Raw genomic sequence first — 57,671 nt, 5'->3', positions numbered from 1 at the left:
ATACCGAGCTTGCCTTCGCATGGGCACTAAGTCAGTCCCCTTCCGAGATTATTGTGTGCGGTGGGCTCGGCACCCGCTGGGACCATTCCTTGGCTAATATTCATTTGCTGCGCCAAGGCTTGCAAGCCGGTGTTCCTTGCCGCATGCTGGACGAGCATAATGAAATTATGCTGATCGACCAAACAAGGCCCCTGCAGCTAACTGCCGGGACCTACCCTTACGTATCACTGCTCCCGTTGACATTGGACGCAGCAGGAATTACTTTGCAAGGTTTCTTGTATCCTCTCACGGATGCCAGGCTGACGATAGGACAGTCTCTCGGCATCAGCAATGTATTGACAGAACCGACCGGAACCATCACAGTGAAGGAGGGACTCCTCCTCGTTATTCAAAGCGGCGATCCCCGACCAATCGGCTAGCTGAGCCTGCGGCCATCCTTCGGAAAAACAAAGCACAGGGTCTCGGCTCATCGCTCGATTTCGCCCCGACCACGCCATACATGCTTAGCTCCGTTATCCGACGGATTGACCCGCCGCAGGCTTTTCGCCGCCCTTTTGCAGCTGGTACATCCGGTAGTAGCGGCCCTGCTGACGCATCAGCTCGTCATGGGTGCCCCGCTCCACGATTTCCCCTCGATTCAGTACAAGAATGAGATCGGCCTCCCTTATGGTAGATAAGCGATGGGCAATCACGAAGGTCGTCCGGCCCTCGCTAACGACCTGAAGCGCCCGCTGGATCAGCCCTTCCGTCTCACTGTCGATACTGGCCGTAGCCTCGTCTAGAATGAGAATCGCGGGATCGAAGGCCAAAGCCCTCGCAAAGGAAATCAGCTGCCGTTGACCCGCAGATAAGGTGCTGCCCCGCTCCACAACCGGCTCATTGTAGCCCCCGGGGAGCTGTTCTATGAAAGGAGCCGCCCCTACATCAGCCAACGCCTGTCTTACCCGGGTCTCATCAATTCCTTCATTATAGAGGCTCACATTGAATTTGATATTTCCGGCGAACAGGAACGGGTCCTGCAGGACGATTCCCATATGCTTGCGCAGTGCCTGCTTGCTCATGCCCGCGATATTCGCTCCGTCGATACGAATGCTGCCCGAGCTCGGCTCATAAAACCCCAACAACAAATTCATAATCGAGCTTTTGCCGGAGCCCGTGTGGCCAACCAAGGCAACCGTTTCCCCCTGCTTCGCCTCGAAGGTAATGCCGCGCAGCACCGGCTCCCCTTCCTTGTAGCCGAAGGTCACGTTGTCAAACACCACATGCCCTTGCGGCCGGGGCAATCCAACCGCTTCCTCCAGCTCCCTTCCCTCCAGATCAAGCAAATAAAACACTTTTTCCGCAGAAACCATGGCCCGCTGGGCATTCATCAGCTGATCGAAAATCCCGATGATCGGCTGAAAGAATCGTCCCAAGTAGTCGATAAAAGCATAAAAGACACCGAACGAGATGGCGGTTTGCAGCGATTGGCCCCCAAAATACCAGATCGTCCCTGCGGTAAACAGCGCTCCTACCAAGCCGGTGAAGTTCCGCGACGATAGCGAGAACACACGGAATTGCTTGACGTTATTGCGGTAGCGGTCCTCATTGAGCACCTCGAATTCATCCAGCCGCGCACGTTCCTGCCGGAACGCCTGCACGATCGGCATAACGGCGATCGACTCGCTGATCATCGCATTCATATCGCTCAGCCGCGCCCGCATGACGGTAATGTACTTGCGCGAAAATTTTAAATGTACATACATCACGACGATAAACACCGGAATGAAAATCAGCGTAACGAGCGCCAGCCGGAAATCGAGTAAAAACAACGCAATATAAATACCGCCAATATTGATCGTACTGACGACGAAGGTCGCCATAAAGCTCATGAACAAATCTTTGATCGCTTCTGTGTCATTAGCAATCCGGGACACAACCTGACCTATCGGCGTATTGTCAAAATATCGGATCGGAATTTGCTGAATGTGCCTCATCAAATCCATCCGCATTCTCTGAATGATGCGCAGAGCCGTCGATTGAAGCGCGTAGGCCTGCACGTAATGAAGTACACCGGCCAGCACCAGCAGCCCGACGAACAGCCACAGCCACCGGAACACCGCACCCGTATCGTACTGATACAGAGAGACGACCTCCGATGCGCTCAGCTTGCGTGCGGGGTAGGCCTGCGGCGCTTCCCCGCTGCGGCTAACCTGTGCAACGGCTTCCCCCTGCCCCGGCCCGGTCTGCAGCGACCAGTTGCCGTCATACCGGTCCGCACCGCCGATCAAGTACATTGCGCCGCCCAGCTGCATGAACCGAACTTCCTTGCCGGCCCTCCTTATGGCATCCGCTCCGAAAAGCTTGGCATCCTGATCGCCCGGCTGCGCCCAATCGTTCCGGACATAAGCCTTGCCGTCCAACTCCACGTAGGGCGTACCCGAACCCGCCGCCTGCTGCAAGGATATCTCATACCAGGGCAGCTGTACGCTGCTGATATGCTTATCAATTATCGTCTTGGCGATATAAGGCCCTGCAAGCTCTGCGCCTACAGCGCAGCAAAGCACGAGCAGCGCTGCGGCGATCCGCAGCTTGTAAAGCAATGCATAACGGGTTAACCGTCTGATGACCGACGATTTCGTTGATTTTTGCTCCGACGCCATACTTCACTTCCTTTCTTCCTCCGTTCGCTTCTTCCGGAACGTGTGCTCAAGCCTGCCGCTTCGCCACCGGACCTCCGGCAGCATCAGCCGAGCAGACTTGCCTCCAGCTGCTGCCGCTCGAACTGCTCCTTGTACCAGCCGCCAAGCAGCATCAACTGCTCATGCGTCCCCTCTTCGATCACTCGCCCTTCATCCAATACCAGAATCCAATCCGCATGCATGACGGCGGACAACCGGTGGGTAGCAATAAAGGTGGTTTTGCCTGCGCGTTCGCTGCGCAAACTTGTTAGAATAGCATGCTCCGTTCTCGCATCAACAGCGGATAAGGAATCATCAAGTATCAAAATATCCGGATTGATCAGCAGCGCACGGGCAATGCTGACCCTCTGCTTCTGCCCTCCTGAAAGCATGACTCCATTCTCGCCGACAATGGTTTCAAGACCATCCTGCAGCTGTTCAATATCGCCAGTGAACGAGGCAAGCTCGATCGCCTTCCAAATCGCATCCTCACTCGCCTCCGGCTTGCCGAGAGCGATATTATCACGGATCGACTTGGACAGCAGCAAATGCTCCTGCGGTACATAGCCGATCCAGCTGCGCAGCAAGGAGAGCCGGATCCGCTCAACCGGGATGCCGGATAGGCGAAGGCTCTGCGGTTGAATGGGATACTGGCGCAGCAGCTGCTTGAGCAGCGTGCTTTTTCCACTTCCGGTACGGCCTACCAGCCCTAGCGTCTGCCCTTGCTCCAGCTGAAACGAGATGTCGATCAAGCTATCCTTGGCGGCACCGGGGTAGCGGAAGCTCAGCTTATTCATCACGATCTGTCCCGGAGTGTCCAGTGTGATCGCCTGTTCGTCGTCCTTCACATCCGCCTGCTGGGCGAAGCTCCCGGACAGCCGGTCTACCGAAGCGGTTCCCCGCTGCAAAATGTTAATAAACTCCCCGAACGCAATCATCGGCCAAATCAGCATGCCTAAATAAATATTGAAGGAAATCAGCTGCCCCAGCGTGATCTGGCTATGAAAGACCATATAGGCGCCGTACCCGATGCCTATCGCGTAGCTGAGCCCAACAATGACCGAAATCACAGGGTGAAACAACGCGTTAACCGCGGCAACCTGTATATTTTTGTGCATCACGTCTTTTGTCACACGGTCGAATGCGGCAATATCATGCTCCTCCTGGACGTAGGATCGAATAACCCGCATACCCGATATCGATTCGAGCGCCTGATCGTTCATTTGGCCAAAAGCCCGCTGCGCCGCCACAAAGCGCTTCCGCATCTGCTTTCCGAGCACGCTGATCGCCACGGCCAGAAATGGCATCGGAATTAATGCGGCAAGCATCAGCTTATAGCTGATCAGGGAAACCATCGTAACCACGACAACACCTGTACCGACCAAGGTATTCACCAGCGTCATAACCCCATAGCCGGCGGTTTGGCTGACAGCCAATACATCATTGGTTGCCAGAGCCATAAGCTCCCCCGTCGTATTCCGCTGAAAAAATGCTGGCGACATCTTCGTCCAATGCTTCAGCAGCCGGCCGCGGAGCAGCTTCTCCAAAAGAATCGAGTTGCCGAACAGGGTCGTCACCCATATGTAGGACATCACATAAATCGAGGCGGCAAGCGCAATTAACAGCAGTACGCTTTGTTGGAGCAAATCCCCGGTAAGCGTCCCCGTCCGAATCTGGTCTATGACATTGCCTATCATTTTAGGCGGAATAATGCTCAGAAGACTTACCGTCATCATGAGCCCGATGGCAAGGACATATTTGCCCCATTGCTGTTGAAAAAACCACGATAATCTCGAAATAAATGACACGTTACACAGCCCTCCTTTACTGAACGAAACCGAGCCTCCATCTAAGATACCATATTTTACCTTGCGCAAGCAGCGGATTTTATCGTTGCAACAAAAAATCCCCCTGTGTACCTACTCGTACAGGAGGATGTCCTATTTCCTATCAGCTTTGGATGAGAACGACAGCCAAAGCAGCCACAAGCAGGGACGGCAGCAGGTTAGCCACATTGATTTTGCGGATTTCCAGCAGATTTATACCGATACCCGTGATCAAGATACCGCCGACAGCGGTAATCTGAACGATAATTTCATTCAGCAGCTCTTGCTGGATGAGGGATGCAATCCCGGAGGCGCCCAAAGCAATCACTCCTTGGTACAGAAGCACCGGTAAGGACGAGAACAACACGCCGACCCCCATCGTCGAAGCAAAAATAATGGCCGTAAAGCCGTCGAGCATAGCCTTCGTGTACAAAATATCGTGCTGGCCCCGCAGCCCGCCATCCAAAGCGCCGAGAATCGCCATCGCGCCGACGCAATAAATCAAGGTCGTATTGACAAAAGCCCGCGCAATGCGGCCTTGCTCCTTTACCGGCTCTGCCCGCTCTGTCTGCTCTGTCTGCTTGGGAGCAGCAGCTGCGCTTCCGGCCGAGAGCACAACGCCTTCCCTCGGCCGCTCCGCCCCGGCTGCTTGCTCCTTCTGCGCCTGCCCCAGGGCCGCCTCCGGCTTCTGCTCCGGCGATTCCTGGCTACAGCGGCGCTTCCTGCTCCTGCCAAGCCGCGAGAAAGCTTCAACGGCTTGCTCCAGCCGGCCGCCAAGGCGCTCGAGCCTTTGTTCTATGCGCAGCAGCTCGCCTGCGATTCCGCCTATAACCAGGCTGGCGACCACCAGCAAAAAGTTAGATGATTTTAGAGCCATCGACAGTCCCAGGACGACAAGCGCCAGTCCGATCCCCTGCATCACCGTATTCCGGATGCCCTGACTCATTTTGTTAAGCATCAAACCTAGCAAGCCACCTGCAATAATGGCAGCCGCATTCACTATCGTTCCCCATAACGCCATATCTCTCAAGCTTCCCCTTCTTGTCCATCTGTCAGCTATCACTTTGTTTTATTCAAAACCATGTCAAGTATACTTCATCACCGGGAGTGATGAACATGTATGATTATTCCAACGCTTAATATCCGCGCAGTCCAAGGAAACGATCCGGCCTGACGGGGGTCAGCCGGGTGCAGGGTGACCTCTCCGGCCGATCGCCAAGGGCGTTACAAGAAACATAATCCATCCCAATCGGGGCATACTAACGATCGAAATCATTTCAAGGAGGTTTTTGGCAGCTATGGCAGAGGATAAAAGCATGCAGTCGGTATCGGGAGAAGAAGTCGAGACGGACGGCATTTATGAGAACGAATGGGGCCGCGAGGAAACATTAAAACGCGGTGACGAGTTCCCTTATGACCCGACGATGGGTCAAACCGAGTGGGAGCTGACGAGCCTGCCGCTCGAGAGCCAGGAGCAGGAAATGTACAAGAATACGAAGGGCAACACCAAGTCCCGCCTTCATATCGATCGCGGCGATAAATAGGCAGGACGCGAGCCTTCCCAAAGCGTGAGCTGCCGTCCGCCCAAGGACCAGCTCTCCTTTGTCAGCAAAAAGCACCTGATCCGGCCCTCCAGCCCTTCAGGTGCTTTATTTTTATCGATGAAGCCCATCCTTTTCCCGTGCTATGCCGTTTCGTTCATCGTTTCCAGCTCATGGGTCCGCTTCCGGTCATACAGACTTTTGCAGCTGCTTGTACATGCGCGCATTTTCGAGAGCAACCCCTGTAGGGAGCGTCATGGCTTCCAGCAGCTTCACATCCTGGTCCGTGAAATGCTTTCCTCCTACCTTGTTCAGCACCTGGATGACGCCCAGAATGCTGCTGCTCGTCTTGATAGGAACGCAGATCAAATTGCGTGTCTCGAAATTCGTCTTGTCCGCGACACGGGACGACCAGCGGAAATCATTTTGCACCTCGTCGACCCTTAAAGAGCGCCCCTGTTGGGCCACCCAACCGGCAATGCCTTCCCCCATACGAAGGCGAATGCCCTTCACGACTTCTCCCTTTTCCCCGTTGGCCGAGCGAAAATACAGCTCATTGGTCGTCTCATCCTTCAAGATGATGGATGCCGCTTCCGCCTCAATAACTTGGGTAGCTGTATGCACCACATTGGTGAGCAGCAGCTCCGGATCGTGCATCATGGAATTCAGCTTGATGCTCGCATCAAGCAGCTTGTTCATATTGCTCAGTTCCATCTGCAGCTTCCTATACTTATGTACCAGTCTCCAGATCGCTGTTGAAATAGTAATAAAAATAATGAGTAAAGCCAGGATCGCAAGCTGGAGTACATCCTCCATCTATGTCACATCTCCTTCTGCTGATGAACAAACGGTTCTATAACAGATTGTAGCACATATTGTCGGAAAGCTGTCCATAGTTCGAAGGATATATTAACCCCGCAGCTGACAAGCCCATTTTATAGATTTCAAGAAACCAACCAAGACAAATGCCCATAGGATACACAGTCAAATCACGATATCCTATGAACATGGAAGACAGCACAAATGAATCGAGCTTTTGGCTTGCCCAGTAATACAACGTTCCGCGGCCGATTCTGGATTCAGGAGCCTCATACCCCGGCACCTTTGCAGGGCAGGAAGCACCGTACCCGTATAGCGGCGTTTCTTCCAGTAGTCTGACGGAAGCGCACAAAGCAAGGAGATTATCCCTCTACCCAGACGATAGTCTCCTTGCTGCTATGTACGGCGGTCTTCCTATTTACGCCGCAGTCTATTATGTAGTGTACCAATACCGGTTACATTACGGGTGACGGTTTGCCTTTTGTTAAAGTGGCCTCAAACATATCAATGATAAAAAGAAATCTTTCGGCTTCACGAAATACATGATCCGCAAGCAGAGGATGAATAATGCTTTTTATTCGGCAGGCTTCAATGAGCTCCTTTGCCGTCTTTTTAAAATCCCGAAGGGAAGCAACAGAAACCCGATTCTGATCCAGGAATTGGTCGAGCAGAGGGACCGTTTGAGATTGAGGCCGCATTCCGCTCAAATCAATTGCTTGGAATAGTAATTGGTCAAAATCGTGACTAAAATTTCGCGTTTGCTCAATCAATTGCCGTTCCGACGGGTCAAGAAGATGTCCAATGAACTTGGCATGATCCGCCATAATTCGTAAAAAGAACACATTTTCGTCTATAATGGCGTCCGGCAGCGGCTCTAGCTTCCCTTCATTAAGTTCACCCAAGCGATTCCTGAAGTAATTGGCTTCTCTGCTTATATGGTCTACTAATAAGGGGAAATTGTTCCCCCCCGGAAGCTTGCATTGGATAATTAGCCCTAGAACTTTTCTTTTAAACGCCCATATGCGGGTTGCTGCAGATTGAACATCCTTGTTGAATTGTTTGATTTGCTCAGGATCGGTTAACTCGGTATACGAATGAGACCTGGCTTCTATTTGTTCAAATAGCGCATAGAATTGGTTCGCCTCTTGTATCAACTGGGCATCATCACATCGAAATCCCAGCTTTAGAAAAAGTGAATGTTCTTTCATAATCCGGGACCAGAATCTGATTTCATCTAATGAACGTCTGACAAACTCATTGGACAATTTCGAACCCCCTCTCAGAAATAAATCATACAATATGTATAATGTCTCTGATGAAGGTATATGCCACTTGGTTTTGCAGGTTCATCCTTGAGAAAAGCGCTCTTTTTAAAGAATGTTATTTACGCCCGTAGTCCGCCTTGATCTCGCCCCACGCCTTCGTATCCCACTTGATGATTTTATTGCTGTACGAATTATTATGAAGCCATGCCAATGCCCGGTCCACCAGCGTCCAAATCTCTTTGGTCGACCCGTCCCGCGGAAGATTGGTCGCAACCGCCTTCTTGCGTACCCAGCTGATCGCCGTTACGGAGTCGCTGTAGATTGTTTTGGAGCTGCCCTGCTGCTTAAGATACGCCAGCCCGTGAACAATCGCCAAAAACTCCCCCAAATTGTTCGTCCCCTTAGCAATCGGCGGGTGCTGGAAAATAACTTGCCCTGTCCGGGTATCGACGCCCTTGTACTCCACAATGCCCGGGTTGCCCCGGCTGCCTACATCGACCGAGATGCTGTCCAGATCGGCTGCCACTTGGGCGCCGCCCTTCGATGCGCCCCGGCTCGTACCGGACGAGCCCGCACTGCCGCTGCGTCCGGCTGCCGATGCACCTGCAGCTCCACCGCTGCCGTTCGCCAGAGCAAACGAAGCTTTCCAGCCCCGCGACATGGCGGCTTTCGCCTCCGCCTCGCTTTCGTAAGCTTTGAACCGCGCCTGCGGGTATCCGTTCGTCTGTGCCTGGCATTCAGCCCATGTCTTATAAATGCCCGGTACCTTGCCCTCCCACACGACATAATACTTTTGCTTCGCCACGAGTCCACACACCTTTAGGTTGAAGAGGATGCGGAAAGCCGAATCGGTTGCCCGATCCGGCCGCCAGCCCAAACCCTCTTACAGATTTTTGAAAAATTCGATGAAATACGCTCCATATTTGAAAAACTTCGCTTCCCCGACCCCTTTGATCTTGAGCATCGCAGCCGGATTCGTCGGCTTGACGCCGCACATGTCCCGCAGGGTGCTGTCCGGAAATACGATGTAAGGCGGAATGCCCTCGCGCTTCGCAATCTCCGTCCGGAGCTTGCGGAGCTCGTCGAACAGCTCCGACTCCACCTCGCGGACGGCCGGAGCCGGCTTGATGCGCATCTTTTGCACGACGCGCTCCTCGCCGGACAGCACCGCCTGGGCCTTGGCCTGCAGCCTCAGCACCGGGTACTTCCCCTCGGTAATGAACAGATAGCCCTCCGCCACCAGCAGCTGAATGAGATCGACGATCTCCTTCTCCGTCCGATCCTTCAGCAGACCATAGGTGCTCAGATCGTGGAAGCCCATCTCGATAATCTTCTTGCTGCGGGAGCCCTTCAGGACGGCAGCGACCGTCGTCGCGCCAAACCGCTCCTTCATCCGGCGGACGCAGGAGAAAATCTTCTGCGCCTCCACCGTAATGTCCGTCAGCTGCCGCTCCGTGCTGCAGCTGCTGCAGCGGCCGCAATCCTCGCAATCGTCGCCGAAGTAGCGGACGATATAGCGCTGCAGACACTGCGACGTATGGCAGTAGTCCGCCATCTGCTGCAGCCTGCGGTACTCTTGTCCCTGCCGCTCGGGGTCTCCGATGGACTGCTCAATCAGAAACTTCTGAATGTGAATGTCCTGCGGACTGAACAGTAGCATGCATTCGCTCGGCTCGCCATCACGCCCTGCGCGTCCGGCTTCCTGGTAGTAGGCTTCCATATTTTTCGGCATATTATAGTGAATGACGTACCGGACGTTCGACTTGTCGATCCCCATCCCGAACGCGTTGCTCGCCACAATGACGCGCACCTCGTCATATAAGAACTGCTCCTGTGCCTCCGCGCGTTCCTTGTCGCTTAGTCCCGCGTGGTATTTGCCCACCGGCACCTTCTGCCTGCGCAGCAGCTCGTACAGGTTGTCCACTTCCTTGCGGGTGGCGGCATACACGATGCCGACCTCATCCTCATGCTCGCGGATGTATTCGAGCATGACGTCCCGCTTGTTCTCGCCTTTGATGACGGAGAAGGCGAGATTCTCCCGCGCGAAGCCGGTCACATGCACCCGCGGCTCACACAGCCGCAAGTGCTTGACAATATCTTCGCGCACCTGGTCCGTCGCCGTCGCCGTAAAGGCGGCGACCATCGGCCTGCGCGGCAGCTGGTTCACCAAGCGGCTGATCGCGAGGTAGCTCGGGCGGAAGTCGTGTCCCCACTGCGATACGCAGTGGGCCTCGTCCACCGCCACCATCGGCACCTCCAGCTCGGTGAGCAGCTCGATGAAACGCTCCGATTCGAGACGTTCTGGAGCTACGTAGAGCAGCTTGTACTCGCCGCGTCTCGCATTGCGGATCCGCAGCTCCACCTGGGCATAGCTTAAGGAGCTGTTAATGTACGTTGCCGGGATGCCGATGCTGTCCAGCCCGTCCACCTGGTCCTTCATCAATGAGATCAACGGTGAAATAACGATGGTCGTCCCTTCCAGCAGCATCGCCGGAACCTGATAACAGATCGATTTCCCGCCGCCCGTCGGCATGATGCCTAAGGTATCGTGCCCGTCCAGCACGCTCTGAATTACTTTCTTCTGTCCGTCCCGAAATGTGCCGTAACCGTAATATGATTTAAGCAGCGCTTCCGCTTGCTGCATCGTTCCTATCAAAACGATCTTCACTCCTTCCCCTTGCCCTAACCTTCAGCCTTACCCTCTTGGTCAGCCAGCGCCCGGGCATAACGCGAGACGAAAGGCTCTCCGTCCCACAGCACCTCTGTCTGCGCCTTGCGTCCCTGCACCTCCGGCTCCTCCAGGAGCACGAAGAAATTTTTGGTCGGCAGCTCGCCAAGCCCGTGCTTGGCAGACAACCTGTCGAGGTAAGGCCGCATGTCCTCGTGGCTTCCCGACATATTGCCGCCCTGCTCGGAAAACGCGTACAGCGCGCTTGCCGAAGGCACCCTTTTGACCCGGAATTGCTCCGCAGCCCGAAGATAGAAATCCCAATCCCAATAATGGTGCATATCGGCATCAAACCGGACCAGCTTGTCCAATAGGGTTCTGCGAAACAAGCAGCCGGATGAAACAAACGTCGAGAACCGGCGCATTGCCGCCAAATCGCTGTCATATGCGAACACAAACCGCTTCGTCGCCCGCCGCGTCGCACCTTCCAGCACATAATCGAAAATTTCCACATCCGAATAGACCAGGTCGGCATTGCCGATTTCGCGCATCATCCGCTCCACATGCGTCGGCAGCAGCAAATCATCATCGTCGCACAGCATGATATACTCATCCTGAACGAGCTCAAGGCCGCGGTTGCGGGCATGGACATGCTTCTGATTCGTTTCCATATCGACAAGCGTTATATCCAGCTCGGGATACAGCTCCCGGATGGCATGCAGCGGCTCCCCCGCATCATTGACGACAATAAGGTGCAGCTTGCGGTACGTCTGCCTGCTTAACGATTCCATCAGCTCGCTCACCATGCCGAGCCGGTTATATGTAGGAATAATGACCGATATCCACGGTTGTTCCATCGTCTGTTTTCCCTCCGCCCATCGCTTTTGGCTTCACAAGCCGCTAATGACAAGATACCAAAAAAACAAGGAAAGGGGAACCGATCTTTTGGTTCAGCCGGCCTTCTTCTATGGAGCCGAAGGCAATCCCATTATTTAACTTGGGGTACGCCCACATAATTCTTTATAATAGAATGATAACCTTTTGGCGTGTCAGGCGTATGAGTATATACAGGCGATATTTCATTACAGCTGCAGCTGCTTCTGCGCCTGACAAAAATAAGCTTCACGCGTTTCAACTCTCATGGATTCGGGTAATAGGTTAAGATGAGAGGTTTGGTTGTTTGGCACGAACAGGACTCATCCAGGAGGAATATTCATCATGAGATGGTTAAAGACAGCACGTTTACCCCTTATGTCATTGCTCACCGGCATCGCGTTGTCTCTCCAGACGCCCGCTATCACCCATGCTCAAGAGCTGCAGGAGACGGAACCCGAGCCGGTTCACATTTATATCGGGCAGGAGCTGACCCGCTGGGAGCTGCCGCCATATGTGGACCAAGGCAATACCATGGTGCCGATGCGGACCTTGTTCGAGAAGCTCGGATTCACCGTAAGCTGGGATCCGGACAACCGGGCTGCATTGGCTCAAAAAGGCGATGTCAGCATTTCCCTCGGTATCGGCAAAAGCACCGCAGCTGTCAACAGCGTTCAATACTACCTGGACGCTGCACCGGTCATTAAGAACGGCAGCACGTTTATGCCGCTGCGCTTTGTTAGCGAAGCTGCCGGAGCTGAGGTGCTCTGGGATCAGACAACCCGCTCCGTTACCCTGCAAATGAACACCGATGCAGACCAAAGCATCCGTCATCTGATCGGTCGCGTAACCTTAAGCAGCAGCTTCCTGCAAGAAGCGATTGCCCTTACCGGCGGCGACGGCATTACCCAGAACGGAACGGACGTGAAGTCCATTGAGCTGAGTGAGCAGGGCGACTCCGCCAAGGTTACCTTTGAAGCCGGATTTACCGTATCCAAGGCGGTAAAATCCGATCATGGCGTCACCATTTCCCCGGCGGAATCGGTCGTCTATGCATTCACCGGCGAGGTGTACAAGGACAGCGAAGGGCAGTGGGTCCTCAAGTCGGGCATTGATTCGCTGAATTCCGAGCTTCTGGACAAGAAGCCTTTTATGGAGTCTGCCTCCTAGAGCGGCTTAGCGGCCGGACGGCGCCCATTTCCCTTTCGCTGCTTCAATCGCCTCCTGAACGGCCGCCTCGCCGTATCGGTCGTATAAATGCAGCCTGCGAAAATAATCCTTGGCATTCGTATGATTCATCTGCTGGAACGCCACATTCAAGCCCCCGTTCAAGACGGCTCCCGCAATCGGAATGAGCAGGCCCAGCTCCTTTTCGGTAATGACGATGCCGAGCCGCTGCGCAACATAGCGCATGAGATGGAGGAGCTGAGGGTAGGCCGCCTCCTTCGTCAAGCCTTTGGCCAGCTCACCTGAATGCTTGGCGGCAAATTTGGCCGTTTCGCGGATCTCTTGGAGCGCAGCCGCCTTCGTCACCATAAACCCCTCATCCGAGGAGGCAGAGGTAGGTGCCATGGCCGCCAAAACATGGGGGATGTTGGCAGGATCGCTCGACGGATAGCCGTAGGCTCCGGCAATTTGGCAAATGTGCCGCGACATCATCGTCATAGAAGCCGCGACATCGGCTATGACCACGGAAGGAATGGCAATCTGCGCGAAAGGAACTGCCTCCAGCAGCGTCGTGGCCGCCCCCATCACGGCCCCCTCCGTCGCAACGATAAAAGCATTGCTAATGTCGAACGCATCGGCTACTTGGTCCTTGTGCTGTAAAGAGAAGCTGCGCACGGCTTCCAGCTCGGCGACGTCCAGCTTAAACTTTTTCTGGTATTCCTTGCGGATGCTGTCCGCATTCGTCAGTCCATTGGCCGCCTGGATCGTTTTCCTTAACGATTTCTCAATCGTATCGTCTATGGAATGCACGGCTTTCCGAATATATTTGTTATCGGAGCGATGGGCGATCTCCAATACTTTGGCGACTGGCTTGCCTGCCAGGTCCAGAGCCGCCTTCACCGGACTCGGCTTCACTTCGTTCCTTGCAATTTGCTCCACCACTGAAGCGTCGTAAGCCTCAAAAGCCTCCAAGCTTGGCATAAGTCACCCTCCCGTCTATGTCAAATCCATACTCCTTATCTCTATATTATACCCGCAAGGAAAGCAAAGCGAAAACGAAGGGAACCGGGAAGTCCCCTATAAGCATAAGGAAGTCAGCCGTTAGGTTGAATCCCGGGATACACGTTCCCGAGCCGCCCAAGATCGGGCCAGCCCGACGAGCTGGGTACGTCAATAAGACCGAAAGGCATTCCCATGCCCATGACAAAACACCCGAACGTTGAGGAGAGCCCCTCTTTCGCGTCCGGGTGTTATTACGGTTATGCTATTCCCAAGTAAACCTACAGCGGCAGCAGCTTCACCTGATCGCGCTGCTTCAACTGTGCAACCATGTCGTACCAAGCCTGAGGCTTATTCGGCAGTACCTCGTAATACGTTTCCAGAAAAGTGGAAATCAGCTGCGCAGGAATGGCGGCCTGCTCATCGGCATCTGCGCCGAACGGCATGAAGCCCAGATCCAGCTCCTGAACCGCGGCCCCATCCTGCTGCCAGGAGGGGTGCACGTAGGCGAGCTCCAGCTTGCGGTAGCCGAGATGCGCCAGCACTTCACGCCGAACGAACGGATCCATCGGCTTCACGCCGCCGAAGCTGTGATCCTGTGCAAGGTAAGGATTGTAAATTTCGGCAAACATCCCGCGCAGCTGCCCACCGTTCCGGCCGACAAGCGCCAGCAAATCCTGCGTGCGCCGCTTGACCAGAAAGGGCCCGATGCCCAAGCCTTCACGGCCAATAATCGTAAAATCCGTCATGGCCACCTGCATATCGTCGTAATACCGGTATTCCGTTGCACCGACGACGGCTCCCTCATGAATCGCTACGAAAACACGGATGCCCGGGTCCTGCAGCGGCTCTGCCCAATCTTCATAGGCGAGCACCTCCTCCGGAGGAAACACGGTCTGCATCAGCTCATGCATTTGTTTGAAATAAGGGTCTGCAATATTCGTAATACGGTGGTACTCCATCGTTACTTCCACTCCCATCGCTTATATACGGCTAGTATACCAAGCACAGGCATTCATTGCCAGATCGTGAAATCATCATAAGTTATGAAATGGCCGGCAGCGTAACTCTTTGTCCATAGTCATTCGCACAACCGAGCATTACAGCATATATTGTAGCCAAGGAGGACGGCTTGAACGTCATAAGAGCGCCAGCTTGACCAGCCGATGCCATCATCATGCACCGCTTCTCTCCCGAAACATGTATCACGATGGCCAAAGGATTCCCGCTCCTCCACTTCATCCCGGGATGTGAATCTGAATGCCCGCCTCTTCCTTCAACACCCGCACGGCTCTTTTCCTTGCGGCGCTGTGTCACCAGACCTATGTACAGTTCGATAGCCCGGAAGGGAGCTTTATCGTCCCGTGCGGTTATCGCCATGTTCTTTCTTTTACAGCGGAGGCCTTTCACAATACGACTGAGACGTTCGGCTTCCTCCTGGAATCGGAGCATCAAATCATCATCGCATTTCGCGGCTCAGCAACCCCGAACGACTGGGTTTCAAACGGCATCGCCCGGCAAATATCCGACGGCGGTAAGGCGGGTGCCGGTTCAGGCAGCGCCTCCCATCAAGGCTTCACCCGGATGTATGCTTCCGCCAGCGAACAGATTCGCACCGCTCTACTGTCCCTTTCGCCGGATAAGGAGCTTATGATCACAGGTCACAGCTTAGGCGGCGCCCTTGCTACCTTATGCGCAACCGACACGGCGCTCCGCCCGCCCCGCCGCAAGCCTGTGGTTTATACCTTCGCCTCTCCGCGGGTAGGGAACCCGGAGTTTGCGCGGCTTTTTAACCGTTCGGCAGCAAGCAGCATAAGAATCGTAAATCCGAACGACGTCGTCCCACATGTTCCGCCGCTCGTGTATCGTTCCCCTGCCACGAAGGAGCTTTATTATTATTTGCATGTGCGAGGACGCAGCAATCTCCCCTTCGAGGGAGGGTCCGTCAGCGCGAACCATGCCCTGACGAACTACTACACTGCGCTTGCCAGCCTCGATCCTGCCTGCGCTTCCGAGCTTCAATCGGCAAATCCCGGACTGTGCCCGGTTGTTACTGAAACAGCAACAGCTTGAGAAGGATAAACGGCTTCGCCGCACTTTAAGCATGGCATTTGCAAAAGGGCCGGGCACCGGGTCCCTATCTATTTCCCCTGATCCGGTGCCTTGCGGAATTCCGAAGGCGTGCATTGATTCCATTTCTTGAACGTGTTGCTGAAATAAGCGACGTCCGAGTATCCGACACGGTCCGCGATTTCGCTGATCCGCAGAGAGGTGCAGCAAAGAAGCCGCTTCGCCTCCTCCATACGGACCTCGACGATGTAATCGACGAAATTACGGTTCAGCTGCTGCTTGAACAATTGGCTCAAATAACTGGGGTTCAAGTGGACTCTTGCAGCCGCCTCGGTTAACGTGATTTCTCCGGCTAGATTGGCCTGCACATACTCCTGCACCTTAGCTATCGTTGATTTCTCCAACGGATCAGATGTCAGCTCAGGCTTGGACGGGGCCCGATCCTGGTGCTGCATCATCCACTGCTGAAGGCAGCGCTTCATATCGACCACCTCAACCGGCTTCAGCAAATAATCGAACACGCCCGAGCGGAGCGCCTGCTGCACATAAGGGAAATCATCATAGCCGCTCACCACGATCATCTGCTGCTCACGGCTCTGCTTCCTCACCTCCTGGACAAACTGGAGGCCTTCCATGACGGGCATTCTCACATCGGTAAGAATTAAATCCGCCTCATGCTCCTTCAGCCAGTCCAACGCCTCCAACCCGTTCGAAGCCTCGTGGATGACGGTAAACGGCAGCTCCGTCTTCTCCATCACTTTCTTCAACGAGGTGCGAACCCAACGTTCATCATCGATCAACAACACCTGATACATCCTCTGGCCTCCCTTATGCAAGCTTATCAAGCACACGCTCAGGACGAGCATGCTTCCGATCGCTTACGCTGCTTCATGACCGATAACTTCCCTATTCACTCGGCTTCGATTCGACCAACGGCAGCCGGATCCGCACGGCAGTCCCTTTGCCCGGAATGCTGTGCAGGGTGACTCCGTAGGAGGGGCCGTATAAGTAAGCAATCCTCCGGTGCACGTTCGCGACGCCGATATGATCGCCCCCCGCCAGCACGTCCTTGGCCTCCAAATCCTGATGAATCTTATGAAGCTGCTGCTCTGACATCCCCACTCCGGTATCGCGGATGGCGACAAAGAACGAATCGTCCGTATCCCTGAGCGCCGTTATCCGGATATGCATCAGACCGACTCCCGGCTCAATACCGTGAATCATGCTGTTCTCGACAATCGGCTGCAGCGAAAACTTGGCGATATGCTGATCCAGCGCCCACTCCGGTACATCGAGCTCATAGTCGAGTTTCTCCTCGAACCGGTACTTCTGAATCCGCAAATATACCTCGCAAATACTGAGCTCCTCGCGCAGCGTCACCGTAGGCGTGCTGCTCTTCAGGTTATACCGCAGCAGCTTCGCAAGCGAGGCTGACATGGCGGCAATATCGTCCATATCCTGCTCCAGCGCCATGCCGCGCAGCGTTTCCAGCGAATTATAGAGGAAATGCGGGTTCATCTGCGACTGCAGCACCTTCAGCTCAGTTTCCTTCTGCCGGAGCGACGCTTCCGTTTCCCTTAATCTTGTAAAATAAATTTCCTCCAGCAGTCCTTCGAGCTTCTCCACCATCTTGTTAAAGCCGTGCGTGAGCAGTCCCAGCTCATCCAAGGACCTGACCTCGAGCTTGCCGGAGAAATCGCCGACCTCGACCTTTTTCATAAAATGATGCAGCCTCCGGATAGGCCGGAGCAAGCTGGCAGCGAAGCCGATCCCGAGCAGGTAGGCAACCGCCAAAGTAACCAATAGCGTCCAAAAAATGGTGCGGCCGATATAGCTCGCCCCGCTCGTCAATTCGGTGTAAGGGATAGAGGTCACAAGCCTCCAGCCCAGGTAAGAGGAGTAGCTGTAGGTCAGAAAATTGCGGGGCTGATCCTCGGTAATCAAGGAGCCGTTATCCCTTGCCCACATTTGCATCTGATTGTTGTAGTTAGCCGGTTGTCCAATCTGGGTCAAGTCCGGATGGTACACATAGTGGTTCTGCGAATCGACAATATACAGGAACCCTGTCCGGCCAATCGTGACCTTCTCGGCAATTTCCTGAATCCGCTTAAAATTCACATCCATAATGACCAGCCCGATCGGCTGCAGCGTCTGCGGACTGATCAGCCTGCGCACGATGGAGATCACCTGCTCCTGATGATCGGGCCACGGAATGACGCGGCTAATCAATTGAGGGGAGCCGTCCATCGGAATGTTCGGATACCAGTACTCCTTCTTCAGCTCCTCCGCCGGATACGGGCTGTCGAAATCGACGGCATCCACCACTTGCACATTATTCAGGATGACCGTAATATTCGAAATATCGGAGCGGGAGTATGCCGCATTCTTGAGCACCTGCTCGATGCTCGCCCGAATGCCGCTCTGCTGCACCTCCTCCAGCGTGGACATGCGCATAAACCGGTTCATATCGGGATGATTAATGATGCGAAGCGTGCTGATTTCAAAATCTTTTACATAGTACTCCATATGCGCCTTGACCTGCTCGATGATTTGCCAGCTGTATTGCCCCGCTTCGCGCTCAAGCTCATCGGCCGACCGCTGGTAGGAAATGAGCCCCACCGACAGCAGCGGCAGCACGACAATCAGAGCGGAGAAGATGAGCATCTTCGCGGTTAGCGGCAGATCGCGCAGCAGGATATAGCGTTGGACGCGGGTTATCACTTTCATGGGAACCTCCGGGAGGCAGACGTTAGATGTAGAAAAAACTAGCCGTACACCTGCAGTTGTATCTAGTTAGTATAACACCATGAAAGCGGTTCATAGAAGGAACAAATAGCGTGCCCCTTGGTCTTCAGGGGCACGCTATTGCATGCAGAGTGACGGGCACCGGCTTATTTTTTGCGGGCGGCGTCGATTTGATCCAGAACCTCTTTATACTCGGAGCGGTATTTATCGATGACCGGCTTCACGGCATCCTGCCAAGGCTTCACGTCTTTGACCTCGGTAATGGTCGAGCCTGCAGCACGGACTTTGGCTTCGGCTTCTTTCTCATACTTATCCCATGATTCCCGTTGGGTTTTGACAGAGTCAAGCGCAGCCTGCTTCACAATTTTGCGGTCTTCCTCGGACAGCTTGTTCCAAGCGGCCTGGCTGATCATCAGCACTTCCGGCACGCGCTGGTGACCGTCAAGGATCATATTTTTGGCGACTTCAAAATGGTTGGAGGACTGGTAGCTCGGGAAGTTGTTCTCCGCCGCATCGATAACGCCGGTCTGCAGCGAGCTGAACACTTCGCCGTACGCCATCGGTGTCGCATTAGCGCCCAGCGCGTTCATCAAGTCGATATTGATTTTGTTTTGGATAACGCGGATTTTTTGTCCCTTCAAATCGGCAAGGCTTGCCACCGGCTTACGGGAATAAAAGTTACGCGCCCCGGAGCTGTAGTAAGCCAGACCTTTCATCTTCGAGCTTTCTAGGCTGTCGAGCAGCTTGGAGCCGTTCTCGCTCTCCAGGAACTTCCACAGATGCTGGTCGTTGTCAAATACGTACGGCAGACTGAATACGCCGAAGTTTTTGTTGAATTCCGCCAGCGGACCGCTGCTGACACGGGTGAACTCGATCGCGCCGAGCTGAACCTGCTCGATGACCGCTTTTTCCTCACCCAGCTGGGAGGAAGGGAACACGTCAATTTTGATTCGGCCGTTGGTGCGTTCGTTCACCAGCTCGGCGAATTTTTTGTCCCCGACGACCGTCGGGTAATCCGGCGGGTGGGTATCCGCCAGTCGGAACGTATACTTCTTGCCTTCCGCTTTCTTCTCACCGCCGGCGGCTGGCGCCTCATTCTTCCCACCGCAGCCTGCAAGCACACCCCCTGCAATAACAAGACAAGAAATCGCGCTGACCGTTTTCGTTAACGTTTTCATTTTGACCTACCCCTTTACCCTATTAATATATGCAGCGCGGGACAAGAGTCCTCCTGACCCAGGCTTTTTTCCCAATGCCAGCTCTATCAATGCTTCATCATATTAGGCAGCCACATGACCAAATCCGGCACATACGTGAGGAGCAGCAGCACGACGCACATGACGTAGAAGAACGGCATCATGGCCTTCGTCCCTTCGCTGATGGAAATGCGGCCTATCGCACAGCCGACGAAGAGTACCGTCCCGACCGGCGGCGTCAGCAGCCCGATGCCCAGATTCAGCATCATGATAATTCCGAAGTGAACCGGATCCATACCCAGATGGGTAACCACAGGGAGCAGAATCGGCGTCATGATCAAAATCAGCGGCGCCATATCCATGGGAGCGCCCAGGACCAGCAGCAAAATGTTAATGATCAGTAAAATAATGACCGGACTGTCCGAGATCGACAGCATCAAATCCGTAACCATAGCAGGTATTTTCAAGTAAGCGAGCAGCCAGCTGAACGCATCGGATGCCGCGATTAAGAATAAGACCATCGCTACCGTGCGGAACGTTTTTTTCAAAATAAGCCACATCCGGCTGACCGGAATGTCACGGTAAATAATAAACGTTAGGATGAATGCATACAAGCAAGCCAGCGCGCCGGACTCCGTAGCCGTAAACCATCCGCTGAAAATGCCTCCGAGAATAATCGCTGCCGTGAGCAGCGACATGACGCCGTCGAGCACGATCTTCGGAATATCCTTGCGCTGTACCGGATCTCCCTTCGCATACCCCCGCTTAATAGCATACACATAACTTGTCGCCATTAGCGATACGCAGAGGATCAGCCCCGGCACGATCCCGGCCAGGAACAGACTGGCAATGGAAACCCCGCCGCCTGCCGCGAGCGAGTACAGCACCAGATTGTGGCTCGGCGGAACGACCACCCCTTGGATGGCCGACGAGACCGTAACGCCGACGGCATAGTCGGTATCGTAGCCTTTTTTCTTCATCATAGGGATCATGACGGAACCGATGGAGGACACATCCGCTACCGCGGAACCGGATATATTGCCGAAAAACATACAGGCTACCGAGTTCACCATCGCCAGCCCGCCCCTCACCCCGCCTACGATCAGCTGGGCGAAGTTCACGATCCTGAGAGCAAGCTTCCCTTCACTCATGATGTGCCCTGCGAGAATAAAAAACGGGATCGTCAACAGGGAGTACGAATTGATCCCTTGAATCATGCGCTGGCCGACAACGGCTAGCGGAATCTCCAAATACATGACTGTGATGAGCGTACACAAGGCCAGCGTTAAGGAGATCGGAAAGCGCAGCATCATCAGGACAACAAAGCTGACGCAAAGCAGCAAAATCGCAATCGTCGTTTCTTCCATTTAATGCTCACCTTCTTCCATGCCATGGTGCCTTCTCGTATCGATGCCGATAAATTGAAGGAAAGAATAGATACAGACCAGTGCGCCGGTAATCGGCATAATCACGTACACAACACTGTTGGGCAGCTTCGTTGCAGCCAAGGTGCTTTCGTTCATCAGCTCCGTAAACTCCGTACCCGAAACGACCAGATATACCCCGAAGGCAAAGGTGCTTGCATAAATAACCCGGTCCAGCAGCCAGTTCACCTTATCCGGCAATTTGCTTGTGAACGAATCAATCGCCAAGTGCAGCTTTTCCCGAAAGCCGATAGCGATGCCGAGAAACGAGAACCACACCAACAGCAGCAGCGTCACTTCCTCCGACCAGAACAGCACGAAATTAAACAGCTTCCGGGTCATGACCTGCAGCGTAACAATCAAGATCATCGCCAGCAGCGCAAGCATCGAAAAGCTTTCAAAAAAACTGTCAATCGCCAGAGCGATTTTTTTGAGTCCCTTCATTATCAATACCCTCCTTGCCCTTCTATCATGTAAGTGCTTTCATTCTTGCTGACAAAACTTATTGTAATGAATTTGGCGAGTCAAAGGTACGCCATTGGTTTTAGGATTTTTTGTAATATTTTTAGGTATTTTTCGGGGACAGCCTGGATTAGTTCTTAAGAGCAATTTGACGCTGCCATGCGGATGGATGGGCAAGCAGCTGCAGCTGCTTCACCCCTCCCGTTAGGGTTTGTTAATAATTACCACGGAAATCCGGACAAATAACATTGACTGCATGGTTTAAATCTTATACAATTACTTGGTTTAATAACCCATGGTTAATTAAAATCGCAGCATTAAATAGATGGAAAGTGCAAAAGCTGGTATACAGGAATCAACGGCCTCGCCGTCTTTCAGGACGGCAGGTCCTTGTCAAAGTATGCTGCCAGGAAAAGCTGCTGCGCTCGGGATGAGGTGAGCCACGAAAATGATACGATTGCAGCACATCAGCAAAATTTATGAAAGCGGCGGGCAGCAGACCGCTGCGCTCCGCGAAATCAATCTGCACATCAAGCCCGGAGACATCTTCGGTATTATCGGACATTCCGGCGCCGGGAAGAGTACCCTGATCCGCCACATCAACCTGCTGGAGAGACCTACGACCGGTCAGGTCGTCGTTGACGGTGTTGACATGACGGCGCTAAGCTACCGCAAGCTGCAGGAGGAGCGGCGCTCCATCGGCATGATCTTTCAGCATTTCAACCTGCTCTCCTCCCTTACGGTGAAGGAGAATATCGCTTTCCCGCTGCGGCTCGCGAAGCTGCCGCAGGACAAGGTGCAGCGCCGCGTGAAGGAGCTGCTCGGGCTGGTCGGGCTGGAGAGCCACGCCGACAGCTACCCGTCCCAGCTGTCCGGCGGGCAGAAGCAGCGCGTAGGCATCGCGCGTGCGCTGGCGACCGAGCCGAAGGTGCTGCTCTGCGACGAAGCGACCTCGGCGCTCGACCCGCAGACGACGCAGTCGATTTTGTCGCTGCTGCTTGCGATCAACCGCAGGCTGAACATCACCATCGTGCTGATTACGCACGAAATGCAGGTGATCCGGTCGATCTGCGACCGGGTTGCCGTGCTGGACGGCGGCGTCATCGTCGAGGAGGGCGCCGTCGCCGACGTCTTCTTGAAGCCGCAGCACCGGACGACACGCGACTTCGTCGCGCAGGTGGCGGACCTCTCGGAGATGGACGTGCCCGGGGACCGCTCGCCGGGCAGCCGGACACGGGTACGGATTACGTTTATCGGCGAGCAGACCTATGAGCCGGTGCTGTATGAGACGATGAGCGAGATGAACGTGCCGTTCGCTATTTTGCAAGGGACGATCTCCCGGCTGAAGGAAATCCCGTACGGCCAGCTCGTCGTCGAGCTGCATGCGTCGGGCAATGAGGCTGCGCAAACGATTGCCGCGCTGCAAAGCCGTGGACTCGATGTGGAGGTGCTCACTTATGAATAAGCTGTCCCTCTGGGAGCTGGATTGGAATGAAATCGGACAGGCCGCGCTCGACACGCTGACCATGCTCGGCACCTCGACACTGTTCACGGTGCTGATCGGCCTTCCGCTTGGGGTACTGCTCTTCTTGACCTCAACCGGCCAGCTGCTGCAGCAAAAGGCCGTGTACGGTACGCTTTCTTTTATCGTCAATGTCCTGCGATCCGTACCGTTCATTATTTTGATGATCATCATCATTCCCTTCACGAAGCTCCTGGTCGGCACCTCGATCGGAGTGCCCGGCTCGATTCCGCCGCTTGTCATCGGAGCCGCACCGTTCTTCGCCCGGCTGGTCGAAACGTCGATGCGCGAGGTTGACCGCGGCGTCATCGAGGCGGCACAGTCCATGGGCGCCACCCACGTGCAAATCATAGGGCGGGTGCTGCTGCGCGAAGCCCGTCCCGGCCTGATTGCCGCCATCACCATCACGGCGGTCACGCTCGTGTCCTACACCGCCATGTCCGGCGTCATCGGAGGCGGCGGCTTGGGGGATTTGGCGATCCGCTACGGCTATCAGCGGTTTCAAACCAATGTCATGATCGTCACCGTGCTGATTCTGCTCGTGCTGGTGCAGCTATTGCAAATGCTCGGCGATCGGCTTGTCCGCCGGTTTCAACGCAAATAATATGTTCTGGAGGTACTATGATGAAAAAACTAACTTTAACGGCTCTATCCGTTGTTCTGGCCTTCTCCTTGGCCGCTTGCGGCAAAAAAGAAGCGGCACCTGCCGCTCCGGCTGATAACGCCGCCGGCGGAACGGCAAAGGAAGTCACCTTGAAGGTGGGTGCGACCGCCGTGCCGCATGCCGAGATTTTGAACTCCGTCAAAGCAAGACTGAAGGAGCAGGGCGTCAATCTCGAAATCAAGGAATTCACCGACTACGTTCAACCGAATGTGCAGGTTTCCGAGAAGCAGCTGGACGCGAACTTTTTCCAGCACACGCCGTATCTGGAGCAGTTCAATAAAGATAAGGGTACGAACCTTGTCAAAGTAGCCGGCGTTCACATCGAGCCGTTCGGCGCTTATTCGCAGAAAATCAAAGCGATCGCCGAGCTGAAGGACGGCGCTACGGTAGCGATACCGAACGACCCGTCTAACGGCGGCCGCGCGTTGGCTTTGATGGAAAAAAACAGCCTCATCAAGCTGAAGGATGGCGTAGGCGTAAACGGCACCGTAAAGGATGTTGTGGAGAATAAGAAAAACTTGAAAATCAAAGAGCTGGAAGCCGCTATGCTGCCGCGCGTGCTCGGCGAAGTCGATCTTGCGCTGATCAATACGAACTATGCGCTGGAAGCCAAGCTATCGCCCGTGAAGGATGCATTGTTCATCGAGGATAAAAATTCGCCTTACGTCAACATTCTCGCTGCCCGTCCGGATAACAAAGATTCCGACGCCATGCAGAAGCTGGTCAAAGCGTTAAATTCCGAAGAAACCCGCAAATTCATTCAGGATAAATATCAGGGCGCAGTCGTTCCTGCGTTCTAATAAAGCAAAAAGGCAGTCATGGAGGGGGAATCCCCTTCAAGGCTGCCTTCTTTTTATTTTCCCAATGGCACAGCTTGTATGCTATATGCTAGCCTTCCGTCCGTCTGAGCGGGACGTACAAGGTGAATTGGCTCCCCTCGCCTTCCTTGCTCTGAAGCTCCAGAAATCCGCCCAGCAGCTGAGCCAGCGCCCGGCTAATCGACAGCCCGAGTCCGGTTCCGCCGAATCTTCGGCTGATGGACCCGTCCGCCTGGCGGAACGCCTCAAAGATCGCGGACTGCATTTCTTCCGGGATGCCGATTCCCGTATCCTTCACCCGAAAGGCAATCCATTCCTCCTGCTTCCCTTCATGCTCCAGCACTACATGCTCCATACGGAGCGTCACCCTGCCGCTAACGGTAAATTTGAGTGCGTTCGATAGCAGGTTTCGAATAATTTGCTGCAGGCGCAGGGCGTCGGAGTATATCACATCCGGGAGCCCTTCCGCTTCCTCCGTCACGAAATCCAGTCCTTTTTGCTCTGCGACATGGCGAAATTGATGCTCCAGCGCATACGCAATTTCACTCAGAATCACCGTTTCGACCGTTATCTCCATTTTGCCGGCCTCGACTTTGGATAAATCAAGCACGTCGTCGATCAACCGGAGCAGCTCTTGACCTGACGTGTGTATAATGCCAGCGTACTCCACCGCTTCCGCCGGAGACGCCTGCTTGTCCCGGTCCCCGATCAAGCCCGATAATGCAATGATGCTGTTCAAAGGAGTTCTCAGCTCGTGAGACATATTGGCCAGAAACTCCGACTTGTACTGCGACGCCAGCAGCAGTTGCTTCGCCTGATCCTCCAGTTCTTTATGCGCTTCCATGAGCCTGTCCGTTTGCCTTTGCAGGGCGGCGTTCGTATTCTGGATTTCGACGACACGGTAACGCTCAATCTGAAAATCACGCAAAATAAAAACAAAAAACGCACTCAATCCCAAGCTAAGCGGAAGTGCTACAGGCACAATGGTCGACATATATACTTGAAACGGAATAACGCCCAGCACGGCGATATCCAGAAAATTCATCACATTCACGATCACGATGACGATGGTTATTTTTCTGACGAAGCTCCACGGCTTGTTTCTAAGCCATATATTCAGCAGCATACAGACCAAGCCGAGCAGTACCATATTCCAAAAGCCTGCCCAAGCCGCCTGCTGGAGACCGAATGTCAGCCTCGCCAGACCGATCCCCAAGCCTATAACAAAAATCGTCACAGGGCTCGAATAAGCCAAGGTACAAATCAGAAGCGGCACAAACCGCAAATCAAAAATAATATTGTCGGTCAGCTGAAGACCGAATACCATGGTTGCCCATCCGGCACCGATAGCGAGCAATACGGAAAACGCATATTTAAACAGGCCCGATGCTTCGTTGAACCAATATTTATGCAGCAGCATGGCCACGTACACCATCGTTGTCAGTACGCAAATGTTCATTAGAAACACTTTGGAAAACTGCATCATTTCCCCCCTTTTCCCATATCTGAACTGCTCTATTATACCATACGGGCAAAAGGAAATGGCTAAGCGCGCCGCTTAGCCTCTTGGTCTCCTGCTTATTTCAACTGATTCGCAACAAACACCAGCTCCTCCTTGGTCACCTCTCGGGAAGGTGAGGATACATGGTAAATACTCGTTTGTCCGGATTCGGCTTCAAGCCATTGAATATCCTTGTATAAGCCCGTCTCGCTCAGAAAGTTGTTCGCATTCACCGAATAATAAGCATCCTTGCCAGCTACCTGCACTTTCTCGGTGCTAGAGCCCTCCCCCATCCCGAGCTTCACATGGATAGACCGTTCCGGCTCCGTAAGCCGGGTAACAGAGATTTCAATTTGCTCCTGGCGGATATTGGTAAAAAGCAGCCGAGGCGACGCAGCACTTTCCGGGGATGAACCCGTTACTTCCTGCCATGCCATAGGCTTGCCTTCCTCAGCGGCTTTTTTCTTCAGAGGCTCGTAATAGCTCTTTACCTCGGTTGCGGAAACCGGCCCTGTCAAGCTTTCCAGCTCACCGCGGTTGAATTGAAAGCCTTCCGGAAGTGCAGCAGGAAGCTTCACTCTCCCCAAGCTTTGTTCCGCAAGCTGTTTCCACTGATCCAGATCTGTATAAGAAATCGGATGATTGACCCGGATCAGGCCCGTTCCCGCCGGAGCATTCGGAAGCTGGATGGAATCCAATGCGGATATGTATACCCATGCCGATTGTCCAGGGGCTAATTGATCCCTTACCTGCTGCATCGAGTGATAGATTTCCTGTAACTGACCCGTAGTGAATCTCAATTCGGCAGCATTACTCACCTCCATGGAGAAACGATCCGAATACAGACTATATAGCACCGTGGAGCCATAGGCGATTCCGGAGAACAAAAGCAAACAAGCGGCCAGTACGACTACGCGGCCATAAGGTGTCCTACTCCGTAACGCTTTAACGCTGGGGACGTCGTGGGTGGATACACTCTCTTGGTAGATTTGCTCAATCCGCTCATCCAGCTGCAGGGGACGAACCATACTGTCGGCTTCTTGACGAAACTGTACCTTCAATTGCTGTTCGATGGACATAAGGATGCTTCCTCCTGTTCTTTTCTGAGAAAATTCGCTTGAACCCGCAGCTTTGCCAGTGCAGTATGATGCCGCGATTTGACGGTCCCTACCGGAATGTCGAGCAGCTGTGCGATCTCCTCCAATGAATGCTCGTGAAAATAACGCAAAACGACGACGACCCGCTGTTTGAACGGAAGCTTCCGGACGAGACCGATTAATTCGTTCCCCCGCTCCTTTGACAAATGAATCTGTTCCGCATCGGGTGCTTGCGCAGTAAAATCCATCAGCTGTTTGCAGCGGTCCAGCAATCGAAATCGCCGCCAAATCCGCCGGTTCCAGTTGTGCGTCTGTCGAATGGCGATCCCGTTCACCCAAGCAAGAAACGGTTTTTGAAAATGGTAGCTGTGCAGTGATTTAAACAGCTCTGCATACACTTCATTCACGACATCGCATGCATCCTGCCCGCCGACAAGAAAATGAACCGTTTGAAACACGTGATCTTTGCTGTAGTTATAGATCGTCCGGAACGCCTCTTGATCCCCCGTATTTACACGTCGAATCCATTCGTGCAGTTCAGCTTCCAGCATCGGCTTTGCCTCCCTTCTTGTAAATTACACTATATATTGGTCTCGGGCTGGAAAAAGGTTCATTTCGCGCCTTACTTGTATTTAAGGGGTTCCTTTGTTATGATCGAAATACGAACATATGTTTCCATTCCTATTACAATGGGTGATACAATGAATCCCTTTTCCAATTCAAGCACAAAACCGATGCAATATGAACCTGTGGCAGCGAAATCGATTCTCAACCCGGTCAAAGCTTCCTCAATGCCCTTCGATTGGTCGATCAATCCATACCGCGGCTGCCAGCATGGCTGCAGCTTCTGCTATGCCCGCTCCACACACTCCTTCCTTGGGCTGGAGGCCGACGATACATTCCAGCGCCACATTCTTCTAAAGGAGGGCGCTCCCGGGGTGTTAAGAGAGCAGCTTCGCAAGCGGCAGCGCAGCCGGAAAGGTCTGGAGGGCCTTGGCCCTGTGGCAATCGGTACGGCAACCGACCCGTACCAGCAGATTGAAGCCAGAGCCAAGCTGACCAGAGGCTGTCTGGAGGTGCTGGTCGAGTATCAGGTGCCTGTAACCATTACGACCCGCTCGCCGTTAATTCTGAGGGACCTGGACCTGCTGAAGCAGCTCCCCGTCTCCTCGGTCAATATCAGCTTGTCTACCCTGAACCGTACCGTGTGGCGGCAGTTTGAGCCGTTCACGCCGGCTCCCGCCCAGCGTTTGAAGATGCTGAAGCAATTAACGGACGAGGGGATTCCCGCAGGCATTTTCACGGCGCCGATTCTCCCTTATCTCACCGATCAAGTGGAGGACTTAACCGAGCTGATCGCCTCCGCCTCCGAGGCCGGCTCCCAGTTCGTCATGCCCTCCTTCCTGCGGTTCAGTACCTCGGAGGTCAAGGTGTGGTTCTTCCAGACGCTTCAGCAGCATTACCCGCACCTTGTTGAAAAATATGCACGGCTGTACGCGTCCTCGCAATCTGTGCCGTACAGCTTTCGCGCCCCTGCGCTGGAGGCTATCGATAGGCTGCTTTGGCGCTATCCGATGCGTTCGAGAAAGCCCGAACGGCAGGAGGCACACCTCGGCACGGGCCCGTTGCGGCCCGATCCGGCAGCGGCGCCCTCGGCAGAAACAGCTGCCGGAGCTGCCGGAGCCGAATGCTGCGAGCCTGTGCAGCTAACGCTGTTCTAGCCTGTCACATACAGCGTAAATGCTGCACCGTCCGTCCTTCAATGAGGAGCTCGCGGCATTCCTTTCTTGGCCGGACATGAGAAAACCTTTATCGAAGCGTCTCGAAGATGAGCGGCCGCGTTCAGCGGTTGGTTTTATCGCCAATAACAATTTTGTTTGCCGCTTCATCGAAAAAAAACGCCATCCCTCCTGACCCCAAGGGCAGAAAGGATGGCGCTGTCTATTTCTAATTTTAAACCGGATTCAGCTCAAGCTGGTCATCCTCTTCTTTATTGAACGCATCCCGGTCGAACTCGCCTTCCGAGTTGGCTACCAGTACGGAGCAGACGGTCGTTCCGGTCGCATTCACCGCTGTCCGGCCCATATCCACCACCGCATCGATGGCCAGCACCAGACCTAAGCCTTCCACAGGCAGCCCGAGCGCAGTCAGCACGACGGTCGTGGAAATTGCCGCAGGACCCGGCACGCCCGCTACACCGATCGAGGAAATCATGCTCACGACAACAATCAGAATATATTCGGAGATACTGAGCGGCACGTTATAGACGCGTGCTACGAAAATCGCTACAACCGCAGGCCATACCCCGCCGCAGCCGTTCATATTCATCGTCGCGCCAAGAGGCGCCACGAAGCTTGCAATACGGGAAGATACGCCGAGACGCTTCGTAATCACCTCCAGATTCACCGGCAGGGTGACATAGCTGCTGCGAGTCGTGAACGCAACGGCGATCGTCGGGTACGCCTTCCGGAAAAATTTGAACGGATTCACCTTAGCCACGAAAGAAATCAGGCCGCCGAACGTAACGACGAAATGAATCAGCAAAGCGACATACGTAGCGAGAATGACTTTAACCAGCGGCGCCAACGTTTCCAAGCCGTATTTGGCCGCCATCGTTCCGATCAAGGCGTATACGCCGTAAGGTGTCAAACGAATGATGTATTTGGTCACCTGGTGCATAATTTGTGCGAACGATTCAACGAACTGCTTCACCGGCTGCACGATTTCCGGTTTCTTCGAGCCGACATGCACCATGGCTATCGCCACGAAAATCGCGAAGATGAGAACAGGTACGACCTTGCCGCCTGCCATATCGCTGATCGGATTGGTTGGAACCAGATCGAGAATCACCTGCGAGAAGGTCGGAATGTCGCGAGGCTTGAAGTTTTTAGGCACCGCCTGTTCAATGCCTGCACCCGGATCGAAAGCCAACGCAACGAGAAGCCCGATCAAGGCTGCAATTCCCGTTGTTATGAAAAATAAGGAAATCGTCTTGATTCCGATTTTACGCAGATGCCCCATATTCGATATGGAGGTAATACTATTGATAACAAGCACGACAACCAATGGAATGACGAGCATTTTCACCAGGTTCACATAGATGGTGCCGATGGTTCCTACGCTGGTCGCGTCGAATTTGAAAGTGTTAAAGAAAATCCCTGCCGCCAAACCGAGGCCCAGTGCCAGCAGCACGCGCGTTCCGAAGCCAACGCGTTTTCTCGCCAATAAATAAAGAATACCGATAATAACAACGGAAATTAGCAAGCTGATCCAGTTGGATTGGATGGCTGTAATCAAGTTGTTCTTCATGTGACTCATCCCCCTGTATACCCTACTAATTCAGTAGGAATTATGCGTTAAAAGAATAGTACTGCCAATCGTTCCGACTGTCAAGTAAATTTCCAATAAAATATTTAACACTAAAGCTTTAAGGAAAGCCCCTCCTGTCATGAAAGGCTTTGACTCCCCTTCCCAAAACGAATATGATGAAGTAAGAACCGAGGTGAATCATATGGTGAAAAAAAGAAAGCCCCTCTCCTCTTCGGCGCCTGCCTCCCAGGATAAGGATCAGCCTGCAACCTTGAAGGATTTGCTCGATCCTGAGATTCTGAATAAGCTGAAGGCTCAAGCGGATCAGATGAAAGCAGAGGAAGCCGACAAGCGGGAAAAAGAAAGAAAGCAAAAGGAAGAAGCCCGGAAAGCCGAACAAAAGCGTCTGGACAACAGCTTCGAGCATTTGCTTGCCAACAGCTCTATGGATTGGAAAAAATATAAATAAACCATACACGAACAGGCTGCCGCGGGGCAGCCTGTTCTTTCCAGTTCCAACAAGCATACGCTTATTGAACTTATCGAGCTCAAATTCATTTCATCAGCACACGTGCTGTCCCAACAGCCAAGTTATATATTCCTATTCCAGAGGTGAGCGTCCTATGCCAATTCATCTTCAGACCCAGCTGTGTGAGCTGTTCCGTATCCGCTACCCGATCTTCCTGGCCGGCATGGCCGGCGGCCCTTCCACTCCGGAGCTTGTTGCTGCCGTATCGAACGCCGGAGGGCTCGGGACGCTGGGGGCAGCCTATATGGAGCCGAAGGCCATCGGAGAGGCGATCGATGCCATCCGTCGGCTGACAGACGCCCCTTTCGCCGTGAACTTGTTTGTGTACACGGCGTCCGACAATAACGAACGCATCCTGGAGGTGCAGACCGGGCTGAACGAGCTGAGGGACGAGCTGGGGATTCCGCATGCAGGCTTCGAGCCGGTGCGTACGCCGAACCGGTTCGAGGAGCAGCTCGCTGTCTTGTTCGACAAGAACGTGCCGGTGATCAGCACGGCCTTCGGGCTGCTCTCCGCAGCAGCCCTGAGGGAAGCGCGGCACGCCGGCATCCGCACCGTGGCCATGGTGACCACGGTGCGCGAAGCCTTGCTCGCCGAGCAAGCCGGCTGCGACGCCATCGTCGCCCAAGGCACCGAGGCAGGGGGACATCGGGGCACCTTCGATGTCAGCGAGCAGCCGATGGGCGCCAACGTCGGCACCTTCGCTTTGGTGCCGCAAATCGTGGACAGCGTGAAGCTGCCTGTCCTCGCCGCCGGAGGCATTATGGACGGGCGCGGGCTGGTCGCAGCCCTTGCCCTTGGGGCGCAGGGCGTCCAGCTGGGCACCCGCTTCCTCACGGCGGCGGAGTCCGGCGCCCATCCGGCGTACCAGCAAGCGCTGCTTGCGGGTACGGAGGAGAGCACCGTCCTCACCCGGGCCTTCTCGGGACGACCGGCCCGGGGCATCGCCAACCGGTTCATCCGACGCTGGGACGCAGGCGGGATTGAACCGCTTCCTTTTCCAACGCAAAATACGCTGACGCGGGATATCCGCAATGCAGCGGCAAGCCAAAGCCAATCGGACTATATGTCCCTCTGGTCGGGCCAGGGGGCCCGTCTGCTCCGCTCCGGCCAAACCTCGCAGCAAATTATCGAGGAAATCATCCACCAGGCTAATCATTTACTGCATTAACCAATAGTAAGGCAGCCTCTATGCCTGCCTTGCTTCCAATCTTCTCGCGACTAGCGACAGGCTGTAATTGACTGCAAAATACATGACGGCCGTCAGCAGCAGAATCGGAATCACGAAGTTCGCATCCTGCCCGTTAATAATTTGCGCATTATGCATCAGTTCTGCGAGTGAAATAACGACCGCAAGCGACGTGTCCTTCAACAGCGAAATAAACTGGCTGACCATGGGCGGCACCATTCGCCGCAAGGCTTGGGGCAGTACGATATAACGCAGCGTTTGGATGTAAGTCAATCCTGAAGAACGGGCGGCTTCTATCTGTCCTTTATCAATCGAGTTCAATCCGCTGCGTACGATCTCGGAGATCATCGCGGCTTCAAATACGGTCAAAGCGGCGATGGCCGCACTTTCCACACTCAGCTTCACACCGATTTCCGGCAGGGCGAAGTACGTAAAGAAAATAATAAGGAGCAGCGGCAAATTACGAATCGTCTCCACAAACAGTGCCGCAAGCTGCGATACCCCGATGAGCTTTGTATAGCGAACGATCCCAAGCAAGCAGCCTGCAATAAAACTAAGTACAATGGCAACGATTGATACCTTCAACGTAATGCCAAGCCCCATCAGCAGAAATCGGATATGCTCCCAGCTGTACGCATCGATAAAATTCACCCGGCATCCCTCCTTTCGCGGCCTCTAATGCTGTCTCGCCATGCGGCGCTCCAGATACGCAACGCCAAAGCTAAGCGGGATCGTAATCACCAAATAAAACAGTGCCACGAAAATATAGACACTGAACGTCACGAAAGACTTCGTCGAGATTAAATCCGCATAGTACATCAAATCCAAACCGGCCACCACGCTAAGCACAGACGAATTTTTAACCAGGTTAAGGAATTGGTTGCCCAGTGGCGGGATAACGATTCGCATCGCTTGCGGCAGCACGATATAGCGCATCGTTTGGGCATAGGTTAAGCCTGAGGAACGCGCTGCTTCCGTCTGACCTCTCGGAATCGCCTGAATACCGGCACGAACGGCCTCCGCAATGAAAGCGGATGTATAAATGGACAATCCAAGCGTGCCCGCCGCAAAACCGCTTAGCGGAAATCCAAGCGAGGACGGCCCCAGGAAAAACAGGAATACAATCAGCAGCAGCGGGATATTCCGAATAAACTCCACATAGGCCGCTCCCAGCACATTCAACGGCTTTACCGGACAAATGCGCAGAACCGCGACCACCGTCCCCAAAATAAAGCTGGCAATCAGCGCGATGATGCTTGCCTCCAGTGTGTGGATGAAGCCCTCCATATACATCGGGCCATATTTCTCCAACAGCTTCAAGTCGAACAGCTTCTCCAACGTACCGTCCCTCCTCGCTCCTTTTGCTGCAAGTCCAATTTATTACTGCCCGGCTTCACGAAAGTCCCAGAAAAAGTTACAGCTGCATGGGAGGCCACTGAAAACGGCACCGCTGCATGTACAGATCGTTCTTCCGATCGCCCGCTTTTAGCAGGTATAATCCAGGGACAAAGACGAACGCATACGCTTCTGCAGAACGATTCTGTCCACTTCGCTACTTTTTTCAGTGGCCTCCTGCATGGACGGATGATCATTCTTCAACTTGGCGCTTCTCCGGAACGATCGATTCCCCCGCTCCGCTCCCTTGCGTGCATATTCACCGACTTATAGGCTGCGAATCTGACAATAGGATGAACAGCCCTTACAAGGCCATTCATCCTGGGGTCAAGCGATATGCAGCGGTTAGGGGGCCGGCTTTTCCCCGATCCACTTCTCATACGTCTTGTCGTACTCCCCGCTGGCTTTCATCGCCTTCAGGAAGTCGTTCACATATGTAACGAAGCCCGTGTCGCCCTTGCGGATTGCCATGCCGTAAGGCTCATCCGTAAATGTACCGCCTACGACCTGGTAGTTGGGGTCCTGCTTCATCATGCCGTACAATATGGCATTATCGGTCGTCAAGGCATCCCCTTGACCCGCCTTCAAGGCCGTGAATGCCTCCTGATAATTTTCGAACTCCAGCACAGTGGCATCAGGCGACTTTTTGCGAATATTGTCTGTGGATGTGGAGCCTTTGACGGCAAGCACCTTCACACCCTTTTTCACGTCAGTCACGGATTGAATCGGGCTGCCTTTTTTGACCAGCAGGGATTGCCCGGCTTTGAAATATACATCCGAGAAATCAACCTCCTGCTTGCGCTCCTCTGTGATGGTCATCGTAGCGATGATCATGTCGATATCGCCGTTTTTCAGCAAAGGAATCCGAGTCTTGGACGTTACTTCCTTCAGCTCGACTTTGTTCTCGTCACCTAATATTTTTTTGGCGAGCGCTTTGGCCATATCAATATCGAAGCCCTCTACCTTACCTGTTCCGGGGTCCTTGAGCCCGAACAGCTTCGTATCATACTTCACGCCAACGACAAGCTTGCCGCGCTTTTGAATGTCCTCGAGCGTTTTACTTGCCGTCTTCCCCGGTTCCGATTTCCCTGCATCGCCATTTGTCTTAGGCGGGTCGGCCGGAGCTGGCGTAGTCGTTTCCTTGGATCCGCAGCCTGCCATCATCAGAGCAGCAAAAACCATCATCAAGGTAATCGAAAACCAAAACTTCTTTCTTAGCATTGCGCATGTCCCCTCTCCACTATATATCAGATCGCCAGAAGTACCGGCACCTTGTGCCGCTTCTCGCGTGTGTTAACCTACGTTCTTAGCATTAGCATGCGAAGCCCGCTCAGCCATGCAGCAGCCGGCTCAAAAACAGCCGGGCCCGCTCCTCCCGTGGATTCGAGAAAAACTCCAGCGGCACCGCTTCCTCCACAATCTGACCCTGATCCATGAACACAACCCGGTCGGCCACCTCGCGGGCAAAGCCCATCTCATGGGTGACGACAACCATGGTCATTCCCTCGTGAGCCAGATCCTTCATCACATCAAGCACCTCGCCGATCATCTCCGGGTCCAAGGCCGAGGTCGGCTCATCAAAAAGCATGATTCGGGGCTTCATCGCAAGCCCGCGAGCAATGGCTACGCGCTGCTGCTGCCCGCCGGATAGCTGAGACGGGTAAGCACCCGCCTTCTCGGGAATACCTACCTTGCGCAGGTAGTGCATGGCCGTCTCCACCGCTTCCCCCCTGGGAATGCCCCGAACCTTCATAGGAGCCAGGGTAATGTTGTCCAACACCGACATATGCGGATACAGATTGAAATGCTGGAACACCATACCGATATCCCGCCGGAGCCGGTTCACGTTCGTTTTTTTGTCGTGAAGCTGGACATCTTGTACAACTAATTGTCCGTCCGTGATCGGCTCCAGCCGGTTAATACAGCGCAGCAGCGTGCTTTTCCCCGAACCGGACGGCCCGATAATGACGACAACCTCGCCCTGTTGAATGGTCAGTGAAATTTGTTTCAGTACGTGAAATGATCCGAAATGCTTATTCACATTGCGAAATTCAATCACAGGCGGCCTCCTTACCTTATTCGATGATAGTCAACGGATCATGGAAGCATTTGTTAACATGAATATGTCACAGCCCGCTTTGACCCTCAAGAAAAATGACTTATATAAACCTATTACCCTAGCTTCCAAAATATGACTCATGCGCATTACACCAAAGATTTCCACCTATAGCAGCAGCCTTAACGGGCATTCTATATAGTGCAGCAATCAAATTCAGCGAAAAGGAAGATAATCTCACATGGCTCAGCTCTTATACATTACCGCCCATCCGAACGATGATACCCAATCCTTCAGTATGGCGGTCGGAAAAGCTTTTATCGATGCCTATCGCAAGGCTCACCCGAACGATGAAATCGTCACACTCGATCTGTACAACACCGATATCCCGCATATCGATGCCGATGTTTTCAGCGGATGGGGCAAGCTGCGTTCCGGCAGCTCCTTCGACCAGCTTTCCCAGGAGGAGAAAAACAAGGTTTCCCGCCTGGGCGCGCTAACCGACCAATTCGTAGCAGCGGATAAATATGTCTTCGTATCCCCGATGTGGAACTTTTCATATCCGCCGATCCTGAAGGCATATATCGATTCGATCTGTACGGCGGGAAAAACATTCAAATATACCGAGAACGGCCCGGTCGGTCTGCTGCCGAATAAAAAGGCGCTCCATATTCAAGCAAGCGGCGGTGTCTATTCCGAGGGCCCTGCAGCAGCTATGGAAATAGGGCACAAGCATCTGGGCATCATTATGCAGTTTTTCGGCATTCCTTCCTTCGAGGGGATTTTCGTAGAGGGAATGAACCAATTCCCTGACCGTGCGGAGGAAATCAAAACAAAAGCGATAGACAAAGCCGTATCCCTCGCTTCAACGTTCTAAAAAAGCTTCTGGGTTTGCAAAAACAGGCACGCATCCTCCTTAACGGAAGATTCGTGCCTGTTTGTCGCTTTCCCGTCATAACGTAATTCGTTAAGCAGGCTCTCTCAAGCGCACATATAGTGTATCCACAACAAAAACGCAGAAGAAGAAGTCAGGAATGAATTTAAGCATTCCAGCTTGTACGGATCTGCTGCCGGCAGCTGCTATACCTTTTGTAAAAACGTATGCTCGCTGTTCAGCTCAGGCCGCCAGCAGTTCGACTGCCTCACCTGCAGCCGCCGGTCCACCAGCCTAAGCTCCCCCTTGGACTCAAGGAAAGCGCGCACCAAACTTACGCCTGTTCAGAAACGGCACGAATGGCACAGCAAGAGAAGGTGAAGCCATTATGCCCCAAGGGCAGCACGAGATAGGGAACAAAAAGACGCCTCCAACACCGCCAGACAGGCGGGATGGAAGCGTCTTTTTGTAATAACAAATGGCCTTTCATCCGTCCGCTCAGTTCTTGCCCGGGACGTAATCAACGACCTTGTCTTCGCTGACTTGCAGCTGATCCTCAAGCAGCTTCTCATTGGCTGCATTGAACTCTTCCCGGCTCAATGCCGGCTGCCCTTCTTCGGTCAAGCTTGCGTTTGTCTTTCTTACGGCTTCTTCTTCATGAAGTCCCATAACCCACACTCCCTTTTAGTCCGGGAAACCGCCTCGCCCCGAGTCCTTTTGACCCGGGAGAAAGCCATTCCTCTTCCTACCACGTTACAGGGATAATATGGACAAGAAGGCATGGAATTATGCCAGCGGCAACCCGCCGATTAGAAGCGTTCGTGAATCACTTGCTCTTGCAAAGGCAGACGGTCCGTCGCACGACCCGGCGCTTGGGCCTTTCCGATCGGAAGAAGCATAATTGGCACGTAGCGAGCTGGAATATTGAATTCCTTGATAAGGGCTTCTTTGCTGTATCCACCCATTGGAACCGTATCATAGCCTTTCACTCGCGCAGCCAGCATCAGCTGCATCGCCGCCAAGGAAGCGTTAAGGAAGGCTTCGTCTCTGCCAAGACCAGGGTTATTCTGGTAGGCGCCGTTAATTTGACCCAGCATCATCTCACGGATTTGCTCCGTTGCATTCTCATATACTTTCGGAGCGACGAGATTGGCCTCCAGATCGCCTAATACGACGACAACGACCGATGCATCAACCACTTGCTGCTGATTGTATGCGATAGGCAGGAGCTTCTCTTTATTGGCTTGCTCGCGGATCACAAGGAAACGCCAGTGCTGCAAGTTCCAGGAGGAAGGCGCACTTGCCGCAAGCTCCAAAATTTCGTTCAATTCCGCATCGGGAATTGTGACTCCAGGCTCATATTTACGAACGGAATGACGGGATAAAATCAATTCCTCTGCGCTCAATTGCTTCTCAGTAAGGCTCATTAATAAACACTCCTTTTCATGTATCGTGCATTTCCAATAAGATCATATCACAATTACTTACTTATGTTAAGTAACTAGGTTTATGTAAACAATCAACCACCTGCTTCATTGTTTACAAGAGCCTTTGATTAGATTCACCCTCTCCCACAGGATTATGTAACGCCTCGCCTGTTAATGACTGGTGCTCTGAACCTGTTTCCTATAACTAATATTCTCCCTAAAAGAAGACCTTTCTCCACGCGGAGAAAGGCCCTGTTTAAACTCCGGTTATACATTGAACCGGCTATACTTTGAACTTGATAACCAACTGATGCAAGTCTTCCGAAATCCCGGATAACGCATTGGCTGAAGAGGTTATCTCCTGAATCGAGGCAAGCTGCTGCTCCGTCGTTGCTGCGACCGTCTGAGCCAAGCCTGATGTCTGCTCCGCAATTTGCCCCATGCTGAGCACCGTTGCGGCAACCTCCTCGGAGCTTGCCGACATTTCCTCCGCCGCTGCTGCCGCTTCCTGAATGCGCTTGGATAATTCGCCTGTGGAATGTACAATAAGCCCGAACGTGGCTTGGGCTTGCTCCACAGCAACCAGCCCCTCGTTCACCTCAGCCAAGCCCTCTTCCATCGACCGGACGGCTTGTCCTGTACTTAAGCGGATGCCCTCAATGACCTGATTGATCTCTTGAATGGAGCTTGCCGTCTGATTCGACAGCTTGCGTATTTCGCCCGCAACAACCGCGAAGCCTTTCCCTTCTTCCCCCGCTCTGGCCGCTTCAATCGCCGCATTCAGCGACAACAGATTGGTCTGCTCCGCGATCTCACCGATAAACAAGGAGATTCGGTTAATGTTATGCGAGTGCTCTTCCAAATTGCGGATCACGTCGCCTGCCTTGCCTACCGCTTCGCTGATCGTTTGAATTTTGTCCGATGCCTTCCGAATCGACTCGGCTCCTTGCTCCGCCTGCTGGGAAGCTTCATTCGATATCTCCGCGACATCCGATGTCGTTTCCGCTATGCGCTGTATGCCGATAGCCATTTCATCCATAGCCCGGCCGCATTCCATCGCGTTCTGCGCTTGATTCTCCGAGCCTGCGGCCACATCCTGAATGGAGCTTGTGACATGCTCGGATGCCGATGCGTTCTGCTCAGAGCTGGCTGACAGCTCCTGGGCCGATGCCGCTACAAGATTCGAGGCTTCCTGTATTTGCAGCACGGAGGACCGTAACGAATGGGACAAGCGGTTCACTGACGTAACTAGTACCCCAATCTCATCGTTGGACGCATGCCGGATTGCGTTTCCTGTCAAATCGCCCATGGAGAGGTGCTCCAAGGCCTGGGATGCCTGCACAATCGGCCTCGAAACGATCCTTGTAACCATATATGCGATGAGGACAACGAGCAGAAAGGCAATTACGATCAGCACGATAAATTCAATCACGCTTTCCCGATGTAAGGCCGCGCTATTCAGCTCCGCCTGGATTGCACCCTTATGATTATACTCTACGATGACGGCGATGCTGTCCTGCACGTCCTGGAACGCCTTGGATACCTCGGCACTCGCTTCCGCTGACGCACCTTGTGCCTTAGGACGGCTATTAACTTCCTTGAACGTATCCCACCTGGCTTTCAGTTGTTTTAAATTTTCTCTGTCCTGGGCGTCTGCGACGGAAGCTTCATAAGCAACCAATTTCGCATCAATATCCGCATACGTAGCGGCCAGCTGTTTTGTAAATTCTTCTTGCTTGGCCGGATTTTTCTCCAGAAGCCGCTGGTAATACAGCGTCAGGATGTGCTCCTTCGAGAAATTAACCTGGTTCGCGACCTCCGTTCCGATGAGCCAGCTTCTAGTAATTTCCTTTGTGTTGTTTTGCAGCGCATTCATATTTCTGAGATCCATCCACCCCATAATGCCCATCATGAGCAGGATGCAGGCAAATGCGGCTACAAGCTTTCTTCCAATCGTCCACGACATCAACTTTGACCCCCCAAGTAAATAAAACAGTCCTTCAGTTTCTCCTCTTATCATAATAAGAATTGTTTAGTTTTTTTATTTGAATTGTATTTGCTATCTATGAATTTCACTCATAGTTGTCTAACAATTAGGCTTATTCTACAATGAAAAGAAAAGGGGGAATTGAAATGAGTATCAAATGGGACGGGCACACCCACACCCGGTTTTGCTACCACGGCAGCAGCGCGCCTCAGGAGGAATACTTGGAGCAGGCGATTCAGCAAGGCTTCGAGCGGTATACGATCAGCGAGCATCCGCCGCTGCCGCAGGGCTGGGTAGCTGACCGGAAGCTGTTCGAGGAGCTGGCCATGCCGGAGGAGGAGCTTCCGCAATATATCCGTTACGCGCAGCAAATGAAGACCCAGTTCAGCGGACGCCTCGACGTAACTGTCGGGCTTGAGCTGGATTACTTGCCGGGGAGGCTGGACTACACGGAGCAGCTAGTGAGCCGGTGGCAGCAGGACCTGGAGGATGTCGTCTACTCCGTTCATTATTTGCCCGGCAAAGAAGGCATGCGGTGCATCGATTTCACTGCGGATGATTTCCGCGAAGGACTCCTGTCGTACTATGGCACGATGGAGCGGGTTGTCGAGGAATATTACGATCATGTGGAGGCTGCTATCGAGTGGGCGGCTCAGCTGCCCATGCGCAAGCGGATCGGTCACATCAACCTGATCGAGAAGTTCAGGCTGGCCCTCCCCGAAATTGATGAAGCCCACATTCGGCGCCGCCTGGAAGCGATCATTCCGAAGCTTGCACAAACCGGCGTCGGCATCGATGTGAACACGGCGGGCTTGCGCGTCGCCACCTGCGGCAAGCCCTATGCGCCGGACTGGTTTATCCAGCAGTGCAGACAGCAGGGCATTGCCTGCATCTACGGCTCCGACGCCCACAAGCCGGAGCATGTCGGAACCGGCTGGGACTGGTACGCTGCTTTAGCCTAGAAGAGGCTCAGCCTCAACCCTGCCCTGCTGCGCTGATTTTACTCTTACCGCGCATAGACCATCGTCCTGCCGCCGATACGGCCAATAACCGTACCCGCGGCAGGAGATAGGAGCGGGACCGGCTGCACAAGCAAGGGCGGAAACGGGGCTGTCGCCGTCACGGAAGGAGGGGCTCCCGTATCCTGCTGCCCGGTGTCGGCCATTTTCTCCCAATAGCTGAAATCCGGATACGTGACTTGATCCACCAAGTAGGCCGAGACCGTGCTGCCCGGTTTTCTCAGCCTGTTGAGCCGCTCGATGATTTGCTCCTTGGACAGAACGCTGATGCCGTGGCCGAAAAACATCGATTGCTCCATCTTTACGACATTCTCCCCCTGCCACTCCGGCATTTTGGGATCGACATCAGGGTTTTTGAAATACATCACATCCCCCGAAAAAGCCTCCTGCTTGCCATTTACCGTAATCAGCTTCAGGTCGCTGTCGAAATTCCAGGAATACAGAAACAATTCCTTGAACATCTTATCAAACACTTCGTCCCCCAGTATCTCCAAAGCCGCTTTATACAAAATAATAATAATAGCTGTCGCGCATTCGAATCCGTATTGATTCCCGTTGATGAAAATGTCGCGTACCGCCTTGCTTGGAAGCACGTCCTTCTTCAGCAGGAAGCCGCCGTTCTCCTTGCGTATCCAATACTCATCGTTGCATTGGGATTGCTTGAATGTGGCAAAACCCGCAGCGCTATTGTTAAGGGCCATGGCCGCGTCCATAATCGCCACTCTCGCCCTCAATTCGAACTGGAGCGATTTCCAGGAAGGGTATGTAAATTTCGTGGCAAGGTGCTCCTTCTGGTCAAAGATCGCTCTCTCCCGCTCGGTAAGCGAATCCCAATTGACTTTCTCATTCGGATCGGTAAACTTGATCACAACGCAACCCCCGCCTTTCCTAACCGTCTTATCTATCCTATGTGCCGCGTGAAGCAAGAATGATTAAACAAGCGGAATCACGCCTTTCCTTGGGATTTGCCGGATTTCGGGATCTAGGGACGCAAACAAGCCCGGCGGTACGCCCGCCAGGCTCGTTTCATCTGCATCTTATTTCTTTGCTTGCTTTGCGTAAGCTTCCTCGTATTCCTTAATCAGCTTGTCGCCGCCCGCTTTACGCCATTTGTCCACCTCGGCTTGCCAGCCGGCATCGTCGAGCTTACCCATAATGTATTTCGTTTGCGCATCCCAGATCATTTGATCCAGCTCTTTGCCCCGCTCTGTATTCGTAGCGGAGGTGAGGGTCAACGCAGGGTTAGGGACGGCATATTTGCCGTTGTCACGCGTCATTTTCGTTCCCTTTTCACCAAGCGGCGTATCCTTCAATGAAGCTACATTGTAGCCTTCCACGTTGACCATGTTATCGCGGTACGGCTTGATTTCCCGTTGGAATGCCGTCAAATCGGTCATTTCCGTTTTGCCGCCGTCGATATTTTTGTAGTGCTTGTTCTCGATACCGCGAAGCTGCAGCGCGCTCATTTGCGGATCCATCATTTTATCAAGGAAGGTCAGCACCTTCTTCAATTCCGCTTCCGTTTTGACCGACGATTTCGGAATGGCCAGGAAGCCGAAGTTGCCAGGCTCACCTGCCAGACGCGGCCCCTTCGGACCTGTGAAAGGCTCAACATCGAACACCGCCTGAGGATTTACCTTCGTCATGCGGTCCTGAAAGCTTTTGCCGTTATTGGCCACGCCATTCAGCTTCATTGCGACGCGTCCCGAGTCGACCATTTTATCCGCTTCCGATTGATCGAATGCGGCAAAATCCGCATTAATCAGCTTTTCCTCGAACAGCTTGCGGAACAGCTTCATCACATCCACGTATTCTTTGGTCATAAATTCCGGCGTAAATTTGCCGTTATCTACACCCCAGCGGTTAACCCCGCCAAGACCGACTGCAATACGGGTCAGCACCGGCTGCGTACCTTCGTTATACTTTTTGAACAAAACCGTTCCATACGTATCGTCCTTGCCGTTTTTGTCCGGGTCCTTCGTGGCGATAGCTTTCATCACATTGTACCAGTCATCCAGACTGGCAGGGATTTTCAAGCCAAGGGCGTCGAACCAATCCTTGCGGTACACGATGGCCGCACGGCCGATATCCCGGAAATTCGGCACCCCGTACACTTTTCCGTCTACGGAAATGTTCTGATAATATTGCGGGTCCTGTGCGGACAGATTCTTATAATCCTTCAGCAGCGGGCCGATTTCCCAGAACTGGCCTCCCTGAATCGCATTGATCGTCGTAGGTACGTAGTTTACCTTCATGATCTTCGGCATTTCATTGGAGGCGATCATAACGTTGACCTTCTCGTCAAAGGCAGCCTGAGGAATCCATTGAATATCCAGCTTCGTATTCGTATATTTCTCTACCGCCTGCTCGAACTCATTGCCCTTATTCGGAATATCGCCTACCTGCAGCAAAGCCATGTTGATCGGAAAAGGACTGTCATCTTCCTTCCCGCCCGCTCCCGGAGTCGCGGAATCCTTCGCTCCGCAGCCTGCCAATAGACCTGTGGCCAAAGCGCCTGTACATGCCAAAGCAACCCACTTTTTATTGTTCATCTTTCTTCTCCCCCAGTAATACGAATCTTCGTTTTTATTTCTTGTTTACCTTCGCGTACTCGGCCTTGTATTCTTCCATCAGCTTCGCACCGCCGGCTTTTTTCCACTTTTCAATCTCTGCCTGCCAGCCCGCATCGTCCAGCTTGCCCATAATATACTTCGTTTGTGCATCCCAAATCATTTGATCGAGCTCTTTGCCGCGCTCCGAATACGTTGGTGAAATCAAGGTCAGAGCCGGGTTCGGCACGGAGTTTTTCACGTTCTCCTGCGTGATTTTCGTTCCTTTTTCGCCGATCGGCGTGTCTTTGAGCGTTAAGGTGTTGTAGCCGTCCACATACAGCATATTATCGCGGTAAGGCTTTACTTCTCTCTGGAATGTGGTGAAATCCGTGAACTCCGCTTTGCCGTCCGCCGTCTTGGTGTAGTGCTTGCCTTCGATGCCGCGTGTCAGCAGGTTCGCCATGTTCGGCTCCATCATGCTGTCCAGAAATTTCAACAGCTTTCTGACCTCGGCTTCTGTTTTCACTTTCGATTTAGGAATGACATAAATACCGGAGTTGCCTGTTTGTCCCGCTACTTTAATCCCGCTTGGGCCCGAGATCGGCGCCACATCTACAACCGCTTTCGGGTCGTTCTTCGCAAGGCGGTCCTGCTGGCTCTTCGCTGTCGTAGCTACCGCAATCTTAAACCCGACGCGTCCGGCATCGAACAATTTATCCGCTTCCGTTACATCGAATACGGCAAAATCCTGATTTAGCAGCTTCTCTTCATACAGACGCTTGTAAAGCTTCAATACGTCGGTGTATTCCTTGGACGTAAACTCAGGCTCGAAGCTGCCGTTGTTCACCGCCCATTTGTTAGGACCGCCCATACCGACGGCAAAACGTGTGGTCAGCGAAGCTTGACCTTCGTTATATTTTTTGAAAAGAAGCGTTCCGTACGTGTCGTTCTTCCCGTTTTTGTCCGGGTCGTTCAAGGTCATCGCTTTGATCGCGTTATACCACTCGTCAATGGATTTAGGCACCTGCAGGCCCAGCGCATCCAGCCAATCCTTACGGTATACGATACCTACCCGGGCAATGTCCGAAAATACCGGAACGCCGTACAGCTTGCCGTCTACCTTAATGTTGTCGAAGTACTGCGGGTTCTGGGCGGACAAGTTTTTATAATCCTTCAGATAAGGGGTGACATCCCAGAACAAGCCGGACTGCATCCCGCTGATGATGTTCGGTACGTATTGCACCTTCAGAAGCTGTGGCATCTCGTTGGATGCGATCATTACGTTAATCTTATCGTCATAAGCCGAGCTTGGAATCCACTGAATGTCCAGCTTTGTGTTCGTGTATTTCTCGATCAACTGCTCCACTTCATTGCCTTTATTAGGAATGTCGTTTACTTGCTGCATCGCCATGGATATCGCCATCGGACTGTTGTCTTCCTTGGCATCGCTGCCTTGGCTTGTAGCCTCCGGCTTGCTTGCACATCCTGCGATCATCCCCATCGTCATCACTGCCGCACAACAGGTTGCCACCCATCTCTGTTTATTTGCCATTTCACTGCCCTCCACTTATCCTAATTAAATTGTTCTTTAACCGCTTTCAGTGAGCGGCCTGCCTCTCTGACCTTCATTATCCATAATCTGTCGTCGATAAGCTATCCATCGGATTTAACTACTTGTCGAGCAGAGGCGGGAACCCTATAGGTATAAGCATTGAGCGGGATACCATGAGCCAATTTTAACTTGAGCTGTGCCGGATTTAACCTTGGGTTCAATTCAGCATATATGGGGCTTGTTTAGCCTGCAAATGGTAAATTGTTTTACATGTTTTTTTCCGAAACACCCTGTTATAAGAAAAAAATGTGTGTTATAATGAATTATTGGTATAAAAGGAACGTATAATTCACATATTAGAAAGGGTTATCACTTCAGCTTAAAGGGTACTCTTTGTAATGTGTGAATTTTTTTATTCATACAAATATGAGTAACAAATTATTGGAGGGTTTTAAAGAATGGAAACAGGAACAGTAAAATGGTTTAACGCAGAAAAAGGTTTCGGCTTCATCGAAGTGGAAGGCGGCAAAGACGTATTCGTCCACTTCAGCGCGATTCAAGGAGATGGCTACAAATCTCTTGATGAAGGACAACGCGTTCAATTCAATGTTGTTGAAGGCAACCGCGGTCCTCAAGCTGAAAACGTTGTGAAACTGTAAGGTTTCATCTATGGAGAGAACTGCTCCTTGATCGGGCAGTTCTCTTTCAAATTATTTGGCCATCATTGCCTGGAGGAACTTACAGCTTACCATAGGAGGGGTTACATTGTATTTCTCAAAGAAAACCATGGAACCGGTTCAAGAAGAACAAACATCCGTCTGGATGTGCAGTAATGAAGAATGCTCCTGCTGGATGAGAGAAAATTTCTCTTTAGACCGTACTCCGGACTGCCCCATTTGTCATGCTTCCATGGTCAAAAATATCAAAATGCTTCCCCTGCTTCAAAATCACCATCAAAAAACTTATTAACCCCTTTTGGGAATCGATGGATTCCCCGGGTGTACTACGACAAAAGGCACTAACCCCCCAAGGTTAGCGCCTTTTTTGTGCTCATTCGCGGCCCATCCTAATAGATGGCCGCCGCAAAGCGAAGTCCTTTCTCCGATTGCCTATACTTAAGAACCCACCCTGCCGCTGGCATCCATCTTATCCGTGGCAGGCAGCCTCGAGTCGTCGAACTCCGCGTTGTAATTCGGGAGCGTAGACTTGGTTAAATAATCCTGATCGATATATTTGGATAAAAACTGTTTGCCGAACAGCTGGTCATACTGCAGCTCTTTATATTGATTGACGAGCTCCCGGGAAGCCTCGGGCACGGTCTGGTGCAGACCTCCCTCCGCATCCACCACCAGGTCCCTCAAAAGTCCCGGCGTTTGCCGTCTCAGCTGGTCGCCAAGAGCAAACGATGCAGGCTTCTCCATCTGCAGCGTATCCAGAACGAAGGAGCCGAGGAACGAGTCACTTATGGTAGGCACCTGCTGCTTCGGCAGATCCAGATTCGACCACATCACGAAAGGCACGCTATGCATGCGCCGGTTCTCTTCGAGCGACCATTGGGCCGACTGGCTGATCAGGCCGCCTTGCTTATACACATCGTAATCCATCCCCAGCATAGGGAGATGGTCCCCATAGAACACAATGACCGTCGGTTCATCCGACTGCTCAAAATGATCGATGAGCATTTGGAGACTTTGGTCCGCATCATGTGCGCCATGCGTGTACGTTTCGAGAATGCTGCGCGCATCCTCCGTCAGATTCCCCTCGGCTTTAATCGGGTTGCTGTCATAGCGCTTCGCATCGTCATAAGGCCCATGATTCTGCATCGTGACCGCATAAATAAACATCGGCTTCTCGGTGTCATCGACTTCCTTGATAATGCTTCTCGATACTTCGTCATCCGAAATAAAAAATCCCTTGTATTCCGGATTGTCGAAGCGCTCCTTACTCTTGAAGCTCTCGAAGCCCATTTGCTTATATACGTTTTCCCGGTTCCAGAACCAGCCTTCGTACGAATGAATCGCCATGCTTTTATAATCCTTGCTCTCAAAATAGCTCGCCAAGCTTGGCAGCGGCTTATTAATGTATTGCTGATACGGTACCGAGCCGCCCGGCAGGAAGCTCATGGAGTTGCCTGACAGCACCTCATATTCGACATTGCTGGTGCCGCCGCCGAACTGCGGCGACAGCAAGTAGCCGGATGTGGATTCCTTTTGCAGCCGATGCACAGTCGGCACCGGATCTTCGCTGAATTGAACATTGGGCAGCAGTGTCGGATCCCAGAACGCCTCGTTCATAATAAAAATGACGTTAGGCCGCTTCCCTTGAAGCTTTTTTTCAAGCGGAGCCGTCTCCTTGGAGGATACGACGGTCATTGCCGTCTGCGTTGCGGCGATATTTTGCGCTACCGCAGCCATCGAAGGCTCGCTGTATCCTTCCGGCTTGGCGACCACGATGTTCTTCACATTCATCGTAAAAGCGAGCGCCAGCCCGTTGTCGCTGTAATTTTGCTTCTGGTTCCATACGATCTCGTTGGCGCCCATCCGATCCATCCACTGTGTGGCCCAAGGGGTTCGCATGCCGAAGGAATACAGGGCCAGCAGCGACAGGACGCCGACGACAATTCGGCTGCTCCATTTCAGCCTGAGCCGCGGCAGCAGCCAGCGGAGCACGAGCAGAAAGATGATCACGCCGGCAAGGGCGGCGATTCTTTTTAACGCGGAGGGTCCCGTGACTAACGGGATGATGTTCATACTTTCTTTTTTCAAAAATATATCCCACGGAAAGAAAGGCTCTCCAATTAATTTCGTTTTGAAATAGCTGATTAACGCCATCAAGAATAAGAGCAATGCGCTCACGGCCACCCCGGTCATCAGAGAGCCGAACAGAGAGTAACAGACAAGCAGTACAAGCAGATCGAGTGTGCCATTCATGATCGCAAGGTCCCGATGCTGGGTAATCCATCCCACCGTATCGGTCCAAGATCCTCTTTGAATCAACTCTACACCAAGCAGCAACAAGGGGGGGACGGCTAGCAGTAAAATAGTCATTAAGCTGTATCGTACGATCCGGTTCTGTTCCCACCTGGATGGTTGCCTTGCCCGGAAATACGGAAATAGCTTCACCTTCATCACGCTCCTTCAAATCAAAGTACGAGCTTCAACACCCGCTCAAAACATGGACCCTCATTGTACCCGCTCCATATTAAAAGAACCTGAAAATGAACTGAAATGTAAAGAAATTGTTAAGTCATATGAAGAAAAAGGAGACATATGGAAAAATTCCGCGTCTCAGGTATATCCGGAAGTAAATTGGAGCATCCTGTTTAGTAGATTCATAGAATCGGCAGGAGGCGCTTGAGGATGAAACGATCGATCACCCTGATTCTGGTTGCATTCAGCTTGCTTATCGGCGCTTGGGCCGTACACGTACAAGCGCAGACCGTACAGACGGCGGGCAGCGCCAGTCTGCAGCTGCTGCTTCCGGTGTCCAAGCAGGCCATCGGCACGGAGCCGCACCTTATTTTAAAGCATACAAGCACTTATAAAACGTATCCTAATGAAGAAGAATTTCTACGCATCGGGCAGGAGCTGAGCCGGACGTTCGGGATGCCGGAGCAAACCGTCTTCACCCGGGAGCAGGACCATCTCCTGTACAAATCGGAGGCTGCGCTGCAGAACCACGTTCAGTTCACACTGACATGGATCGGCTACGCAGACGGTACCACCACGTTCATGATGACCGCGCAGACGGAAGACGGGGCTGCAAGCGAAGCCAGCGAGCAGTCGATGGTACAGCTTCAGCAGCAGCTGAGCGGCAAGCTTCAGGAGCTGGGGCTGGCGCCCCACTGGAACGTCATCCTGCAGGGCACGCTCTCCGATACGTTCGCAGACACGGAGCAGGATCAGCTCTCCGTCTACCGCTGGCTGTCCGAACAGCTCCAGCTGAAGGAAGTAGGCAGATATCAGGACAAGGGTAGCACCAGCATCTCGTATTACTCCCAGCTTCTGCCTGCCGAGCCGCAAATAAAGAACACCCAGCTAGGCCAGATGAACGTGCAGATTGCTATTCACCGCAACTCCGTAACGAAGGAACGCCGGATCACGATCGGCACCCCGGCCATTTCCGTAGAGTATTGAACGCGAAGCGGTGGCGGTCATATCTTCTCATACAAAGAACAAGACCACGCTCTACCCGAATGTAGAAGCGTGGTCTTGTGTTGTTTTGTAAATGATTTTTGACTATAACGCTTAGTTCATCAGCTGCTCATACTGCAGAAGACGCTTCAGCATGACTGCAGCTTCGGCACGGTTCGCCTTGGCTGCCGGTACGAACGTATCGCCCGTCACCCCGTTGAGGATCCCTGCATTGACGCATTGGGCGACTGCTTCCTTCGCCCATCCACTGATGGAGGAGGCGTCTGCAAAGCGGGACAGCCCTTGCGTATCCGCTGCGGCTCGCTTGCCCGCCGCATGCATTGCGCGTGTAATCATCACCGCCATCTGCTCGCGTGTAATGTTCGCGTTAGGCTGGAACGTCCCGTTCTCGAAGCCTTCCACAAGTCCGGCCTGGCTCGCTGCGCCAATCGCTCCCGTGAACCAGTCGTTCGCTTGCACATCGTTGAATTTCGCAGCATTCACCTCGGTTAAGCCAAGGGCACGAACCAGAAGCGCTGCGAATTCCGCCCGCGTAATTTCCTTTTGCGGTGCATAGCTGCTGTCTGTCGTTCCGTTCACCACCAGCTTGGAGGCGAGCAGCTCGACATCCGCCTGAGACCAGTGTCCTTTCAAATCATCGAACGTTTTGGAGAACTCCACTACCGTATAGATGCTGTTGCCCGGCCGCTTCAGAACAGCCTTGGTCGTTCCTCCTGCTGTGACGAAGGTAGCTGGAACGAAGCTGAACGTACCCGTCGTCGGGTTAAACAGAACCGCAGTCGTTTGGTTCGGATCAACCGGCTGGGCAAGCTCTATCGTCCGGGATACATAGGTACCGCCGAAGTCATGCATCGTCAGCTGCTTGCCGCTGCTGTCGCTTGCAGTGACCGTAAAGTCTACGGCCGGCGCCAGCGGCTTCAAGCCAGCTTGCTGAGCCTTGGCTTCGATAGAGGCTGCGGCAGAGCCGCCTACCTTTTCAATCGTAAGGGTGATTGCCACGTCTTTCGCTGCGCCGCCCAGCTTGCCTGCAAGGGCTGCCGTGTCGATGGCCTGCAGCGGCAGGTCATACGAGGCACCGCCGTATTGCAAGGACAGTACGGCATCCGGAGCTTTCGCTACCAATTGTGCCAGGGAAGCGGCTGGGATCTCTAGCTTGCCGACCGGTTCGCTGCCTTGCAGCTGCAGGGCGGCCCGCATGCCGGATGAGCCATTCGAGGACGCCGCAAGGGCTTCCAGCAGCTGCATCAAAGCGCTGCCCTCGATCTTCGCTTGGGCCGTCGATTTGCCGTCTTCGCCCTTGCCGACAACCGTCGGCAAATTCAAGATTTGCGCACCGTCCTTGGCCGGCTCTACCGTCGGCTCCGGAACAGCTGGGGAACCGCCTCCCGTGCCCCCGCTGCTGCCAGCCTTGTTATCGTTGCTTCTGTGAGGCATGGCGCTCGCTTCCGCGGAGGCTGAGCTTTCGCCGCCTGCATTCGCTGCGGTTACGACATAGTAATACGTGGTGCCGTTCGTCAGGCCCGTGTCGGTGTAGGCGGTAGCTTTCACATTAGAGGCTATCGTCGTATAAGCTCCGCCCTTCGTCGTGCTCCGCTTCACTTTGTAAGAAGCGGCATTCGCCACCCCGCTCCACTGCAGGAATACCTGGGCACTCCCTCCGGTAGCCACGAGGTTCGTTGGAGCCAAAGGCGCCGCTTGGTTATCTGCACCCGCCTGGGCTTTGACAATGGCAGGCACCTCTGCGGTCGCATCGACCTGGGTGAACAAGGTCGGCTTCCAGCTGACCGGACTGAGCCCTCCTTTGCTTTGCCCGATTTGGACTGCTTCGCCATTCAGAATAGAGCCAATATCCGTAAAGGCAGTACCGCCTGGCGATACTTGAATCAACGAGGCCGCCGTTGTTCCCGCGTCTTGAACGAAATAGTTGTTCTCCGCGTAAATTTGCGATTCGAACCCTACGCCCATGGAGTACAGGAACGGATAGCTTGCGTCATTGAGTGTGCCTTCATAATAGTTGTTATAAATATGAACTTGCCCGAAGCGAACACGAGGTGCGCGCTGCGTCACATTTTGATAATAATTGTGGTGGAACGTAATTCTTTCCAGCCCGCGATCGGCCGTATAGCTGTCACTGCCTCCGATAAGCGTCGTTTTGTCATGATCATGGAAGTAGTTATAGGAGACTGTAATCAGATCGGAAGCATTCGTGATATCCATTGCGCCGTCGTGCTGCTGATATTGACGTCCGAAATATTTAACACTGTAATCATCCCGGTTGGTTCCGTCGCTAAACGTGTTGTGATCGATCCAAATATGCTTCGCGCCCTTCACGGTAATACTGTCAAAGGCTGAATTCCAGTTGCCGGAGTCGCCGTCCGTCGGATCCCATTGCGGGAAATAATCGATCGGGGCTTGAAAATCAATGTTTCGGATAATGACATTATCCACGTTTTGAACCATTAGGTTCCCGCCGAGTATCTTGGCTTTCGAACCAGGCAGACCTACAATCGTCGTATTCGAGCCTACATTGATTTTCACTTTGCTGCCTTGGTTCGCTTCAGATGCGGCACGCGCCGTTTCCAAAGGACCGGATGGCACTGTTGCCGTCCCCCATACCTTAGGGTCATAGGCCGCCAGGTAAGCATTAAAATCATATGCAGAATCCTTGTAATAATCCATGCCCACCGGATTGTCGTTATCATCCACATTCATATCGATCGTGCCGCTGATGTAAATGATTTTCGGTGTCGCATTCGTTGCATTCGTCAAGTTGTTGCCGCCCAGGGCCTGGATCAGCTCGCTGCGTTTGGTTACGGTAAACATATTAGCCGCAGCCGCCTTGGAGCCCCCAGAGGTCCCTGTAGTAAAGGAGCCCCACCCATCGTTGACCCCAAGCACCTGCTTGCCGATGTCCGATGCGTCCGTGTTGATGACGTTCACGGTTAACGGAATCGAAATCGAACCAAAATTGAAATTCAATACCGTCGTGCCTTCGGCCAGACCGGCAAGATAAGCTTTATTCAGCGTGACGACTTGGCCTGTCACCTTGTAATCCGATGCTTGAAGAGCCGTCGCACCATTCGTGATGCTCGTCAATGAGCTGCCATTGAACTGTACCGTGACGTTGATGTCCGTCTGCTTCGCGGTGTTCTTATCAAAATTGGACGATGCCGCGGATACCGTAGGCAAGTATTGCACCTTCGGCATCGCAACCTGAACGGACGGATCCCAGTCGCCAAAAATTTGCGGAATGGTTACGCTGGCCTCCGCACCTGTCAGCTGTGTCGAAATCGTACGGGCTGACGGGTTCGCTCCGGTTCCATAGCTGTTATATTCCGAGAAATAGTTGGTAACGCAGCTGCCTGCGCAGGAGCTGGCCCAGCCCTCGGCAAGAAACTTTTTCGAATCAATCAAGGTATTGATAAAGCTGACTCGCGCGTAGTCCTTCCACCCGCGTCCCAAATCATATACACCTTGTGCGGAAGCATCATCTACGATCTGGGAGTTCAGGAACACATACCCTTTGTCCGTCGGATTTTTCTGCGCTCCCGCCGTGATGTGTCCGCCGCCGCCGGAATTGCTGACCAGCACCATCTTCACATTGTCCATCACAACGGCAGTGCCTTCACCGAAGATGAAGTCCACATCGCCCTGAATGATACTATTGTGGAAATATTGGCGGCCTTTGTTGCTCGTATTCAAACCGTTGTACAACGTATCTTGATACCCTTTCAGCTTCACCGATTCGAACGAAGCCTTGTCACTGTAAAGGGACAGTGCTACCGCTTGCGCTACAGCCGAACGTGGACCTGAGCTGTTCTCAATCGTCAAATTCGATGCGGTAAAATGATCCCCTGTTACTTTTACCGTCTGGCTCAAGAAGGTATTGCCCGTATGGCCCGGCTGGCCCGTCGTTGCGGACGTTCCTGCGTAATCACCGTACACAATGGTCGTCGCATCCATTCCGGCGCCGACAAGACTGACATAGGGCTGGCTGATGGTCAGCTTCTCCGTGTAGGTTCCAGGATGAATATAGATGACCGTTCTTTCCGTATTCGTCGCCGGCACGGTATTCACCGCGCTTTGAATCGTGTTGAACAGCGTCGCGCCGAAGCCTGCGCTGCTGCCGGTCGCATTCTTATCTACGGTAAGCACTTTGGCCGGCATTGCTGCGATCTCGTCTGTTGCCGGGCTTGCCGCCGACCCGTTATTTGCAGTCAACACATAGTAATAAGTGGTTCCATTCACTACATCGGTATCGTCATACGAGGTTTGGCTCGTCGTACCGAGCGGCAAATAGGAACCGCCGCTGCCTGCAGCCCGTGTCACAGCGTAGCTCGTTGCACCCGCTGCTGCATTCCAGGACAGACTCACCTTGCCCTCATTGGCTACTGCTTTGAACCCGGTCGGTTTAAGCGGTGCACCCGATACGGCTGCGTAAGGAGTCGCCTTCAGCTGGTTGGAGATCATGCTCTCCTGTGCCAGCTGGGCTCCCGCAGCGCGTGCCGCGGTAATAACATAATAATACGCTTGACCATTCCTCGCGCCGGTATCGGAATAACTCGTACCCCCGGTCACATCGGTCACTTTCACATAAGGCCCGCCGTTCACTTCACTTCTCTTGACCGTGTAATAAGTAGCGTCGCTCACGGATGACCAGGACAAATCGACCTTGTTGTTCCCCGGCTCGGCGCTAAGCAGCACCGGTACGGCCAAAGGCGCAGCAGGAGCGATTTGGAGCTGCTGCGAGCTTGGGCTGGAGCCCCCTGTGTTTTGACCTGTAACCTGATAATAGTAGGTCGTGCCGTTATTCAGGTTTTTGTCCAGATACGCAGTGGCTGCAAGGTTCTGTGCCACGGTAATAAACGGACCGCTCGGCGTGGTGCTCCGGACGAGCGTATAGGTCGTCGGAACGTCCGTACCGTCTTCATCCTTGCCTGTAACAGCGCTCCAGCTCATCGAGATTTGGCTGTCGCGGATATCCGTCTGTATGAATTCCGGTGCAGCTGCCGGAGCCTGCACATTGTTCGGATAGCCTTTGGCTTCGTTGGAGTATTCGCTTTCGCCATTGGCATTCACACTTGTGACAACATAATAATAACTCGACTTATTGATCAGACCCGTGTCCGTGTACGTAGGCGATGTAACCTGCGCGGCAATTTGCTCGTATGGACCTCCTGCTGCCGCACTCCGGTAGACGTTATACGAATCCGCCCCGCTGGCTGCATTCCAGGTCAATATGACCGTCTTGTTCGAGCCCGCCGTCACCAGACTTTGCGGCGTGACCGTAGCTTGCTGGTATACCTTCACATTATCGACATACAGGCTACCTGTAGAGGAGCCGGCTGTTCTTGCTTGAATTTTGGCAATGTTAGTGTCCTGCGTAGCAAATTTGTAATTGCCTCTGTATTTGCCGTTGAAATACACATCCGCAGCGTTCGTACCCGTATCGGCTACAAATTTCAGATTGTACCAGGAGACTACGTTGCCCGGGTTAATCGTTTCGAGGGCGTTCAGATTCGTTACGCTGAAGGAAAGCACGGTTTTGCCCGAGCTGTCAATCAGCTCCAGCGGATAGGAGTCACCGATAATCTTCGGCTCCATGAAGCTTAGCTCCGCTGTGAGTCCGCTTTTGCCGGACACCGGCGTGAAAGCATTCGTAAATCCGCCTCTCCGGCCTGCATTGGCATTATCATTAATCCATAGCACATTCGTCTGATTTCCCGGAATCGCCGCCGACTTGTTGTTCGCCGGGGCTACCTCGGAAGGAGAGTAATATTTATTCGTCAGATTATTATTATTGATGACGGTAATATTGTTAATCGTGCTATCCGCAGCATTGGCGATAGACACATACCCTGAAGGCGTATCCCCCAGCGTGCTGGCTTCAAAGTTATCGTTGATGAAAAAGACTCCCGGCTTGGCCGATACTTCGAGCGAGTCCGGTCCTTCGCCAATCCCGTTGACGGCACTTACGACATAATAGTAAGTCGTCCCATTGGTCAGGCTGGAGTCGGTATAGCCGGTGCCCAATGTCACATTAGCAATTGTGGCGTAAGGCCCGCCAGGTGCCGCGCTCCTTTTCACATGATAGGAAGCAGCTCCGCCTGCGGCGTTCCAGGTCAGGCTCACCTTGGCATTGCCAGCCAAAGCGGCTGCATTCCCAGGTGCGGCCGGAAGTGCCGGTACAGCCGGCGTAGCCGAGGCTTGCCCGGAGTTGACACTTTCCGCTGAAGCGTTGACAGCCGTAACGACATAGTAGTACGTCGTGCCATTAGAGACAGCCGTATCGCTGTAGCTTAACGCTTGTACGTTGGAAGCGATGGTCGCATAGCTGCTGCCGTCCGTACTCCGCTTCACATTGTAGGAAGTCGCGTTGCTTACACTGCTCCAGGCCAAGTCCACCTTGGCATTGCCTGCAGCTGCAGTCAGGCCGGCTGGCGCAGCAATAAGAACAGGTGCGGCCGGCGTAGCGCTGACCTCGTCAGAGTTCACGCTTTCGCTGGATGCATCCGAAGCGGTGACGACATAAAAATATTTCGTACCGTTGGATACGCTGCTATCCGTATACGTCACCGCCGTGACGGTGCCCGTAAGATTTGTAGCAATCAGCGTATAAGGACCGCCGGAAGTCTGGCTGCGTTTCACGCTGTAATACGTTGCGCCTGTCACGGTCGTCCAGTCCAGCTTCACTTGGGCATTGCCGCTGGTGGGTACAAGACCCGTTGGAGCCGCCGGAGCTGGCTTCGGCTGATACACCTGTACGTTATCTACCGACATCGTCCAACCAGGACTCGCAGCGGTACCTGATTTGGTCGCCAGCAGGATCGTTTTAGCCTTCAGGCCTCCGGCCGGAACATTTTTTAAAGGCTGGTTTTTCAGCGTACCGATAATGGAGGCATCCGATTTTTTGGACAGGGTATAGGTCGCTGTTTTATTCGTCAGGTCCAGCAAAGCCTTCAAATGGTATCCGGTACCGTTGGCAATCGTGGATGTGCCGATAGGCGTGTAGCTTCCGTCCGCATTCGTCCACACAGCATAGGCCCCGCTATAGCCTGTGGGATTGTTTTTATTCTGGATATCTGCCAGCACCGCACCGCTCGCATCCAGCACCTGCAGCAAGTAACCATTCTTCGTGACATTCGACAAGCTGAAATCGAATTCTACTGCCACCTGTCCTTGCGAAAGGCCCGCGCTGTCAAAATCTCTTTTCACGCCAACCGTGGTTGTACCTGTTTGTGCAGGCGTACCGCTGCTTTGCGTAAACTTTAAAGCCTTGGAGCCTAAGGCGGCATCGGATACTAGAGCCACCGTATCTGTACTAATCGTCGAGCCGGACAAGGCCGAAGTAAATCCGGCAATTGTACCGGTCGCATTGGCGTTCGTCACCCCATCCAGCGTGGCTGAATCCGTATGGGTCCCTTCAAAATCTTCGTTGATCAGCACCGTATCTCCCGCTGCTACGGCCTGTACCGTGCTGCTGTAAGGGACCGAGGAAAATACTAAAAGCGCTGTCATTGCAATGCTTATAGATTTCTTGAATCGATTCATTTGCATCATTAACTTCATATTGATGTGATGCCCTCCCTCATGTTGAAATAGTAAATCTTCGATTTGCCGTCATACCGTAATGCCGCTTCAAGAGCACATGGATTCACCTCGCAACCTGTCATCCTGTCCTTCTGTCCTTTGTACCTCAACCTTTATTATTGGGCCGCCATCCGCTTGAAGCTATAATCATCTCTTTGGTTAGTGCCTGATACTCGGCCGGAGCTGCAATTACATCGGATATGCTTCATTTAATCAGCCCTCTTATGCCGACACAGGAAAAATCCCCGCAGGAGCTTGTCCCACGGGGATTTAACCATGCATAGCATTTCACTTGTTAATTTGAGCATATTCGTGATTCAGCTCTTCCATGATCCGGTCGCCTCCGCTACGACGCCATTTCTCCACTTCATTCGCGAAGCCTCGGGCATCCAATTTCCCCAGAATAAACTGGTACGTGGCATCCGTGATGATCGTCTGCAGCTCCGTTCCTTTCTCCGCCTGCGTCTGGGAGAACAAGCCCGTCGTCGGATCATTAACGGCTATTCTGGCATTGTCTTCGATCATGGTCTGGATTTTATCCTGCAATTCGCTCGTTTCACCGAGCCGTAAATACCGGATATCGAACGTGCGCAGCGCATTCGCATACGGCTCGACCTCCTGCTCCCGCAAGGTTTGCGTATCGGGCATAATTTTGACCGTCTTATGATCCGGGTTCAAGTTATAATGGCGGTCCTGCATGCCGTAAGTAATCAAATTATTG

49 protein-coding genes and 3 pseudogenes (2 of these 52 cut by a window edge) are annotated in these 57,671 nt (G+C 53.2%); 15 read left to right on the top strand and 37 right to left on the bottom strand.

From position 1 onward, the window contains the following. A protein-coding gene (locus CF651_RS18580; protein WP_094016356.1) for a thiamine diphosphokinase crosses the window boundary here: on the top strand, positions 1-419 show its 3' portion. Its footprint begins 244 nt before the window's first position; 419 of the gene's 663 nt are visible here — the last part of the coding sequence; its start codon lies beyond the left edge, outside the window; it ends in the stop codon at positions 417-419. A gap of 93 nt (positions 420-512) precedes the next feature. Here the strand turns inward: CF651_RS18580 and CF651_RS18575 are convergent, their stop codons facing one another. The 3 genes from CF651_RS18575 to CF651_RS18565 all read right to left on the bottom strand — a co-directional run bounded on the left by CF651_RS18575 (position 513) and on the right by CF651_RS18565 (position 5,507). Continuing rightward, a complete protein-coding gene (locus CF651_RS18575; RefSeq protein ID WP_094016355.1) occupies positions 513-2,642 on the bottom strand; it encodes an ABC transporter ATP-binding protein in 2,130 nt (709 codons plus the stop codon). An 83-nt stretch (positions 2,643-2,725) separates the two neighbouring features. After that, the gene (locus CF651_RS18570) at positions 2,726-4,468 is read right to left on the bottom strand and encodes an ABC transporter ATP-binding protein (RefSeq protein WP_094016354.1); all 1,743 of its coding nucleotides are present in this window, start codon (positions 4,466-4,468) and stop codon (positions 2,726-2,728) included. Positions 4,469-4,610: 142 nt separating this feature from the next. Then, positions 4,611-5,507, bottom strand: coding sequence for a DUF554 domain-containing protein (locus CF651_RS18565; RefSeq protein WP_094016353.1), 897 nt, complete (start codon positions 5,505-5,507; stop codon positions 4,611-4,613). Between the two features lie 277 nt (positions 5,508-5,784). On the opposite strand from CF651_RS18565, the gene CF651_RS18560 reads away from it, so the two are divergent. Then, on the top strand, positions 5,785-6,030 hold the full coding sequence (locus CF651_RS18560) for a hypothetical protein (protein WP_094016352.1): 246 nt from the start codon (positions 5,785-5,787) through the stop codon (positions 6,028-6,030). A gap of 186 nt (positions 6,031-6,216) precedes the next feature. Here CF651_RS18560 and CF651_RS18555 read toward each other — a convergent pair whose 3' ends face one another. From CF651_RS18555 to CF651_RS18530, 5 genes are all read right to left on the bottom strand, one after another. Beyond that, positions 6,217-6,843, bottom strand: coding sequence for a GAF domain-containing protein (locus CF651_RS18555; protein ID WP_094016351.1), 627 nt, complete (start codon positions 6,841-6,843; stop codon positions 6,217-6,219). A 458-nt stretch (positions 6,844-7,301) separates the two neighbouring features. Further along, positions 7,302-8,111 carry a DUF2935 domain-containing protein gene (locus CF651_RS18545; protein WP_094016349.1) on the bottom strand — a complete coding sequence of 270 codons (810 nt, stop codon included), beginning with the start codon at positions 8,109-8,111 and terminating at the stop codon, positions 7,302-7,304. A gap of 115 nt (positions 8,112-8,226) precedes the next feature. Continuing rightward, the gene (gene rnhA, locus CF651_RS18540) at positions 8,227-8,916 is read right to left on the bottom strand and encodes a ribonuclease H (protein WP_094016348.1); all 690 of its coding nucleotides are present in this window, start codon (positions 8,914-8,916) and stop codon (positions 8,227-8,229) included. 78 nt (positions 8,917-8,994) lie between these two features. After that, positions 8,995-10,755, bottom strand: a complete 1,761-nt coding sequence (gene recQ, locus CF651_RS18535; protein WP_094016428.1) for a DNA helicase RecQ — start codon at positions 10,753-10,755, stop codon at positions 8,995-8,997. Positions 10,756-10,793: 38 nt separating this feature from the next. Continuing rightward, positions 10,794-11,636: a glycosyltransferase family 2 protein gene (locus tag CF651_RS18530; protein ID WP_094016347.1), complete on the bottom strand. Its 843-nt coding sequence runs from the start codon at positions 11,634-11,636 to the stop codon at positions 10,794-10,796. Positions 11,637-11,997: 361 nt separating this feature from the next. Here CF651_RS18530 and CF651_RS18525 point away from each other — a divergent pair, with 361 nt between their 5' ends. Beyond that, complete coding sequence (locus CF651_RS18525) at positions 11,998-12,822, top strand: copper amine oxidase N-terminal domain-containing protein (protein WP_094016346.1); 825 nt, start codon at positions 11,998-12,000, stop codon at positions 12,820-12,822. Positions 12,823-12,828: 6 nt separating this feature from the next. Here CF651_RS18525 and CF651_RS18520 read toward each other — a convergent pair whose 3' ends face one another. From CF651_RS18520 to CF651_RS32350, 3 genes are all read right to left on the bottom strand, one after another. Beyond that, a complete protein-coding gene (locus tag CF651_RS18520; RefSeq protein ID WP_094016345.1) occupies positions 12,829-13,800 on the bottom strand; it encodes an EcsC family protein in 972 nt (323 codons plus the stop codon). Between the two features lie 299 nt (positions 13,801-14,099). Beyond that, entirely contained in the window at positions 14,100-14,780 is a 681-nt protein-coding gene (locus CF651_RS18515) for a GNAT family acetyltransferase (RefSeq protein WP_094016344.1), read from the bottom strand. Positions 14,781-14,862: 82 nt separating this feature from the next. After that, positions 14,863-15,036: a hypothetical protein gene (locus CF651_RS32350; RefSeq protein WP_179232870.1), complete on the bottom strand. Its 174-nt coding sequence runs from the start codon at positions 15,034-15,036 to the stop codon at positions 14,863-14,865. Positions 15,037-15,078: 42 nt separating this feature from the next. Here CF651_RS32350 and CF651_RS18510 point away from each other — a divergent pair, with 42 nt between their 5' ends. Further along, positions 15,079-15,891, top strand: coding sequence for a lipase family protein (locus CF651_RS18510; protein ID WP_094016343.1), 813 nt, complete (start codon positions 15,079-15,081; stop codon positions 15,889-15,891). Between the two features lie 68 nt (positions 15,892-15,959). Here CF651_RS18510 and CF651_RS18505 read toward each other — a convergent pair whose 3' ends face one another. The 5 genes from CF651_RS18505 to CF651_RS18485 form a co-directional block, all read right to left on the bottom strand. Further along, on the bottom strand, positions 15,960-16,703 hold the full coding sequence (locus CF651_RS18505; RefSeq protein WP_094016342.1) for a response regulator transcription factor: 744 nt from the start codon (positions 16,701-16,703) through the stop codon (positions 15,960-15,962). Between the two features lie 91 nt (positions 16,704-16,794). Then, positions 16,795-18,615 (bottom strand): sensor histidine kinase, encoded by a 1,821-nt coding sequence (locus tag CF651_RS18500; protein WP_094016341.1) that lies wholly within the window; start codon positions 18,613-18,615, stop codon positions 16,795-16,797. A gap of 164 nt (positions 18,616-18,779) precedes the next feature. Beyond that, entirely contained in the window at positions 18,780-19,811 is a 1,032-nt protein-coding gene (locus CF651_RS18495) for a TRAP transporter substrate-binding protein (RefSeq protein ID WP_094016340.1), read from the bottom strand. An 86-nt stretch (positions 19,812-19,897) separates the two neighbouring features. After that, complete coding sequence (locus CF651_RS18490; protein ID WP_094016339.1) at positions 19,898-21,196, bottom strand: TRAP transporter large permease; 1,299 nt, start codon at positions 21,194-21,196, stop codon at positions 19,898-19,900. Next, positions 21,197-21,697 carry a TRAP transporter small permease gene (locus CF651_RS18485; protein WP_094016338.1) on the bottom strand — a complete coding sequence of 167 codons (501 nt, stop codon included), beginning with the start codon at positions 21,695-21,697 and terminating at the stop codon, positions 21,197-21,199. Positions 21,698-22,163: 466 nt separating this feature from the next. Between CF651_RS18485 and CF651_RS18480 the strand changes: the two genes are divergently transcribed. Genes CF651_RS18480 through CF651_RS18470 form a run of 3 tightly spaced genes read left to right on the top strand, consistent with a single transcriptional unit; the run spans position 22,164 to position 24,701 of the window. After that, positions 22,164-23,180 (top strand): methionine ABC transporter ATP-binding protein, encoded by a 1,017-nt coding sequence (locus tag CF651_RS18480; protein WP_094016337.1) that lies wholly within the window; start codon positions 22,164-22,166, stop codon positions 23,178-23,180. Further along, positions 23,173-23,841, top strand: a complete 669-nt coding sequence (locus CF651_RS18475; RefSeq protein WP_094016336.1) for a methionine ABC transporter permease — start codon at positions 23,173-23,175, stop codon at positions 23,839-23,841. Before CF651_RS18480 ends, CF651_RS18475 begins: the two co-directional genes overlap by 8 nt. A gap of 20 nt (positions 23,842-23,861) precedes the next feature. Beyond that, positions 23,862-24,701: a MetQ/NlpA family ABC transporter substrate-binding protein gene (locus CF651_RS18470; protein WP_179232876.1), complete on the top strand. Its 840-nt coding sequence runs from the start codon at positions 23,862-23,864 to the stop codon at positions 24,699-24,701. Positions 24,702-24,789: 88 nt separating this feature from the next. Here CF651_RS18470 and CF651_RS18465 read toward each other — a convergent pair whose 3' ends face one another. From CF651_RS18465 to CF651_RS18455, 3 genes are all read right to left on the bottom strand, one after another. Next, positions 24,790-26,205, bottom strand: coding sequence for a sensor histidine kinase (locus CF651_RS18465; RefSeq protein ID WP_342746591.1), 1,416 nt, complete (start codon positions 26,203-26,205; stop codon positions 24,790-24,792). Positions 26,206-26,297: 92 nt separating this feature from the next. Next, positions 26,298-27,299 carry a hypothetical protein gene (locus CF651_RS18460; RefSeq protein ID WP_094016333.1) on the bottom strand — a complete coding sequence of 334 codons (1,002 nt, stop codon included), beginning with the start codon at positions 27,297-27,299 and terminating at the stop codon, positions 26,298-26,300. After that, positions 27,278-27,868 (bottom strand): sigma-70 family RNA polymerase sigma factor, encoded by a 591-nt coding sequence (locus CF651_RS18455; RefSeq protein WP_094016332.1) that lies wholly within the window; start codon positions 27,866-27,868, stop codon positions 27,278-27,280. The genes CF651_RS18460 and CF651_RS18455 overlap by 22 nt, the downstream gene beginning before the upstream one ends. Positions 27,869-27,967: 99 nt before the next feature. Here CF651_RS18455 and CF651_RS18450 point away from each other — a divergent pair, with 99 nt between their 5' ends. Next, positions 27,968-29,038: an SPL family radical SAM protein gene (locus tag CF651_RS18450; RefSeq protein WP_245856025.1), complete on the top strand. Its 1,071-nt coding sequence runs from the start codon at positions 27,968-27,970 to the stop codon at positions 29,036-29,038. A gap of 232 nt (positions 29,039-29,270) precedes the next feature. Here CF651_RS18450 and CF651_RS18445 read toward each other — a convergent pair whose 3' ends face one another. Further along, on the bottom strand, positions 29,271-30,626 hold the full coding sequence (locus CF651_RS18445) for a dicarboxylate/amino acid:cation symporter (RefSeq protein WP_094016331.1): 1,356 nt from the start codon (positions 30,624-30,626) through the stop codon (positions 29,271-29,273). Positions 30,627-30,828: 202 nt separating this feature from the next. Between CF651_RS18445 and CF651_RS18440 the strand changes: the two genes are divergently transcribed. After that, the gene (locus CF651_RS18440) at positions 30,829-31,095 is read left to right on the top strand and encodes a YqkE family protein (RefSeq protein ID WP_094016426.1); all 267 of its coding nucleotides are present in this window, start codon (positions 30,829-30,831) and stop codon (positions 31,093-31,095) included. 154 nt (positions 31,096-31,249) lie between these two features. After that, positions 31,250-32,326: an NAD(P)H-dependent flavin oxidoreductase gene (locus CF651_RS18435; protein WP_094016330.1), complete on the top strand. Its 1,077-nt coding sequence runs from the start codon at positions 31,250-31,252 to the stop codon at positions 32,324-32,326. Positions 32,327-32,344: 18 nt separating this feature from the next. Here CF651_RS18435 and CF651_RS18430 read toward each other — a convergent pair whose 3' ends face one another. The 4 genes from CF651_RS18430 to CF651_RS18415 form a co-directional block, all read right to left on the bottom strand. Further along, positions 32,345-32,995, bottom strand: coding sequence for an amino acid ABC transporter permease (locus tag CF651_RS18430; protein WP_094016329.1), 651 nt, complete (start codon positions 32,993-32,995; stop codon positions 32,345-32,347). A 24-nt stretch (positions 32,996-33,019) separates the two neighbouring features. Further along, complete coding sequence (locus CF651_RS18425) at positions 33,020-33,637, bottom strand: amino acid ABC transporter permease (protein WP_094016425.1); 618 nt, start codon at positions 33,635-33,637, stop codon at positions 33,020-33,022. A 447-nt stretch (positions 33,638-34,084) separates the two neighbouring features. Continuing rightward, positions 34,085-34,960, bottom strand: coding sequence for an ABC transporter substrate-binding protein (locus CF651_RS18420; protein WP_094016328.1), 876 nt, complete (start codon positions 34,958-34,960; stop codon positions 34,085-34,087). Positions 34,961-35,069: 109 nt separating this feature from the next. Next, positions 35,070-35,798: an amino acid ABC transporter ATP-binding protein gene (locus CF651_RS18415; protein WP_094016327.1), complete on the bottom strand. Its 729-nt coding sequence runs from the start codon at positions 35,796-35,798 to the stop codon at positions 35,070-35,072. Positions 35,799-36,036: 238 nt separating this feature from the next. On the opposite strand from CF651_RS18415, the gene CF651_RS18410 reads away from it, so the two are divergent. After that, positions 36,037-36,672, top strand: coding sequence for an FMN-dependent NADH-azoreductase (locus CF651_RS18410; RefSeq protein WP_094016326.1), 636 nt, complete (start codon positions 36,037-36,039; stop codon positions 36,670-36,672). Between the two features lie 203 nt (positions 36,673-36,875). On the opposite strand, the gene CF651_RS33190 is transcribed toward CF651_RS18410, so the two are convergent. From CF651_RS33190 to CF651_RS18400, 4 genes are all read right to left on the bottom strand, one after another. After that, on the bottom strand, positions 36,876-36,998 hold the full coding sequence (locus tag CF651_RS33190; RefSeq protein WP_281254487.1) for a hypothetical protein: 123 nt from the start codon (positions 36,996-36,998) through the stop codon (positions 36,876-36,878). A gap of 169 nt (positions 36,999-37,167) precedes the next feature. Then, positions 37,168-37,338 (bottom strand): hypothetical protein, encoded by a 171-nt coding sequence (locus CF651_RS32345; RefSeq protein WP_179232869.1) that lies wholly within the window; start codon positions 37,336-37,338, stop codon positions 37,168-37,170. A gap of 140 nt (positions 37,339-37,478) precedes the next feature. Continuing rightward, positions 37,479-38,096, bottom strand: coding sequence for a nitroreductase family protein (locus CF651_RS18405; protein WP_094016325.1), 618 nt, complete (start codon positions 38,094-38,096; stop codon positions 37,479-37,481). Positions 38,097-38,379: 283 nt separating this feature from the next. Beyond that, a complete protein-coding gene (locus CF651_RS18400; protein ID WP_179232868.1) occupies positions 38,380-40,062 on the bottom strand; it encodes a methyl-accepting chemotaxis protein in 1,683 nt (560 codons plus the stop codon). 167 nt (positions 40,063-40,229) lie between these two features. Between CF651_RS18400 and hisJ the strand changes: the two genes are divergently transcribed. Then, positions 40,230-41,045, top strand: a complete 816-nt coding sequence (gene hisJ / locus CF651_RS18395) for a histidinol-phosphatase HisJ (RefSeq protein ID WP_094016323.1) — start codon at positions 40,230-40,232, stop codon at positions 41,043-41,045. 44 nt (positions 41,046-41,089) lie between these two features. Here hisJ and CF651_RS18390 read toward each other — a convergent pair whose 3' ends face one another. From CF651_RS18390 to CF651_RS18380, 3 genes are all read right to left on the bottom strand, one after another. After that, positions 41,090-41,971 carry a protein-glutamine gamma-glutamyltransferase gene (locus tag CF651_RS18390; RefSeq protein WP_094016322.1) on the bottom strand — a complete coding sequence of 294 codons (882 nt, stop codon included), beginning with the start codon at positions 41,969-41,971 and terminating at the stop codon, positions 41,090-41,092. 168 nt (positions 41,972-42,139) lie between these two features. Then, complete coding sequence (locus tag CF651_RS18385) at positions 42,140-43,654, bottom strand: extracellular solute-binding protein (RefSeq protein ID WP_094016321.1); 1,515 nt, start codon at positions 43,652-43,654, stop codon at positions 42,140-42,142. A gap of 34 nt (positions 43,655-43,688) precedes the next feature. Next, on the bottom strand, positions 43,689-45,206 hold the full coding sequence (locus tag CF651_RS18380) for an extracellular solute-binding protein (protein WP_094016320.1): 1,518 nt from the start codon (positions 45,204-45,206) through the stop codon (positions 43,689-43,691). Between the two features lie 458 nt (positions 45,207-45,664). On the opposite strand from CF651_RS18380, the gene cspD reads away from it, so the two are divergent. Both cspD and CF651_RS18370 read left to right on the top strand, forming a co-directional pair. After that, positions 45,665-45,865, top strand: a complete 201-nt coding sequence (cspD, locus tag CF651_RS18375; RefSeq protein ID WP_094016319.1) for a cold-shock protein CspD — start codon at positions 45,665-45,667, stop codon at positions 45,863-45,865. 55 nt (positions 45,866-45,920) lie between these two features. After that, a complete protein-coding gene (locus CF651_RS18370; protein WP_425436286.1) occupies positions 45,921-46,175 on the top strand; it encodes a cold-shock protein in 255 nt (84 codons plus the stop codon). A 146-nt stretch (positions 46,176-46,321) separates the two neighbouring features. Here CF651_RS18370 and CF651_RS18365 read toward each other — a convergent pair whose 3' ends face one another. Next, positions 46,322-48,328, bottom strand: coding sequence for an LTA synthase family protein (locus CF651_RS18365; protein WP_245856024.1), 2,007 nt, complete (start codon positions 48,326-48,328; stop codon positions 46,322-46,324). Positions 48,329-48,565: 237 nt separating this feature from the next. Here CF651_RS18365 and CF651_RS18360 point away from each other — a divergent pair, with 237 nt between their 5' ends. Beyond that, positions 48,566-49,342, top strand: a complete 777-nt coding sequence (locus CF651_RS18360) for a YwmB family TATA-box binding protein (RefSeq protein WP_094016317.1) — start codon at positions 48,566-48,568, stop codon at positions 49,340-49,342. 111 nt (positions 49,343-49,453) lie between these two features. Here CF651_RS18360 and CF651_RS33295 read toward each other — a convergent pair whose 3' ends face one another. From CF651_RS33295 to CF651_RS18350, 5 genes and pseudogenes are all read right to left on the bottom strand, one after another. Further along, positions 49,454-50,212, bottom strand: a complete 759-nt coding sequence (locus tag CF651_RS33295; protein ID WP_245856037.1) for an S-layer homology domain-containing protein — start codon at positions 50,210-50,212, stop codon at positions 49,454-49,456. A gap of 600 nt (positions 50,213-50,812) precedes the next feature. Further along, positions 50,813-51,031: pseudogene (locus CF651_RS33415) on the bottom strand (fibronectin type III domain-containing protein); the annotation flags it as partial. 33 nt (positions 51,032-51,064) lie between these two features. Beyond that, a pseudogene (locus CF651_RS33290) lies at positions 51,065-52,339 on the bottom strand (pectate lyase family protein); the annotation flags it as partial. Next, a pseudogene (locus CF651_RS33410) lies at positions 52,334-54,964 on the bottom strand (pectinesterase family protein); the annotation flags it as partial. The pseudogenes CF651_RS33410 and CF651_RS33290, both read right to left, overlap by 6 nt. Before the next feature lie 2,274 nt (positions 54,965-57,238). Further along, positions 57,239-57,671, bottom strand: partial view of an extracellular solute-binding protein gene (locus CF651_RS18350; protein WP_094016315.1) — the 3' end only. 1,100 nt of this gene lie beyond the right edge of the window; the window shows 433 of its 1,533 coding nt (coding positions 1,101-1,533); the start codon falls outside the window, past its right edge; the stop codon is at positions 57,239-57,241.

It is taken from the genome of Paenibacillus rigui (genome assembly GCF_002234615.1).
In the GTDB taxonomy this organism is placed as follows: Bacteria; Bacillota; Bacilli; order Paenibacillales; family NBRC-103111; genus Paenibacillus_S; species Paenibacillus_S rigui.
Note: the sequence above shows the minus strand (reverse complement) of the source record. Positions and strands in the feature narration are given on the sequence as shown.

Bases quoted from the DNA above. Each gene is read 5' to 3' on its own strand.
- CF651_RS18575 (WP_094016355.1), bottom strand. From the start codon at position 2,642: ATGGCGTCGGAGCAAAAATCAACGAAATCGTCGGTCATCAGACGGTTA.
- CF651_RS18565 (WP_094016353.1), bottom strand. From the start codon at position 5,507: ATGGCGTTATGGGGAACGATAGTGAATGCGGCTGCCATTATTGCAGGT.
- CF651_RS18560 (WP_094016352.1), top strand. From the start codon at position 5,785: ATGGCAGAGGATAAAAGCATGCAGTCGGTATCGGGAGAAGAAGTCGAG.
- CF651_RS18555 (WP_094016351.1), bottom strand. From the start codon at position 6,843: ATGGAGGATGTACTCCAGCTTGCGATCCTGGCTTTACTCATTATTTTT.
- recQ (WP_094016428.1), bottom strand. From the start codon at position 10,755: ATGCAGCAAGCGGAAGCGCTGCTTAAATCATATTACGGTTACGGCACA.
- CF651_RS18530 (WP_094016347.1), bottom strand. From the start codon at position 11,636: ATGGAACAACCGTGGATATCGGTCATTATTCCTACATATAACCGGCTC.
- CF651_RS18525 (WP_094016346.1), top strand. From the start codon at position 11,998: ATGAGATGGTTAAAGACAGCACGTTTACCCCTTATGTCATTGCTCACC.
- CF651_RS18520 (WP_094016345.1), bottom strand. From the start codon at position 13,800: ATGCCAAGCTTGGAGGCTTTTGAGGCTTACGACGCTTCAGTGGTGGAG.
- CF651_RS18515 (WP_094016344.1), bottom strand. From the start codon at position 14,780: ATGGAGTACCACCGTATTACGAATATTGCAGACCCTTATTTCAAACAA.
- CF651_RS18510 (WP_094016343.1), top strand. From the start codon at position 15,079: ATGCCCGCCTCTTCCTTCAACACCCGCACGGCTCTTTTCCTTGCGGCG.
- CF651_RS18505 (WP_094016342.1), bottom strand. From the start codon at position 16,703: ATGTATCAGGTGTTGTTGATCGATGATGAACGTTGGGTTCGCACCTCG.
- CF651_RS18500 (WP_094016341.1), bottom strand. From the start codon at position 18,615: ATGAAAGTGATAACCCGCGTCCAACGCTATATCCTGCTGCGCGATCTG.
- CF651_RS18495 (WP_094016340.1), bottom strand. From the start codon at position 19,811: ATGAAAACGTTAACGAAAACGGTCAGCGCGATTTCTTGTCTTGTTATT.
- CF651_RS18490 (WP_094016339.1), bottom strand. From the start codon at position 21,196: ATGGAAGAAACGACGATTGCGATTTTGCTGCTTTGCGTCAGCTTTGTT.
- CF651_RS18485 (WP_094016338.1), bottom strand. From the start codon at position 21,697: ATGAAGGGACTCAAAAAAATCGCTCTGGCGATTGACAGTTTTTTTGAA.
- CF651_RS18480 (WP_094016337.1), top strand. From the start codon at position 22,164: ATGATACGATTGCAGCACATCAGCAAAATTTATGAAAGCGGCGGGCAG.
- CF651_RS18475 (WP_094016336.1), top strand. From the start codon at position 23,173: ATGAATAAGCTGTCCCTCTGGGAGCTGGATTGGAATGAAATCGGACAG.
- CF651_RS18470 (WP_179232876.1), top strand. From the start codon at position 23,862: ATGAAAAAACTAACTTTAACGGCTCTATCCGTTGTTCTGGCCTTCTCC.
- CF651_RS18465 (WP_342746591.1), bottom strand. From the start codon at position 26,205: ATGATGCAGTTTTCCAAAGTGTTTCTAATGAACATTTGCGTACTGACA.
- CF651_RS18460 (WP_094016333.1), bottom strand. From the start codon at position 27,299: ATGTCCATCGAACAGCAATTGAAGGTACAGTTTCGTCAAGAAGCCGAC.
- CF651_RS18455 (WP_094016332.1), bottom strand. From the start codon at position 27,868: ATGCTGGAAGCTGAACTGCACGAATGGATTCGACGTGTAAATACGGGG.
- CF651_RS18450 (WP_245856025.1), top strand. From the start codon at position 27,968: ATGATCGAAATACGAACATATGTTTCCATTCCTATTACAATGGGTGAT.
- CF651_RS18445 (WP_094016331.1), bottom strand. From the start codon at position 30,626: ATGAAGAACAACTTGATTACAGCCATCCAATCCAACTGGATCAGCTTG.
- CF651_RS18440 (WP_094016426.1), top strand. From the start codon at position 30,829: ATGGTGAAAAAAAGAAAGCCCCTCTCCTCTTCGGCGCCTGCCTCCCAG.
- CF651_RS18435 (WP_094016330.1), top strand. From the start codon at position 31,250: ATGCCAATTCATCTTCAGACCCAGCTGTGTGAGCTGTTCCGTATCCGC.
- CF651_RS18425 (WP_094016425.1), bottom strand. From the start codon at position 33,637: ATGTATATGGAGGGCTTCATCCACACACTGGAGGCAAGCATCATCGCG.
- CF651_RS18420 (WP_094016328.1), bottom strand. From the start codon at position 34,960: ATGCTAAGAAAGAAGTTTTGGTTTTCGATTACCTTGATGATGGTTTTT.
- CF651_RS18410 (WP_094016326.1), top strand. From the start codon at position 36,037: ATGGCTCAGCTCTTATACATTACCGCCCATCCGAACGATGATACCCAA.
- CF651_RS32345 (WP_179232869.1), bottom strand. From the start codon at position 37,338: ATGGGACTTCATGAAGAAGAAGCCGTAAGAAAGACAAACGCAAGCTTG.
- CF651_RS18405 (WP_094016325.1), bottom strand. From the start codon at position 38,096: ATGAGCCTTACTGAGAAGCAATTGAGCGCAGAGGAATTGATTTTATCC.
- CF651_RS18400 (WP_179232868.1), bottom strand. From the start codon at position 40,062: ATGTCGTGGACGATTGGAAGAAAGCTTGTAGCCGCATTTGCCTGCATC.
- hisJ (WP_094016323.1), top strand. From the start codon at position 40,230: ATGAGTATCAAATGGGACGGGCACACCCACACCCGGTTTTGCTACCAC.
- CF651_RS18385 (WP_094016321.1), bottom strand. From the start codon at position 43,654: ATGAACAATAAAAAGTGGGTTGCTTTGGCATGTACAGGCGCTTTGGCC.
- CF651_RS18380 (WP_094016320.1), bottom strand. From the start codon at position 45,206: ATGGCAAATAAACAGAGATGGGTGGCAACCTGTTGTGCGGCAGTGATG.
- cspD (WP_094016319.1), top strand. From the start codon at position 45,665: ATGGAAACAGGAACAGTAAAATGGTTTAACGCAGAAAAAGGTTTCGGC.
- CF651_RS18360 (WP_094016317.1), top strand. From the start codon at position 48,566: ATGAAACGATCGATCACCCTGATTCTGGTTGCATTCAGCTTGCTTATC.
- CF651_RS33295 (WP_245856037.1), bottom strand. From the start codon at position 50,212: ATGCATGACTTCGGCGGTACCTATGTATCCCGGACGATAGAGCTTGCC.